The following is a 57,671-nucleotide window of genomic DNA, read 5'->3' on the forward strand; positions in this document are numbered from 1 at the left end:
CTAGCTCCTCATCTGACAGGTGTTGCATTACACCATACAAGATATATGGTGTCAAATAGCGTGTTCCAATCAAGTTACTGGTTGCCTGAAGAGGTCGCAGCAGCTCGGAAACGGTGTATTTAAAATTACCGTCTGGTAAATAGTTTTCTTTAGCAGCGCCGGTAGAAACGGCAATCAGCAGCTCTTTTCCGTGCAGCTTGTCCCCTTTGCTTCCAAATGCCCAGCCATGAGTTAGGACTACATCCTCCCATTTTTTCAACAATGAAGGCGTACTGTACCAGTAGAAAGGGAATTGCAAAACGATGCGATCATGCTGCTCCAATAGCCTCTGCTCGGCAGCGACATCGATCTTCTCATTCGGGTATGCCTCATAAACACGATGAATTGTAACACCAGCTTGCTTCTCCATTTCTTCCGTTAAGCGACGATGAACACGGGAAGCAGTTAAATCAGGGTGAAAAACAAGAATGAGTATTTTCATTTTAAATTTTCTCCATCCAAGAATTTTTTTTCTATCAATTATTTAAATGGATACCAAGTTCAAGAGCTAGTTTAATAATTGGGCAACTGTGTTCTTTATTTAGTACTCATTGATGGGAATCACGACCTGCTCACCAAAGCTCAAACAGCCATGACAAAGACGATGTACTTCTAATCCGGTATTACCAAGTTAACTATTTTACTCCTCATTTTTCAGTGGACTATTTACAGCTTTGTCTGCTAAAATCCGTCCTGCAACACCTATATTATCTAGTTCATTTTCCCTTACGAACACAAAGAATGCTTGTTCAGGTATATTCATGATAGTTGAAGCTGATGTAGTAAGGTCTTTTACTAACTTTCTTTTTTGCTCTTTAGTTAATTTAGCTGCTTCAATTGTAATTACAGGCATAATTTATTCTCCTTTATTGTGAGTTTATGTCTAATGACGACGAGCTGACACAAAAACTCATGTGCATCTCTCTTATCAAAGAGACCGTGCGACACCAATTTATATGAATTTAAAAATGACCAACGATTCGGTGCGGTACATATGGTTCTTCCAAAAACGCAATTTCTTCAGCAGTTAATTGAATAGATAGAGCAGCTTCTGCATCTTCGAGCTGGGATATTTTTGTCGCACCGACAATAGGAGCGGTTACCGGTTCTTTATGCAGAAGCCACGCAAGTGCGATGTGAACCCGGCGAACACCATGTTTCTCTGCCAAACTCGCAACCCGGTTCACCACCAATTGATCCGCATCTGTTGTTGCATCATATTTTTGTTTTGCAATTTCATCAGTTTCGGCACGATGTGTTGTTGTCTCCCGCGCCAATCTTCCTCCTGCGAGCGGGCTATAAGGAATGACCCCAATTTTTTCTTCCTTACAAAGTGGGAGCATCTCTCGCTCCTCTTCACGGTAAATGAGATTTAAATGATTCTGCATTGATACAAATCGGGTCCACCCATTCTTCTCAGCTATATGTAAAGCTTTCTCAAACTGCCATGCCCACATTGCAGAGGCTCCGATGTATCTTGCCTTACCAGCCTTAACTATATCGTGCAATGCCTCCATCGTCTCTTCGATAGGCGTGTTATAATCCCAACGATGAATTTGATACAGATCGACGTAGTCGGTTTTCAATCTCTTAAGGCTCTTATCGATTTCGCTCATGATCGCCTTGCGGGAAAGTCCAGCGCCATTGGGTCCTTGATGCATTCGTCCATGTATTTTAGTCGCGATGACAATTTCATCACGATTCGAAAAATCCTTTAATACACCTCCAATTATTTCCTCACTTGTCCCTTCAGCGTACACGTTTGCAGAATCAAAAAAATTGATTCCAAGCTCCAGAGCTTTTTTTATGATCGGACGAGCGCGTTCTTCATCAAGTACCCATCGATGATGACCTTTTCGTGCGTCTCCAAAACCCATACAACCAAGACAAATCCGGGATACATCCAAGCCAGTATTTCCAAGTTTCGTATAATCCATTTCATGGTTCCTTCCTTTCGTTTGGTGCGATCTTGACTTGCCTCAGAACGGGTACGCGTACTGATCATTGAGTTTAGATAACTCCAAATAAAAAATGAACATTGATTGTTTAATCAACTTACGTTTATAATTCTAAACGGAAACAAAATGCTTGCAATAATCAATTTCTTTCGATGTGTGGATTACTCAACAAATTATCCGTAATTGCCGATTATCTCAGTAAGGGGACTTTAAAAATGACTAAAGTGGACAGAAGGGTACTCAAATCTCAAGAAGCCATAAAGAAAGCAATACTTGAACTGATGACTGAAAAAAACTTTGATGACATTACAATTCGGGATATTTCTGATAGGGCAAATGTTAATCGAGGAACAATCTATCTCCATTACATGGATAAATTTGACTTGCTAGATAAGATAATTGAAGAACATATAAACAATCTCCGTGAACTTTGCCACACAGCATCTGAAATGAGTTTCCAAGAAGGAAATTATGTCTGGTTCGAATACTTTGCAGACAATCATTTGTTCTTTTCAACCATGCTAAACACGAAAAGTTCAGCTTATTTTCGTACTCAATTCCTTGATTTAGTCGTCCAGGAGTACAAGGTAGAAGTCGATGTAACAGAAGGAAAAAATCAAGGCTTAAGTGAAGATGTCATTCTTCAATTTTTTGGGGCCGCGGTCGTGGGGATCGTAGAATGGTGGTTTAAGAATGGAATGTCAGTCCCCCCTCGTGTCATGGCAGAACAAACTGGGATATTGTTAGATAGAAATTTTTAAATTGCATTCCCAACAAATCTAGTAAATCGAGTAATTTCTTGTACTGAGGTTATTTAAACAAAATTCTCATCCTAATTTTGTGATGAGGGTAGGGTTTTGAATATTGTTCTCGCATTCGGAACTTGAACACTAGAGATAAGGCCCATACCCGGCACAGTACAAAAACATGAAGCGGCACCCGCTCCATGTTTTGTACTTAAATTCATAACTTTATTTCCTATTGAGAACACGATCCCGAATAACAAGAAAATGCTTACCACAAGAAGACTTGCTCATGTTAGTGAGAACAAGAGAATATATCGCATTTTAAATTAAGGGTCTTGTTTAGAAAAAGTTTGTAAGCGTCACATCTGGTCGACTGTGATTCCATCATCAACTAGCTATGGCTGTATAAACTTAGTCTAAATCTTCTCCATTGCTACTAATTACTTTCTTATACCAATTAAAGGACTTTTTCCTACTACGACTTAACGTACCATTTCCCTGGTCATCTTTATCCACGTAGATGAAACCGTATCTTTTGTTCATTTCTCCAGAGCTTGAGCTTACTAAATCAATGCACCCCCAGGTTGTATATCCTAGCAACTCTACGCCATCTTCTTTTACAGCAGCTTTAAATGCTCGGATATGTTCACGAATATACTCGATTCTGTAATCATCCGAGATACATCCATTTTCATCAGGCTTGTCCGCAGCTCCCAACCCATTCTCGACAATAAATAATGGTTTTTGATAGCGATCATACAATGCATTTAATGTAATTCTCAGCCCGAGTGGGTCAATTTGCCAGCCCCATTCACTTCTTTTTAAATGGGGATTTCGTAATGTCGGAAAGAGATTGGCAGCGGTTTGAGTATTAACTGCTGGGTCGGCACTTGTTAATCGCGAACCATAGTAACTAAATGAAACGAAGTCAACTGTATTATTTTTCAGAAGCTCCTCATCATCATCTTCCATTTTCAGATGTATATTCATTCTTTCGAACATTTTTTTGGCATAATTCGGGTATTCACCACGAGATTGTACATCCACAAAGAAGTAATGCTCTCGATCCCTTGTTATGGCTTTCCATACGTCTTCAGGAGCGCAAGTATAGGGGTAAGTGCTGGCACCCGCCAACATACATCCTATCTTGAATTCGGAATTTATTTTGCGTGCAATTTCAGTAGCTTTAGCACTCGCGGCCAATTGGTGATGAGCTGCCTGATACTTCACAGCTTCTTCATCTTCATCTTCATCAAACACCAATCCTGAGCTCCCGAATGGTAGGTGTAATAACATATTGATTTCATTAAAAGTTAGCCAATACTTCACTTTATCTTTGTAGCGAGTGAATAGTGTTTCGCATAGTCTTTCATAATAATCAACCATTTTACGGCTTCTCCAAGAACCGATGGTTTTTACCAAATGCATCGGCACATCAAAATGAGTGATCGTTACTAAAGGCTCTATATTATATTTTAAACACTCATCAAAAACATCATCGTAGAACTTCAAACCTTCTTCGTTGGGTAATGGATCATCCCCATTTGGATAGATTCGTGTCCATGCAATAGATAAGCGGAAGCATTTGAAGCCCATTTCTGCAAATAAAGCAATGTCTTCCTTATAATTATGATAAAAGTCGATGGCTTCATGGCTTGGATAGAAATGTTCATCATCACATTCCATCATTTTCATCTTACCTTTCATTACAGAAACGCGATCCTGTCCTGCGGGTATAACATCGACGGTTGACAATCCCTTATTCCCTTCCAAATATCCACCTTCACATTGGTTTGCAGCAGTTGCTCCTCCCCATAAAAAGTCTTTGACTAAAGTCATTTATAATCCACTCCTTGAATTTGATATGGTTACACTATTAGGACTAACAACTCATTGTTAAAATCAGTGACTGCACTACTGTTATTAGTTAGCACATCAGCATAACTGTAAGTATTCGTAACGATCACCGGGGTCTGGGTAACATATCCTTCCTCTCTGATTTTCTCCAAATCAAACGTGATTAGTGTCTGTCCCTTGGTAATTCTCTGACCCTCTTCAACATGAGCTTCAAAGTACTTCCCATTCAGTTTAACGGTGTTCAATCCTATATGGATGAGTATTTCAACCCCATCATCGGAGAGTAAACCGATTGCGTGTTTCTTGGGAAACAGCGAAACAATTTTCCCATCAAAAGGAGCGACCACTTTTCCTTCGCTTGGCTCAATGGCAACTCCTTTTCCCATTGCTTCTGTGGAGAAGGCCGCATCTTGAACATCCTTCAATGGAATCATTTCACCTTTGATAGGACTTGTAATAACCGTATTTTTAAGTGTGATGATTTTATCGTTTGTGGTGACTTTATTCTGCTCAGACGTTTCTTTCTCATATTTTAAGGTTAATAAGTAGGTAAGCACTGCAGTTATAACCGTTGTAATTAATAATGCGATGAGTATATTATAGAAATTCCAAATGTTTTCTCCAATATAAAGCGGAATAGCTGGAAGCCCTGATGAACCTGTTGCATAACGTGAAACTTCCATAACCCCTGCGTAAAGCCCTCCAGCAGCGGATCCAATCATAGCCGCAACAAGAGGATATTTTTTAGGTAAATTAACACCGTAAAGTGCTGCTTCTGTAATTCCCATTAAGCCTGTAATTCCACTTGTAGTGGAGATTTGCTTGGATACTGTATCCTTTGTTCTCCAACTGACAATCAACGCGGCTACACCTTGCGAAATATTGGATATCATGGCTCCAGGTCCAATGATATTTTCATATCCCAATGTCGTGATTTGAGCCAATGATAACGGAACGATACTGTGATGAAGTCCAAACATAACAAGGAGTGGCCAGAAGGTTGCAATTATGAAAATGACCACCCATGCTCCGTGCGATCCCAAAAAATCAAACCCCATTGCCAAATATGTTCCGAAGAAAGAACCTAGCGGTCCTAGTGCAGTTAAGGAAATAAATCCAACAACCAGAATGGTAAACATCGGAACAAAAATAATTTTTACAGCGTTAGGAATGACTCTTTTAAAGAATGGTTCAATGTAGGATTGCGCCCACACGGTTAATAGAATCGGAACAACCGATGAACTGTAAGCAACAAGTGTCAATGGAATATTAAAAACGCTAACATTATTACCCGCAGTTCTCAATAGATCCAGATTCGGATGAAGCAATATCCCAGCCAACACAAGTGCCAGTACAGGGCTGCATTTTAATTTGTTTGCAGCCGAATATGCTAATAAGAAGGGTAAGAAATAAAAAATGGCATCCGACATGAAATTGATTACATAGTAAGTTTGTGACGCTTTTGAAACTACATTAAATAAGATCAGCAAAGCCAATAGCGCTTTTATCATTCCCGCGCCTGCAATAGCCGGAACGATTGGACTGAATGTACCTGAAATAAAATCGATTAATTTGCCAAAAACGCTTACATTTTTTTCGTTAGATAATGTATCATCTATATTTTCTGCATGTTTTATATATTTGATCACTTCCTCATATACTTCTTCAACATGGGTGCCAATAACCACCTGAAATTGTCCGCCGCTTTCAATCGCATCAATCACGCCATCTAAAGCTTTAATAGCGTCTTGATCGGCTTTTTTATTTTGGTTTAGTGCGAATCTAAGCCTTGTCATACAATGAGTTAGTGTTGATACATTTTCACTACCACCAATCTTCTCTACAATATCCTGAGCTAATTTTTCATATTTTTTGCTCATTAGAAAATGCCCCCTCTTCTTGTTGTTGAACAATGAATTACGCCTTTTATTTATTAAACATAAACAACTTTACCTGCTAAATAAAAAAAGTTATTTATCAGTAATATTTAAAGGCTTCATTCAAGCTGCACCTTTAAGATATCACTAGATAAATAACCTTATCCAATACCTATAATCTATGTTTTATTATGCTTGTGAGGCATACTTGATTAATTGAATTAAGTGAGAAGTAGCCTGGTTAAAAATCTTGTGTTTCTTCCAAACAATAACACAACTAAATTTGAGTTCTGGAAAAAATGGTCTGAAGCAAAGATGTTTTGAACCTGTCATCGCAAGAGCACCTTCAATACAAATAGCAGTTCCCATACCATTATCTACAAAATTAACTATGTTAGAAATTAAGTTGTATGTGGCTAGAACATGTATATTTTCATATTCATCAGCAAACCAATTAGCAATTTCATTTTGTACTGTTGGACGACTAGAAAGAAGTAAAGGAACTCCAACAAGATCATTGGGAGTAACATATTCTTTTTGTGCAAGAGGGGATGAAGCCTGTGTTAGAATTCCCCATCGTTCCTTTTGAGGCAATCTGATGAAATCGTATTTTTCAATATTTATGGGCTCTAATAAAATCCCAATTTCAAGTAATCCTTTGTCTATTTTTTCCTTTATATCATCCCCTGTTCCGCTATAAATATAATAATTAACCTGTGGATACTCTTCATGAAAAGCTTTTAATGTTTGAAATAAATAATGCGATGTTAGTGATTCGACGCTTCCTATAGAGATAGTCCCTCCAACCAGATTATTTTGATCTTTGAATTCTCTCTCTGTTTTATCCGCAATCGTTAGGATTTCTTCTGCCCTCTGACGTAAAAGCATGCCAGCATCCGTTAATGACACCTTTTTTTTACCGCGAATAAGCAATTGAGTTCCTAAATTTTTTTCTAAGTCAGCTAATTGTCTGCTTAATGTCGGCTGTGTTACATGTAGTACATTTGCTGCATGCGTAATACTTTCCAAACGAGCGACTGTAAGAAAATAACGAAGCACTCTTAACTCCATGTTTCCCCCTGTTGACAATATGTGCTTATGAATAGATTCAATATGTCCTAGTAATTAACTTACCATCTTAAATACCGTTCTTTCAGTTTACTTTTTCACACACTTCTCTGCCATTATAACCATTAATCAGTTCTATATGCATATGTTTATATGTGGAATTGAATCGATATATGGGAAGGACTTGGGTACTGTTACGTGAACATAGTGTTGTTGGGTTTGAGCATTTTGTGATAAGGCCTCCCCAAAATTAGTTACGAATTTTCATGTTGCTGAGCCGTTCCACGTTTTCAGGATCGTGAAGGGATAAGATTAAACTCTCTTTGGAATCCAACGTAGCAATCCTTTCCATATCTTCCCTACTCATTTCAAAGTTAAAGATATTAAAGTTTTCGATAATTCTTTCCTTATGAACGGACTTTGGAATCGCAACAATTCCTCTTTGTATCAACCAACGTAAAGCAACTTGAGCCATGGATTTATGATGTTTCTCAGCTATTGATGCCAATACTTCATTTTTGAAAATGTCATTTTTCCCTTCAGCAAATGGTCCCCAGGACTCAATCTGAACATGGTGATCCTTCATAAATTGAGCATTTTCTACTTGTTGTGTAAATACATGCGTTTCAACTTGGTTTACAGTAGGAACGATTTCATGATGAACGATTAAATCCATCAGGCGATCATTTAGGAAGTTACTTACGCCGATTGCCCTGATCTTCCCCTCATGATATAATTCCTCCATCGCACGCCATGAACCATGGATATCGCCAAAGGGCATATGAATGAGATACAGATCCAAATAATCCAGTTGCAGTTTTTTCAGTGATGTTTCGAATGCTTTCCTAGCACTCTTGTAACCTGCATCCTGAATCCAAAGCTTTGTTGTAACGAATATTTCCTCTCTGGGCACGCCACTCTGCTTGATGGCACGACCGACTGCTTTTTCATTGCTATAAACAGCAGCGGTATCAATCAAGCGGTAACCTTCCATTAGGGCATTACAAACCGATTCTTCGCATACATTTTCATCATCAATTTGATAAACCCCAAATCCGAGTATCGGCATCTCGACACCATTGTTTAGTGTAACACTTTGCATTTTAGATCCTCCTGTTTTTTATACTCAAGTCTTAGAATGCTGGGGCCTCGCATAGATCTTAATGTTCGCAAGCGATTGGTTAAGTATTGGATTCAAAGCTATTTTTGGTACCGGATAATTTTTTTATCCCTTTAACCAGAATGAGATAGGTAATTATAGATAATAAACTTGTAGAAAAAATAATAATTCCAAAAGGTATAGCAGAATTTTCGCCTGCAATTCCCACAAGTGGAGACGTAACGGCACCTAATGCGAATTGTAAAGTGCCGAGCACGGCGGACGCGCCCCCTGCAATATGCCCCTGCGATTCCATTGCTAATGTAAAAGAGATGGGGCCAATGATCCCAATGGATAAAGCGAATAAGAAGATCGAAATAAACATAGCTGATAATACTCCATGTACTAGTACTATAAATAAGACTGCAGCAGAAGATATAAACGCTAGTATTATTCCGATCAAAAACAATCGACTTTCCGTTACCCGGTCTGCAAGCAGTTTGACGAATTGAGATCCCAAGATAATAGCAAGGCCATTCAACGCAAAGAGGATTGAAAACAGTTGCGGCGACACGCCGTATATGTTTTGATAAATAAATGGGGTACCTGCAACATAGGCAAAAACACCTGCGAACAATATGCCATTGACTAGAGCATACCCTATAAAAGACCGCTTTCGGAATAAGCTATTATAATTTTTCATCAACGCACGGGGACTGCCTGAAATACGTTGTTGTACAGGTAAGCTTTCCTTTAACCCCCATATGGTTATCCCAGTTAACCCTATGCCTAGCACCCCTAAAAATATAAATACACCTAACCAAGAGCTGTATGACATAACCGTACTTCCAGCCGTAGGGGAAATTAACGGTGCCACATTGCTTATCATTGTCAGCAACGATATAAACTTAGTCATTTCAATCCCACTAAACCGATCTCGAACAATAGCGCGCGAAATAACGAGTCCAGCGGACGCAGCAACCCCTTGTATAAATCTTAAAGATATAAACCATCCTATGCTTGGTGCAAAAGCGCATCCAATAGAGGAAAGGATATATAGTATCATGGAAATCAACAAAGGCTGGCGTCTTCCATAAATGTCGCTTAAAGGTCCCATTATCAACTGTCCTAGCCCTAATCCTAACAGACTAGTGGTTAAACTCGCTTGAACCGCAGTTGCGCTTGTTCCAAAAAAAACAGCGATTTGCGGAAGTGATGCAAGATACATATCGACGGTAAACGGCCCCAACGCCGAAAATATGGCCAATATTAGAGCAAAACCGAGAGAATTTTTTTGGGTCTTATATTTCATTCCTTTTACTCCTATGATTGTTTTAATGCTTTCTTTAAACTAACGCATTTGCTTTAGATGTTATGGGTTTGTTACTTCTGCCCCCATAGAATGAGCGATCTCACACCATGTGTCCGAGTCCACCAAATCCAACGACCGCTATATTTTAGCCGGAATCAACACCCCAATGGCGCAGCGGCGGATACGTTGTGATCCCAGTACATAAAAGTGGAGCGGCGACATCAAGATTAATGCCGTCTAGAATTCGAACCACGAAATCCTCCGTTATTACAACGATATGGGTGGAATAACCTCCCTGCGTATATTGTCCATATCTATCGATGACTCCGTAGGTACTCGTATGTCCATTAAGACAATATTGCTCCTTTCCTCTACGGCAACTCTCGCACTCTCCACAGGAATCAACCATACAGCCAACTCCTACTCGGTCACCAACAGTATACTTTGTGACTTCCAAACCAATCTGGGCGAAAATTCCAGCGTGTCCTGGAACGGGAGGATATTGGACTGGCCCTCAATCTCCACGGGCAGTATGGATGTCAGAGTGGCAAATACCCGCATACTTGATCTTAATGAGAATATTATGCGGCTTAAGATCACTGCGCTCAACTGTAGAACCTTCTGGACCGAACACAGCACGTGCATTAGCATTAATCATATATAACCTCCAATGAATAGAATTTTTATCAGTTAGCTATTTAGAAATTAGTAATGATTATCCACACTTCTTTATTAAACACCATGTGAACACCCTCTTTTCTAAATTTAAGTTCTCCTTTTTTTAGGTAAGTAAGCCACGGAGAGCGAATAAACAATACTGGTTGTTTTATCAACTTATGTCTATTATTATAAAAAAAGAAACCTAAGTTCAATGGTTAAAAAAGCGCAATTTGTTGAAATAGCAACATCATCACGAAAAGTGTTCATTATTTTTTGATCAGGGGGAAAAGAGAAGATGATTAAAGTGGATCGGAGAATCCTAAAAACGCAAGAATCCTTAAAAAAAGCCGTTATTGAACTGATGGCTGTAAAAAACTTCGATGACATTACCATTCAAGACATTGCAAACAAGGCAAACGTAAACCGCGGTACAATTTATCTTCATTATCAGGACAAATATGATTTATTAGATCAAATCATGGAAACACACATTAATGAATTAAAAGAAATGGATACGTGGGCATGTCAGATGGAGTGGGCTGATGCTCTTGTTCCATATTTCGAGTACTTTGAGAAAAATTATTTGCTTTTTTCAACCATGCTAGCAGCATCAAAAGGTACACCTTCATCTTTTAGAACGCGGCTACTTGCTTATTTCATGGAAGGGTTCAAAGGGGAGATTGACAAAGAAAGCGGGAAAAATACGGAATTAGTCGAAGATGTGATGTTGCAATATGCTGGGACTGCTTATGTAGGGGTCATTGAATGGTGGATTCGAAATGGAATGCCCTATTCACCGCAAGTCATGGCCACGCAAGTTGGCACCTTGTTAGAAAGAAGTTTTTAATCGGTATTATATTCTGTAAAGAAAATGACCTTTTTCCTTTTCAATAAAGGTCACAGTATATAACGAAACACTAAAACAACGGCAGCCGATTGGCTGCCGCTTCTGCTTGTTTTTTCATTTTTTTTGTTAGAGTTTTCATATTCTTTCTCGGTTACGTTTTCTAACCGGTCTGTATCACCCCAGTGTGAGTACTAAGTATACAAATCCAACTATCCTTCGTAACCCATGCCAATATTTTACGTTCGGTGGAATGTTCACCACATCGCCTGTTTTAAGGAATTGAACTGGTTTTCCGTCTACTTGATACCAACCCTCTACTCCAGTAACTAATAAAACTTGCCCAACATAATGAGAGTGCTAGTTATTACGGGCGTCTGATGCAAAAGTTACGTTTCCGATAGCTTTATTGAGGGAGACAGGATTGTTAAACACCAATTGTAAGAAGGCGTTAGCGATAAAGTTTTTTCTTCTTTTGACCCGACGGTAAAGATGGGGCTATTTCTTAAGTGCTCGTACGGAACTGTCAAAAAATAACTATGATGGAGGTTAATACAAAAAAATCTGTGATATTAGAATTTGAATCATTGTGTCTTGTATTGAGTAAAAAATCTCTAAGTTCAACTTCTCTATCTTGCCAACTAGCATCATGCTCTAACGAACAAAGAAATTTTTAAAGCTGCGGGTATTAATGAAAAAGAGATTACTCGTCTTATAAAGAGATGCTTGATGTGGGATAAAGATACAAATATCATCTGGGGTTTTAGGGCTCTCATACCACAAAAAAGAATTTCTAATTATCAAAGAAAAGCCCAAACTTCTGTGGACTTAAATGCTCGGTCATTCTGATCCCAAAACAACCACACTTTACACCCATATTAGAAACGACGAGCAAAATCATATGGTGATCTTCTACACTTTAATTGGACAAAAAAATTAAATGTAACAGATACAAAACATCGATATGTATTGTAGATTGGAACAAAAAATAATCATGTCATTCCACAAAGTAACTCTAACTATAGCCGCCCCTTTAAATATTACAAATTCCTCGAAAGAGGCAAACTTGTTGTCATTCTCCCCTAAATATAAAAAAATCCTGATATTATCAGGACTTAGTTGGGGTAAACTTGTTGTCATTGTACAACATAGGCAATACTTAAAACCTGGAAATAAATAACTAAATTCACAAAACCTTTATTTTTTTATCTGTTGTGATTTTGATCAGTCCGTTTTAATTGAAATCCGATGTTTTCTATGACTATAAATATAGAGTATCAAGAAGGCTATCTACTTTACTGTTTGTGAGACTGGTTGGGTAGGGCAGAACAATCGGTCAAAACGGCGCATCAATCCTTCAAGCGGACCAACAGGAAGCTTAGCAAACAACAATCCCAGCAACAGTGTAACAACTGCAACTATTACGTCGCCGAACGGAACTCCGTCCAGACTGTGCCCAATCTTTGCCAGATACAGAAACCAAACTATTACAAATTGAATGGCATACATGGTCAGAGCCATACGTCCGACTGCTGCAAAAGGCAATAATACAGTAGAGGCTTTTTTGGATATGAGACATGCAACGCCCAATACCAAGAATGAAATTCCTAATCCTATCATCGTTTGGAAGGTCGAAGCGGTGTGCGGAGCCGACTGCAAGAGCATATGCCACATTGGTGATTCCGTATTAAGCGGCCAAATTGCGTATTCATCCGGTGGCTGTACAGGAGCAACTCCTTGCATCCTTACCAGCCATTGTTCAAAGTGGAGACTCCAATTCGGAAGTACAAAAGCAGCCAGTGCTTTGCCAATAACAAGCATAACGATACCACTGCCTGCGAGTATGAGAGCTGTGCGTAATCTGGTCAGGTCAAAGCGGCCAATGGCCATACCAGTAACAAATGCAGGGATCAAGGCGATAGCAGACATTGGACCTCCTGCAATATCACCAAGAAGATAAGCTTTTGAGAAAATACTTGATCCCAGAATCATTAGCGGCGGGGCTGTCACGAGCAAAACTGCTGCTGTTGTAACAATGGTGCGGGTCGAACGGCGAAATAACATAAGGGCCAGCACAAACATAGCTGAATAGGCAGGCAAAATGATGCCATATGGAGTGTTCAGCATAATAAGCAAATAACCAATAATATCAACAAATACTGCACGGGCTAGCATTCGCGCACGGAAAGCGGCCGTTTCCGCTCCCCATTCCATCATGCGCTGTGCCATAATGGAATAAGATATACCCCCGCACAGCACGAATAATAGTGTCGTGTTTCCGGAAACAATCTCAGAAACGTTTGGGTTCGATCCGAAGTGCTGCAAATACATTCCCAGCACCGCCATTCCTCGTACTGCATCAAGTGCTACAAGACGCCCGGTGCCCCTCCTTCTCTTCGACTCTTCTACAGAACTACGAGAAGGAATATCGGTTTGTGTAGCGTCGTCGGATGTTTTGGATACACCTGCTGTATCTACTTCTTTTTCATCCAATTTATTATCAACCGTCTTTTCATCTGCTTGATTTCCATTCAATTGGCTGCTTACGGAAAAAGCTCGTATTTTGATATTGGACTCTTCCTCATACTCTCTGACGGATCTGCTTATCAGTTTGATACTGCTTAGCAACTTGCATTCCTCCCTGAAAATCCTGGACTCGTATTTTTCATCAACCCGCATGTACGGGAGTGATGTTACGCTATAGTCCAATATATCCTGCAGATGTCGCTAAAGTTTGATCAAGTTGTAAACAAAATGTCACAACGGACGTAACCGTTTTATCGCAAAACAACCTTATTCACAGTTGATCACTGGAATAGGGCTGTTTGGAAATCACTCAGGGTTTGCTGGGAACTGCATTAAAAATCGAATTGGCCAGTAGTCGGAATTGATGCTGCGAATGAGCACCATTGGTGAGATCATTAGAGAACACAGTAATATTCTTTTTGTTTTCTATATAGGTGAAGGCCATAATCTTTCCTCTTGCAGCATCGTGACCTGGCCACCAGCCCGCTTTGAAGAAGTTTTCTTTATTACTAATGGTTGCAAGAATTTTTGCAGCTTTAGGTAGTTTCGTAATGTAAGAACCTGTAACGGTGTAGAAGTATTCTTCGTTATCGTAAGGGGCTGTAATCACATTATCCTGTTTGACATTCGCTAGGAAGACCCCTTCGTATCTTTCCCATGTCGGTCCAGTAAACGCAAATTGAGGAATACAGTTTTTCACGTTACCCATCCCCATATTTCCATAAGCAATGTATGGTTTCCCTTTCTCGACAAGTTTATCGGAATCGAATGTATTCACCAACACATCGGCATGCTGCTGATCATCGGTCACTTTAAAACCGAGATTTTTGAGCACATAAGCCGATTCGCCGAGAGCGGCTACCGTAGAAGGTTTAAGAACTTTACCAACGGGTTTGTTATGGCCGAATGCCGTGACATCAAGATAGTATTTCGAGGCCAGCGGGTTCAGATCATCATAGGCGACTGCAAAGTCACCCGCTTCATATCCTGTTCCGCTTTTGGATAGCATCGTAACCACTTTGCCGGATTTAAGCAATTCATTAACCGTTTTGATGGCATCGTTATTGGTGTTTAGGATTAAGACATAGGCAGAATCATTCGGCATTGGTGTGGCCGGAATCGATACGGAAGTCACCGGAGAAGTTTTGCCCGCAAACACTCCGGTTTCTCTAACCACATCACGTTCAAATCCTCGCAGGACAGGAAAATCCTGCACAATCTCGCCAGCTACGGAAGCATAATCTGAGACGTTAATACCATCATATAAAACCATGTTTGCAATGCCGTGTTTGGCCTGGTGCATATTTATGATAAATGAACCCGCAGGGTAGGTTTTGCCAGCAGTACTTACAGCTTCTGTCGAGCGTTCAACCGTTAATCCATTGCGGATAAGATATTCAATCATCCGATAAGCTTCCAGCGGATTTTTTTGAAGACTCTTATCGATCGGCAAAACGTAATACTCAGGAAAAAAATTCTCATTACCGTGACGAGGGCGGCCAATAACTTGATTTTTGACATTGACTAGATACCGATCTACGGCATAATCATCGATGTTATTGATTCCACGTTCATATACTTTTAGCTGGTTCAAAAATAAATTTTCTTTCTTTTGCATAACATAATCGGTTGCTGCAGCGACACTATAATACAATGCTTTGGTCGACTCTTCATTCGATTCAGGTGTTTCCAGCGTATGTCCCATTGCACCATGGTGCATGGCGAAGACAGCTGTATAGGCTGGAGACGCATCGTCCCATCCTGAAGAAGTCCCCTTGGAAACATATTTAGGATTTTCGACTGTTTTACGATGTTCTTCATAAGGAATATGGTAGTAATCATACTTTGTGTTTGCTATACCTGCTTCACCCATCGCTTTTGCCTGTTCTACCATGTTATCCATAAGCAGATCGTATTCAATATTCGGATCGTGAGGCGGTGTGGTAGGCTCAATCAGAAAATTCTTATCAAAGCCATGCAGATCTAGGAAAGAAATCGGCGACCACTTGGCAATTTGCTCTGTAACACTGCGTGTTTCAGGCTGGGTTTGATAAGAATTATCCCGATTCAAGTCAAAGTATTCAGCATTATAACGTTCGGTATGCACCCTTCCATCTGGATTTTCCGTATACAGGAACAGGAAAAACACATGTTCAAGCGCATCATCCATATTCAGAGTGACCGTACTCGATTTTCCATTGGACGAGGTGGTCTTGTACGTAACATTTTTATCGAGAGCCATGGTCTTAAAATAATTGATAATCGCATCAAAGCCCGGCGCTTCATTTGGATGAATATTGTTGATCCAGATGGGCACTTGATAATCTCCGAATGCACCGGATTGAATATCGTTCTCCAGCTTTGCAGGATCATTCAGCATGGCAGGATGAGTTACATTCTGATATTTGTCAATCGTTGCTTGATCTTTGGCAACCACAGTCATATACATATCGCGGCCTTCAACGGATTTGCCGATCGACATCGTTTTAATGTATCTGTCGTTTTTTTGAGCTGCTTGTGCCGTAATCGCATCAATCTCCGGCTTCAGTTCATCATACGTACGGAAGCTGTCGTATGGGACCAACTTAATGGGGGCCTGGGCAACGGTTTTGCCGTTGACTGCTGCAGCCAGTTCATAGGTTCCCATCAATGAGGCGTACAGTGGACGCTGCAGACTCGGTTCGGCAAGATTTTCCGTACCGTAAGTAAGACCAAAATTGATATTGGCAGTGACTTCTCCGTTTTCTGCTTTGACCTGAGTAACGGTGATAAAGGGGGCGCCATTATAATCGTGATCCTTGTACGATTTCCATTCCGATAATGGCTTACCACCATAAGTCCAGCTTATTTTCTTTATATTGGTACCCTTCGGAAGCTTAAATCTAGCTTTAATGGTTCTTTTCTTCGTCATGGATGCCAGATTGTTATCCAATTTCAGTGTCGGGATATTTTTAACCTGCGTTGAGATTGTTTTTGTTGATTGACTCTGTTTATCGTTTAACAACGTGCTTTCTGTACGTTGTGCAGCATCAGCCATAGCCATGTGCGGAGCAGTGATCTCCAGAAGCATGGCGGCGGATATGGTTAACGCCAAGTAGAACCTTACTATTGGTCTTGTACCCATTCTTTTTCCCCCTATGGATAACCGGAAGACCATGTTGTGCTCATAAAGAGCATTTAACAGACTATTGTCCGGCAAATTACGATTTTATATATTGTCCAATCCTATTCAAGATCTGTTTTCTGCCCGGAAGGATTGTCTGTCATCGAATGAGAAGCGTCGGAGTTTATGGTACTTTGCACAAATTGCTTCAAATCAGTTCGACTTTTTACATCCAGAACAGCTGCTTTGCCCACATAAGTTTCTTTTAATAGCTTCATTGGCGGTATTTGTTCATTTCCCTTTAACGTACTTTGATACCCTACCGAAGCCAAATTCCACATATCGGAGACTGACAAATTGGTATCGATATACGGACTGATTTCCTCTAGAATGGAAGGAAGCTTCATAATGGAAGTCGTTGTTTTGACCTTCTCGGCTAATGCCGTAATAAATTGGCGTTGTCTTTCTGTTCTGGAATAATCGGACATGGCATCATGACGAAAACGAACATATTGAAGCGCCGTTTTGCCGTTGAAATGCTGCTGTCCCTGCTTTAAATTAATATCGTACTCATGCAGATCGGCCTTGCTTTCATAGTACATATCCTTTTCGACATAAAAATCGAGTCCGCCTACAGAGTCCACGAGTTTAATAAACCCCTGGAAATCGGTATATACATAAAAATGAACAGGCACCCCCAGCAATTCACTGACTGCTTTCATCGCCGTATCCGGCCCATGCGTAACAGCCGTGTTGATTCGGTTTTTGCTGTATCCGGGAATATCCGTATAAGTGTCACGCAAAATCGAAAACACATGGATATGCTTATCGGTAGGATTCAACGAAACAACCATCATGCTGTCGGATCTGGGTACCTCGCCCTTGTCGCTTCCACGGGCATCCACACCCATCAGCAAAATATTGACAGGCTCAGTTCCCTCCCATGCTGGAGCTTCCAGAGCTTCGGTATTATCGGTGCTTACATTAATGAACGGGGAGTTTGCCGGAGCCTTATTAAATCCTTCCAGCCCTTTGTAAATCGAAAAGAAATAATAAAAAATAAAGCTTACAGCAGCGACCACAAGTAACAATGTTACAATTAATATCCTCTTTTTCCTCTGTGTCATGTCATTCTTCCTTTCCGAATTATGAACGCGCCTGTCCCTTCTGTATTTAAGATTTTTGCAAGGCTGCTACGAGGAGTGAAGTGTAATATCGGCTACCCCCTGGTTTTAAATGGACGCCATCTCTATAAAAGTATTCATCTTTGCCTACACTGGCCGAATACCAGTCCACCACGCTGACGTTGCTAAACTCATCGGCAACCTGTGCAATCGTGTCATTCACCGTGTTTTGCCATCCTTTCGGAACCCGGGTAGTGACCAAGATTACCTGTCTGGCTCCAGAAAGGGATTGCAGTACGTCGTGCAGTTGGTCTCTGCTAAACGGACCATTGGTGCCGAGTTCGATAATGACTTGGTCTCCCAGTTTGCCTTGGGTGGCTAATTCATTAATGACTTTTACAGCTTGAGACATCTGCCGGCCAACCTTGCCGTCTACCGTCATATTCGGAAGCTGCTCTTTTAAATAAGGCTCAATTCCGACCGTAACCGAATCTCCAATCATCGTGACGCCCTCGCCGTTTAAGGACGCGGATGGTTGAGCTTGTTCTCCGCTGGTACTGGAAGCCCCAGGCTTTTGTGCAGCAGGCTGCATCGCATCAAAATTGTATAGAGAAGAATCCTTGCCGCGTGGTTCGTTATCATCCGAATTTTGCTTTGAATGTAGATGGAGGCCTATGGCTCCTATGACGATAAGAAGAATCATAAAACCCCATAATGCCCTCACTTTTCTGATATTTTTTTTGTTCATACCTAGTTCATCCTTTCCTTTAACATGCTAGTAGGTTTTATCCTGTTTGATAGCATCAATCAAAACCGAGGCATAATACTGAGCTCCTTCTGGTTTCAGATGGACACCATCGTCATAAAATAGATCGTTGCGGTTTTCGCTGGCCGAATACCAGTCGATAAGTCGTACATTTTGAAATTCACCAGCAATTTCACGCAGATTGTCATTTACGGTATTCTGCCACCCTCTCGGTACTCTGGTCGTTATCAGATAAATTTGCCGAGAATCCTGTAGTGAAGTCAGCAAGGACTTCAGTTGACTCTGGTTAAACACGCCGTTGGTGCCGAGTTCAATAATAATTTTATTGCCAAGCTTGCCCTGTGCCCGCAGGTCATCAAGCACATTCCCAACCTGTGACATTTGCCGTCCCACCTTGCCATCAATGGTCATACCGGGGAGCTGCTTTTCCAGAAACGGGGCGGCATCCAGAATGACGGAATCTCCGATCGCCGTGACCTTCTCTCCTTCTGCGGAATGGCCTGTATTTACATCGGAAAATCCGGATTGCACCTTTTCTGTCTGGACGGGTTCCCGGCTTACAGTTGCTGGAGCATCAGGCACAGGATCTGGTGAATTCGTCTTCCATGATGTCAGGACCAGAATAATGGCGATAACAATGACGACAAGGCCTAACTGGCTGCCAGCGCCTGACCTGCGGAGTGATTTTAGGGTCCCGCGACGAATGGGCTCTTCGATGTATCTGTAGGAAAGACTTGCCATTATGAAACTGGCCGTTACCTGCAGAGCAATACGTATATAGCTGGCATCTTCGGTATTCACCACCGGACTTGACAAAATAATGATTGGATAATGCCAAATATACAGACTGTAAGATCGCTTACCGATCCAGCTCAGAGGCCGGCAGCCGAGCCATCGTTCCAGTCGATTGGCCGGATGAACAAGTACAGCAATAATAACTGCAGTAATGAGTGATAAATAAAGAAAACCGCCGCGATACAGCGAATCATCAAACTGGTTGGTCTGACCGATCATGATAAACAGCATTACAATGCCCAGCACGCCAGTCATATCCAGCATGGTCCGTGACGAAGAGGATACATTTTCGCTCAGTCTCCAGCTGGGCCAGATTATCGCCAGAGCCGCTCCGATCAAAATGGCAAACACCCGCGTGTCCGTCCCGTAATACACCCTGCTCGGATCTGTTCCGGGTTCGTATATCACGGCCATGGCTATGGCGGATACGGCGGCGCAACCCAGAATGTATAACATCAGTCTTCCTCGTCGCGGCGCAAGGCACAGACCGATCAGTAGAACAAGCGGCCAGATGAGGTAAAACTGTTCCTCAATGGAAAGCGACCAGAGGTGACCGATTGGAGAAGGCGGGCCAAAGCTCTCGAAATATGAAACATGATGAAAAATGAGATACCAGTTGTTTACGTAAAAAAGCGAGGATACAAAATGGCCTCTTAACGCCTGCAGTCTGGAGAAATCAGTAATTAAAAGCCACAGTGCCACTGCAGTCAGCATAAAGATCATGGCCGGCAGTAGTCTGCGCATTCGTCTGATCCAGAATTGTATAATGGAGAAACCACTGCGCATCCTCCATTCGAAAAGAATCTGATCCGTAATCAGATATCCTGATAGGACGAAGAAAATCTCCACCCCCAGCAGCCCACCTTCTGCCCATCTGAAATGAAGATGATAAGCAATAACAGCAAGCACAGAGATGGCTCTTAGCCCATCCAGGCCGGTCATATAACGTTTTATGGGTTGATTCAGGTGCAAATTCCGGTTTCCATTCACTATGGTCCATTCCTTGTCCTTATAGGCTAATGATCTTGCTTCATTTACTATAAAAAAAAGATGTCGCGAAAGTTTGATCAACATGTAAACAAATTGTCACAACGGTTGCAAAAAGAAAAACCTTATTCCGGCTGAACAACCGAAATAAGGTTTTTGACGTCTACAAACATGGCGATCCTCACCGCTATTTCAATTCAATGATCAATGACTCCTTGCTAGGAGAATCCGTTGACGCAGTCTGCGAGGAATCCAATTGTTTTTGTCCTTGAAGCAGTACACTTTTATTGTTCGGATTCCAGTATATATGCGTCGGCACAATTCCGCGATACACCGGTTCCTTATACAGTATATTTCTTCCCTGCACCTTGCCTACGTAAGTAACATTTTGATCATACTCGGTGTATGCGATATTTTTCCTGTCAGGCGAGAATTCAAAATCAAACACTTTTTCCAGAATGACGGAGAGTTCGCCGTTTCGCCGATCATATTCATACAGTGAATTATCCGTTCCGAGAAACACAAACTGGTCGTTATTCATCCAGGCTACTGAATCTCCACCAATCTGACGCTCGTATTGAAATTCAATATTCTTCCCGGAAACTTTCCCCATGGTTAGTATCTTTTTCTGACCTTTTTTTGCACCAAACAACTCCACCAGTATGCTGCGGCCATCATTTGCAATGTTAACACTCAAAAGCGTGTCTTCCTTCATAATGCCTTTTAACTGATACTTGCCAGAAGTTTGAGACCCCATATCGTAGATGTACAGGCTATCCGCTCCATTATCAAACGGATTTTCTACCAGGTAGCCGATATACGAACTGTTGGCCGACCAGGAAACATATTGTACATAAGACTCGTTTCTAGTACTGATCCTGTCTATTTCCTTTTCCTTGCCATCCTGCAAGGAAATAAGCCTTAGGGTTGTCTCCGAGGAAGAACGAGAAAATTCGCAAATATATTTCCCATCGGGAGAAAGTGTCGTATTGGAAGTTACCTTACCGATTCCGGGTATGGCCTTGCTCTGCTCATACGGATAAGTTAAACGTTCCACCGTGCCTCGCTTCAGTATGGTCATGGCTCCGAACGATGCGATAACGGCATTTCCAGACGACCATCCCAGTAGCTCCCCCCGATTTGCAAAACGATCCGGAAGCCGATATATTTTTTGGACCTGAAACGGCCGAGAGCTTTGATCGGTACTGGAAACTTCATTGCTGTCGGCGATGACGACGGTCTCTGTTTTTGGTTCTGAACCGCATCCTGACAGCAGTAATACCACGAGAGATAGGACCAGCAGCATTACAACATATTTATTGCCCATTATTCATTCTCCGTTCCCGCGGTTTCCAGCGCTTTAAATTCTACCGTAACGATGGTTTCATTATGCTCGTTTGCAATCGAGATGGAACCCGCAAATTCTTCAACGATGGATTTCACAATGCTGAGCCCCAATCCTACACTGCCTTCCTCCGCACTGTCGGAATGAGCTGGATAAAATGGCTGTAACAGGTGTGACAGATGTTCTGCCTCAATCGGATCGCTTGGATTGCTGAAAATCAAGCGGATCTTTTCTTCTGCCCGTACTGCTTTTACCGTTACTACCGAAAACGGCAAACTATATTTTATCGCATTATCTATCAAGTTGATGAACAGCTGTCTGATTCTGTCCCTATCGGCCAACATCATCAATTCCTCATTCATCTCATATTCAATGGTCTTTTTATAGCGCTGTGCCCGGATCATCATCGATTCACACACATCCTGCAGAATTAGCCCGATATCTACCCGATCAAGCTCATTGATCATGATATTTTTGCGTGAAACTTCCAGTAGTTTTAGCACCATCGCATGCAGGCGCTTGCTCTCCTCGATAATATGATTCATCCCTTTGCCAAAAAAAGCACGGTCTTTCTCACCGTTCATTCTGATCAGCTCCGCATATCCCAGAATGGAGGTTAATGGCGTTTTCAGTTCGTGAGTAATATTGTCAAAAAAGCGCTTTTCCTGCTGGTGAAGCTCTTTCAAATGGTCCCGGTCCTTCTCAATAATATGAATCTGTCTACTAATTTGATCAATCATATCGTTAAAATTCTCAGCCAGTCGGCCAATTTCATCCCTGCGTTTAAAGTGAAGGCGGATATCCAGATTCCCGTTTTTCACCTCAGTGGAGGCTTGCGTCAGTCTGGTCAGCGGGATGGTAATATGCCTGGAAAGAATATAGGAAAACAGAAAAGCTGCCGCAAAAATCGCCAGGGCAATATAGAGGGTAATCTGCCGAATCTGTCCGGTTTGTTCGTAGAGTGAGCTGAAATCTTTGTAAAAACGCAGTATGCCCACCTTTGAACCGTCTATAACAACCGGATAGGAGAAAAGGACAGTCGTCTTATTACGATCATAAGTAATGCTGTACGCTGTATTGCCACCAATCGCCTGCTGCAGATCGCTTTGCATGTGCTGCTGAAAAATGGAGCTGTCCGGGGCATAAAGCAATTTGCCCTCCACCGTATACACGCCAATACTGCTGTCCGTGGTATGGTTCAGATTAGTTGCTATTTCCCTCGCAATTTCTCCAAAATACAGCTCATTGCTACTGAAATGGTTAATCAGGAAAGCCTGACGCACATACACGTTGCTGTTATTTTTCAGTCCGATCAGTTCGGAGGTAACCAGATTCTGATTGCTTGTCCGGATAAATTCCTTGACTGTCTGATTGAGCACGACAAAAGAAAGCGAAAAAATCAGAAAAAAACCGATCAGGAATTTGATGCTGATTTTACGTATCATGCTTATCCACCCATTTTTTTAAATTTGTACCCGATTCCGAAGACGGTAGTAATGCATTCGGTGGCGTCTAGCTTTTTGCGGAGTCTCTGGATATGCGTATCAACCGTACGGGTATCTCCGACAAAATGATAGCCCCACACCAGATCAAGCAGTTCGGAACGTGTAAAGGTTTTGCCCTGATGTTTAACCAGCATCATAAGCAGATCAAATTCCTTGGGGGTCAATTCAACAGGACGGCCTTCTATTTGGACGAGTCGTTCTTCTTCGATCACTTCAATATTGTCAAACCGAATGACGGCTTTCGTGGCTTCTTCCCTGTCCGAGCTGTTCGCCTGCTCCACTCTGCGCAAAATGGTTCGAATGCGTGCAACAACTTCGCGCAGATCAAAAGGCTTGGTAATATAATCATCGGCACCGAATTCAAGGCCTAGAATTTTATCGGTAATGTCCGATTTGGCTGTAATCATGCAGATCGGTATGTTATAGTCCGTTGTCACCTTTTTGCAAATGTCTAGACCGCTCTGGTCAGGTAGCATCCAATCTAACAGCAGCAAATCGGGCTGAAACGACTGCAGCTCATGCATTCCCGTTGCTCCACTGGCCGCTGTGCGTGTCTGGAACCCCTCCATAGAAAGCCCGTACGAAAGCAAGTCGGCAATCGGGGCATCATCTTCGATAATAAGAATCTTTGCTTTATTCATCGTAATCCTCATCTCTTTTTTTAATACGGTAGGTTTATGACATTGTCCATTATATTAATCATTCAGGGGAAAACAATCAAATGTATATTGTAAATCCTCATACCCACTATCAGCATATAGCCCCACCTTTTCTGTTATAAGAAGCCGTACCATGAGCGTTTTTCGATAAAAACTTAAGCAACATAAGCGATAAACAAACTAAGGTTGCTTATAGGAAGTTCATCCCAGTTCCAGCTGTTATTGGCCTATTCGAAAGGTCAATCATAAATAACGAAATCTTCGCCTGATGTGAAAGTGATGTGTCCGTTGTTTTGGAATAGCTGTTTGTTACCTAGCCAGCATTTTGTCCAGCAAGTCCTCCAGCTCGGTTGAAGGTCGTTGTGACTGAACCCGTTGAGTAAGAATTGCTCACGGTTCCGTTAGAATTGTATCCGACTAAACCACCAGCGCGGGACAGTCCATCCACTTGGCCAGTCGCATAACTTTGGCTGACGGTGCCTTGAATATTATAGCCTGCAATTCCTCCAACATATCCAGTAGATTTGGTTCCCCTCACGTTGACAGCCGATATAGACTTAGTAATCGACGCGTTGTTAACACCCGACCAGACCACTCGCATAATCATAGGTGCCCTCTCCGAGCGCTTCTACACTGCCGGATGCAAATACATTACTGATTTGACCGAAACTTGTACCAGTAACACTTCCTACGTTCCTATTTCCGATTATGTTAACATCCATTAACCGAACGTTACGAACAATACCTGTAGCCATTAAATTGCCAAAAAAACCGACATTCATTGACAAGGGCTGATTAATCGTCAAGCCGGAAATCGTGTATCCGTTCCCATCGAACACACCCGAGAAATTGGCAATCGGGTTCCAAGTACAATCCGTTAATTGGATATTAGCACCCAATTTGTAATAAGCGTTCGGATTAGTCCTGATACCATCCAGCATCGCCGCTGTCGTGATGATATAAGGGTTCTGTTCCGTACCGTTTCCCGTTCCGTAAAAAGCATGTGCCCGTGAAGGGGCGACGGGAACAATAGCTGCGGCAAGAATAATGACCACTAGGATTAATTTTAAATAAGAAGTAAGCTTTTGGTTTAGACGAAATTCCTTAATTAATGGTAACAATAAAAGTTCCTCCTTCTTATGCGACAAATAAAATCATCTGAATTGTTTAGGCTAATGCCACCTCATCTCATATAGTACTAAGTACAGCAACGCTATTTTCTCTCAAGGAAAAATTTAAATTTAAGCATGAAAAATAACCGTTCATTGAAAGAACGGTTACCCGCTTTTCAGTTTGTTTTATCGCCGCTGCCTTAAATAACATTCCCCTGGCCTACTAAAATCAGGATGCGATTATATGCATTGCAATATCGACATACATTAAATAAATATTATATATGAAACGATGCTGCTTTCCTGTTCACACAATCACTGTCTCCTTTGTAGGTTTTGGCTGTTATTTTGATACGAAGATTTTAGCATGGTATGACTGAACAAATTTTGAACATTCACACTTCTGCTTCTTCGAAGAATGCTCTAATCATAAACCTGGCTTAGATATTAATGAACCGAGAAGACTCAGCTGATATGTGACGGTTTCATTGCCCCTAAAGCCTCCATTTAGACGACTTCTAGAGCAACTTTGTATTGTCTACCAACAACAGCAAGCCACTAATCCTAGACTAACAGATTAGTGGCTTGTTCGTGGAGTTTATAAGGGACTCATATTAAAGTTCTCAGCGGAGTTTCTTGTTCAACGGGTCCTTAAATTTCTTTCCCATTTGACTCAACAACTTTTTTGTACCAATAAAAAGAATCTTTTTTATAACGCTTTAATTGTTTGATATCATCATCTGTTCGATCTATATAAATTAATCCATACCGTTTTTTATATCCGTTACTAGTGAATAATAAATCGATGGCAGACCACGGATTATAGGAAATGACCTTTACACCAAAATCAATCGCTTTTTTAACTGCGAGGATATGTTTTTTCAAATAATCAATTCTGTAATCATCATGAATCCTCCCATCAATGGTCAACTCGTCGTATGCACCAAGACCATTCTCTGTGATCATCAAGTGCATATTATATCTTGTATAAATATCACGCAAAATGTATTCCAGTCCAGTTGGATCTATAGCCCAGTCTGTAGTCTCCAGAGCAGGATTCTCGCACATTTCATAGAAGCCCGGATGTGTTTCGAAGCCAGATATTTCTCCCTTGATACCAGAGACATTAACTCCCGACCACTGTTCATCGGCAACCTCTGGACAGGCTTTGGCTGTGTCACTGGCATAGTAATTCAGAGTCAAAAAATCAGATTTTAAATATGAGTGGTTGATTTCAAATGGTTTTTCGCAATAATTTGTTACCTCTGGATCCATTCCAATTAATACCTAGTGATCATATTCTAGCTCTCCATAAAACGTGACTTCTCAGTTAAGCTTCTTACTAAAAGCAAACCATCTATTTACCCCAATCTTATTTAACTTGGTAGGTGTGTACATACATTCACCCCATTATGGGAGAAATTGTATCAATGGAATGATTCGTCAAATACTTCAATATTCCTTTTTCTAAGAGAATCTAATTATGTCGAAATAAATCCTATAATTTCGATTAAAGCGAAATTATCTTATGTCATTCCCATAAGTAACTCTATCTAATAGCCGCCGCATTAAATATTACAAATTCCTCGTAAGGGATAAACTTGTTGTCACTGTACAGTTGCGCCATGCTGCACTTGACGTGTAGATTTTCCCCACATATAATTAAAGTCAATAAAACATATGAACAGTTGCTCATATGTTAATAAAATAGAAAGCTGGGATATTTATGGCAGGACATAATCATGGACATCGACACAACAATAAAAAAGTTTTGCTGATCTCCTTCATCATCATCACTACTTACATGCTGGTCGAAGCTTTTGGTGGATTTATTACCAATAGTTTAGCTTTGTTCTCGGATGCAGGTCATATGTTATCGGATTCTCTTGCGTTGGCGATCGCTTTGTTCGCGTTTAAGTTTGGAGAGAAAGCTGTCAATAAGGAAAAAACCTTTGGTTACAGGAGATTTGAAATATTGGCTGCAATGCTAAACGGTGTTACTCTGATTGCGATTGCCTTATACATTTTTTACGAAGCGATTGAAAGGTTTATAAATCCTCCAGAAGTAGCTACAGTAGGGATGCTAGTTATCAGTATTGTTGGCCTGTTCATTAATATACTCGTTGCCTGGATTATGATGCGAGGTAGCGATACAGAGCACAACCTGAATATGAGAGGTGCTTATCTGCACGTCCTCAGCGATATGCTGGGATCTGTTGGAGCGATTATTGCCGCTCTTCTGATGATGTTCTTGGGATGGGGTTGGGCAGACCCACTTGCTAGTGTAATTGTCGCAGTACTTGTCCTTCGCAGTGGTTACTTTGTTAGTAAGTCTTCCCTGCATGTGCTTATGGAAGGAACACCCCGTAACATTGATGTAGAGGAAGTCGTACAAGCCATTTCGCAGTTCGAAGGTGTGAAAGCCGTACATGATGTGCATATTTGGTCAATTACTAGCAACTTAAACGCTCTGACTGCGCATATTGTAGTTGATGGAAATAAAACAGTGTATGAAACCGAGGCCCTACTGCATAGTATCGAGCATATGCTGGAGCATAAGAACATTCCTCACTCTACTTTGCAGATCGAGTCCGAACAGCATAGACACGATGAATCCATTATGTGCACTATAGAGTCAGGTGCGCCGGATGCACATGCACATCATAGCCATTAATAAAAGGAGGACTGTTTGACTTTTTTGGAGCGGCTGAATCCTCGACCGCTCCCCTAAGTACCAATGCACTCCTTGGAAATTTGTTCTGTAGACTTAGATCCAAGTCTGTTAACGCAAAATGGGTCATTCCTTCTTAAATGGAGCGATGGCATCTAGTATAAACCTCATTATTTTCTCAAAAGTCAAATTCATATCTGAATTGAGATAATTCAAGTCTGCCCACCATCACAATACGGTTTTTCGTACGCATCTTTACCTACGCGATTGCCCTTTGATACGATTCAATCAGTGATTCAAGGTGACCTTATTATTTTTGAAATGGTGACTTTTCCGTTCTCTTTACATATTAATAGCACCTGAAGCTATTCCCTCTGACTTTTCCAATCCAAAAAAGAACTGACCGTCGTAGCTTCTTTCTTTTATATGTCCAGTAGTATATAAATAAAGATTAATAAAATGAGTGGACTGTTTAATCAGTGCCTTTCATAAAATTCTGAGTCAAATGGAGTGAAGTCTCTTTTAGAGTATTAATAAAAATACGTGTCGCAGCACTCAGGTATTTATCTTTCCTGTAGATAATTCCTATATATCGAGCAAGATTAACATTTAAAATGGGAATAATTCTGATACGAGGATGGTTAAGGTACTCTAAGTAAGGTCGCGGTAATATAGTTACCCCTATCCTATCTATAACCATATTAATTAAAGATTGCATGGTTGTAATTTCAAAGACCGGTTCTGGAATAAACCCCACATCTTTACAAGCTTTATTTATAAGCTGTCTTATAAAATATTGTTCAGGAAGTAAGATGGAAGGTGTTGTTTGCAAGACTTCTATACCTAATTTATCCTGATTCTCTAACGGGTGTCCAACAGGCACTGCAAACGCCATTTCCTCTCTATATAAAGAAATGGTTTCTAATTCATCCCCTTTCATAGGTAAAAAAACAATGCCTATATCCAGCTTATTTTCTAACAGTTGTTTTTGAATATCCCCAGTACGTAATCCAAACACAGATATCTTAACACCAGGATATAGATGATGAAAACTACGTAATGTGGGCGGAATGAGGTAATTTTCAACGGTTAACAAGGTGCCTATAGAAATGGTTCCTCTTTGAAGGCCATTTAGTTCATCTATTGAGGTTTTTGCCTGTTCCAGTTCATGAAAAATGTTACGTGTATACTTTAAGAGTAATTCCCCTGATTCCGTAAGAGCCGTCTTTTTACCAATGCGATCAAATAAAAGTGTGCCAATTTCATGTTCTAACAAACGAATTTGTTGACTTAAAGAAGGTTGAGAAATCCCTACCTTTTCTGCTGCTCTTGTAAAATGTAGCTCTTGGCACACAGCGTAAAAATATTCAAGTTGTCTTAACTCCATTCTTAAGCCTCCTGATTTAAACGGTAATAGTTCCTACCTTTACATTTTGCAAGTTTATTAACATGAATTTCAATAGGAATACTATAAACAATCTTAGATATTACACATTATATCATAGGTTAAACCTATGGTTATTATATAAATAATTGAATTGTACTATTGATTGAACTGTCTTAGACTATTAGTTGCACAGAGATCCATTTAATCCTAAAAGTATAAATTCTTTAAACTGTGTAAAAATTTTGTGGGGGTGATAAGATGGGTAGTCAAAAAACAGAGATTATCTACTACAGTGAGTTTTTAATAAAGAGTAGTAAGCCTGCCGTTCGAGCATGTTCATGGAAATGGAAAGACATTTATCCATTACTCAATTAATCTGTATCGGAAGGCTTTCTTTAAAGTGGCCGTGGAACATTGTCACTCATTCATAATCATACAGGGGATACGCATGGAACTTCATCAACTATGAAAGTAGTCGTCCAAATTTTTAAACCTGGTGGGCTTAATAAAGCTCATCGTCATACTAATGTAGCTCTCAATCTAGTATTTCAGGGCGAGGGTTATAGTATCGTGGATGGAGAAAAGATTGAATTGAAAAAAGGCGACCTATTCTTAGCTCCTCCTTGCTCTGCTCATGAGCATTGCAACACTTAGCAAACAGAGGATGCTATTATTTACACGTTTCAAAATGTACCGGTTCTTACTTCAATGGGCACTTGGTTTTTAGAGAAACCGGTGGGTAGTACACCTCGTCACATAGTCAAACCAGATACACAAATAAAGAATAACTAGAAAAGATTAGTTAATACTTTTGGCCTGAAGAATGTAACCAAACTTTAAACAACATGAACATAGAACAATTTAGTCATTCAAATATACCTTTTAAAAATTATCTGAAAGGATTTAGTATTTGACCTTATGTACAAATTAGTTCTTGTAATGTATATACACTGGAGGATATAACTGATGAAAAATTTTAATGTTGCTATTCCAACTCCCTTTCGTGATGATGAGAGCTTATATTTAGAAGGATTCAATCCTATTGTTAAACATTTAACAGATAACGGGATAGATTCACTACTTGTGTCTGCTACGACAGGCGAACAAAATTCAATGAGCATTGAAGAGCGTATCCATATTATTGATTATTTTAATCAACAAAAATTTGAAAATGTTGAACTGATGTTTGGCGTATCAGCTACAACAACAAGAAATGCAATAAAACTGGTTAAAAAGCTTGAGGAATCTGTTTTTGATTCTATTCTAATTCAGTTTCCACCTTACATTCAGCCGACACAACAACAAGCTATTTCTTATATCAATGAGCTGCTACAACATACCACCAAAAACGTTGTCCTTTATAATAATCCTTTCCGAACAGGATTTGAGCTAAGTGCTGAATCATTAAAGACTGTTATTAACCAGAAGTACTCTAACCTTGTAGGACTTAAAGAAGAGAGTGATGCCAAACGTCACCATAATACTGACTTACCAGATGATTTCATCATGTTCGCTGGTGGAGATGTAAATCTTATAGAAAAGATAATGAATGGATGTAATGGACTTTCTAGTATGGTAGGAAATGTTTACCCACAAGAAATCAAACAAATTTTTAATGACTTATTAATGAATAAACCAGTAGACCTTTGGAAGATAAAACAATTAATTAATAAAGTTACAAGTGGTCAAGCCATCATAAACATAAAAAATCACTATAATTCTTTAGGTATAAAAGTAGGGGCTTGTCGTTCTCCTATTAACTAACGGGAGAAGTCCAAAAATTCGCTTAATTTAATTAAAATGTTTAAAAGTAACCGTCAAGTAGAAAACAACATTTTATTATGTTCTCTGCTTTACGGTTACTATTGTGGAACAATATGGAAGTGTGGCAATTCAAACAATAAATGAATTGATTACCTAATTTAGAAAAGCTTTAGTATTAAATACGGAGGATCTATAGCGATCATGGGTATTTCACAAAAAACCAATCAACTAGGACAACCGAAACCGGATCTAAAGCCTAGAATAGGATTACTTATTATAGGTATCATCCTAATGGGAGCCAATCTCAGAGCCCCACTAACATCAGTGGGTCCACTAATAAATTCTATACGTGACAGTTTAGGCATATCTAATATACTAGCAGGGACAATAACTACAGTACCTTTACTTACTTTTGCATTCTTATCCCCTTTTGCCCCTAAGTTAGCTCAACGTTTTAGTACGGAGTTTATCCTATTTATTTCTTTAATCTTATTAACCATTGGATTTGGAATACGTTCTTTTGGTGGTGTAATAACCTTATTTATAGGAACAATCTTAATTGGTTCATGTATTGCCATTGGTAATGTATTACTCCCCAGTCTCATTAAACATAACTTTGCACAAAATGTAGGAATGATAACAGGGATTTATATAGTCTCTATGAATTTATGTGGAGCTATTGGATCCGGTATAAGTATCTCCATCTCCTCATTATCAGGGTTAGGATGGTCAGGAGGTCTCGGATGCTGGGGAATCTTATCTCTTCTTACACTTTTCTTTTGGTTACCACTAATACAAAATCAACATAAATCTATTAGATTTGTACAAACTAAAAAGAAAGTTAAATCTATAAACTTATGGCATTCTAAACTAGCATGGAATGTCACGTTATTTATGGGTTTTCAATCCTTAATCTTTTATACCATGATAACGTGGCTTCCTGAAATTCTTGAACAAAAAGGGCTGAACACTCATGAAGCTGGCTGGATGTTGTCTTTAATGCAATTTGCTATGCTTCCTACTACGTTTATTGTCTCTATTTTAGCTGGACGTTTAAAGAAGCAGCATCCATTAGTACTGGTTTCAGTCGTCTTGCTTATTGGAGGGGTATTCGGTATCTTACACGGAAGCACGATCCTTATTCCAATATGGATAATTATGGTTGGAATTGGAGTGGGATTTGCCTTTAGTTTAGCTATGATGTTTTTTAGTTTACGCACTCAAGATACGAATGAGGCAGCAGAATTATCCGGTATGGCTCAATCATTAGGTTATCTTTTGTCTGCTATCGGCCCTGTCTTATTTGGATGGTTGCATGATGTAACACATAATTGGAATACTTCCTTACTGATGTTAGTTTTAACTTCTGTTATTATCTTTATCACGGGTATAGGCGCAGGAAAAAATGAATATGTAGCATAGGGTACCAGTCAGTAAACAAGAATACTTGGTTTTTAACCCAGTCTCAAAAACATTTGTTTTTGGGACTTTTTTGTAATTGGTATTAATATATAAAGGGGAATGGATAGTTGAAAACAAGAGAACTTCTTACCGACTGTCGCTATTTTATTGAACTAATGTTTCCCGTGAGTTGGACAAGATTATTAGAACTGAATGCTAATCCGTTGAATTTATGAATCCCAGTTCCAAATTTGGCGAGATCATTTCTTTATTTCCTGGGATCTTTCGAATTGATCCACTTAATCATTAAGCTCCCTGGAAATGATTTAGTTTCCTCACTCAAGCTCATGGAAGCGCTGCATGCTATTGTGCCGAACGGTACGACATATTTCTTGCAAATTACAATTAATATCTATTTTACATTACTTTCTCATAACCTCTTATCTACGAATTTCGCAAATATCTTTCAAATGTAAAGTATTTGTGAAAAAATTGACTATCCTGCCCTTTAGTTTAATAAAAGGGCCTCTGTCGCCGTCGATGAAATCCTATCGGGAATGTAACAATGTTCTTGTCACCCGACAAATGATAAATTGTCAATTAGCTGGAGAAGATTATTTAAAAACACACCTAAAACAAAATGCAACTCACCTCCATCTAGAAGTAAATGAACTTTGCCAAATTATTTTCTGATCTTACTGATGAAAAATGGATATTTAGGGACCTTTTCGTATGATTTCCTATGTGAATGTGATATTTAGTATACTTATATATTCATTAAACTTGATTTTTGATGCGCATAATAAGAACGTGCATCACTAATCCCTTCTGCTCTTCTGCATTACAGGTAAATAAGCTCTTCACTACAAATCCAGACGACCAAACTCCCAACCTAACTTTCCTCATCTCTTTTGTAATCTGTCGTGCTGATTGAGCACAACAAAAAAGAGATCAACGGTCGGAACACGTTGATCTCTTTTTGTCGTCTCACTCTGCTTTTCTTTTTCTTCCGTTCTCGTCACTCGCAGACCGACAAGATACAAACTCAGTATCCTCAGGGTTATGTGTCCCCCTCTGTTCTATTTCTAATGCCTACAGTTTTTTGGTGTTTGGATATACAATGTCACTGGATCATTTCAAACGGACAAAATGTATTTCTCCAAGCCTATTTTCAAACCGTCTTCATCATTACTCGATGTGACCCAGTCGGCAATTTTCTTAACTTCCTCTGGCGCATTCCCCATTGCAATTCCTAGGCCTGCGTACAAAATCATATCCATGTCATTATAGTTGTCTCCAATGGCCATCGATTCACGATAAGTAATATTAAATATCCCCTCGAGTTCCTGAATGGCATACGATTTGGACACCATCTCATCCATAATTTCCAGATAGGTTCCCTTGGATTTATAGACACTGATACCAGTAACTTCATTTTTGATTTGTTGTACAAGCCGCTCAACGTCTTCGGGAGGTCCCATGCATAAAATTTTGTGAGTTTCATGATCTTCTTCTATATATGAGGAAAGCACCCTCTGTATGGGAGAGCCATTAATAATTCCCGCTTCCTGAATTACCCAAGGATTTTGAGTGTTATCAACGATCCACTGGTCATAGCCATATAAGTTAAAACTAATAGAAGGATAATGATCCGATACAATATCGTATATTTGTTTAATGCTCTTTTTCGATAAACAGATGCTATGGAGGATTTCCCTATTACAGCCCAATATTAGACCACCGCTATAACAAATGACGGGAGCGTTAATATTGAGCTCTTGCTGAAGAGGAAAAATGCTGCTTGGCATTCTCGCTGAAACGAGTACAAAAGGGATATTTCCTCCCACAACCTTTTGGATTGTATTTTTGGTGTCGAATGTAATTTGATGTTTTGAATTTAACAACGTCCCGTCAATATCGCTAAAGATTGCTTGTATCATGGCCCATGCTCCCTTGCGATTTTTTATCACTTTTCTTCCTCAAGCACCTTGATAACTTCTACTCCGCTATCCTGCAACATCAGCAATGAATGCTTCGGGGCATCCTGATTTGTAATTAGAATATCAATTTCGGAAAAATTCAGACCTTTAAACGGGCTTGTTAAATTAAATTTTTTGAAATCGGCAAGTAAAAATACTTCTCTGGCACGCCTCGATACCAGCTTTTTAACTAAAGCATCATCACGGTTCGCAAAATACACTCCGTCTTCCATAATGGCGGCAGCTCCTAAAAAAGCTTTGTCAAAAAAAACATCGTTCAACTGCATAGCCGTGTCGTAGTCATAAAAAAAACGGTTTTCATGATTAAATTTGCCCCCGAGCAAATTTATGTTAATTTCACTTTTTGCTGATAAAGCTTCTGCATTATCCAACGAGTGTGTGTAAACCGTCAGATTCTTGTCCAATTGCCCACAGAGCAGTTGAATGGTAGTCGATACATCCATGAAGCATACATCTCCGTCAGCGATATGCTCAGAAGCTGCTTTTGCAATAAGCATCTTTTGCTTTGTTGCTGAGGTTACACGTTCCTTGTAGGCTCTTATTTCTTCTTTTAATAAGGGTAAGGCAATACCTCCATGGGTTCTGATAACCCCCCCTTCATGAACAAGCTTAATAATATCCCTTCTTGCCGTATCTCTCGAGATGTTCAATAAATCGCAAATTTCCGAATTTGATAATTGGTTACGGCTTTGGAGATACTCCATAATTTTTAAAAGTCGTTCCTCTTGGTAAATATAACCCCTCCCCCTTTCCCTATATTCATCATAAGCGATTAGACGCTTTTTGTTAAGTGTTTTTAAGTGTTTTTTCAAAAATTAAGCAAACCGCTTATATTGAGTATTTCACATGATAAGTCCCCGATCCGCATGCACATCGCATTAAGAGTCCAGGGACTTTATTCATTTTGCCTATTTATTGATAAATTCAATCTTTTGACATCTGCAGTGTCGGTTTTTACTTTTCGTAGTTGCGTGTTTCTCGCACGTTTAGTTTGAAGTGGATTGATTATAAAATGCTTGCACTCCTCGCGTATTAAAATAGGAAACTAATCCACATCTAATCCTACAACCGGCTCCATAACACACTCCCTAATATTAAAGTTGCGGCCACTCCCACGATGGTTCCCCCATAGCTTCGCTTGTGATACGAGATCCCTGTCTCAACCAGCTCAAACATGGTCATTGAGGGCAGTGAGAGAACTGTTTTCACGACGGGGCCCGCCCCAATAAAGTCAACGTTCTCTCGGCTACCGCCATCATATGATGCCTAAGAAAAAAGGCCAACCAGAAATCTCTGATTGACCTAATAACACGAAATAAAGTCCTAGACTGTCGCTATTTTATTGAGCTAACGTTTCCCGTTAGTTTGACAAGATTATTAGAACTGAACACTAAATCCGTTGAATTTATGAATCCCAGTTCCAAATTTGACGAGATCATGTTCCCTCAGAAATTTAACTGCAATTTTTACTTCATCTAAAATTATTGGATTAAGTCCTAATGTATTGTGAGAACCGTATACCATTTTGACGTTGGGTATTCTTGCAATCTTTTCTAATGAATTCACTAAATCAACAGGGTTCGTTGAAGGATAAAAGGCATATATTGGCACTTCATCATAGAGCAGATCGCCAGTAAATAAATACCCTTTTGTTTCATCGAAAACTGAAATATGGCCAGGAGAATGTCCTGGAGTGTGATATATAATTAATCTTCTGTCCCCTAGATCGAATATATCACCATCCTTCAACAAACCTGTCGGCTTTCCTTTAAAGGGTTGGTATGTATCCGGATTAAACCTTTCTGGAGTAGGCAAGGTTATATCTCTTCTAATATTCTTCCTGATTTGCTCTATTGTTAAGCCTTGAATCCCGTTAATTAGCCAGTCTTCATCTCCTTTATGGACAAAGATCCGTTCAAATTCGCCATGGTTACCTATGTGGTCAGTGTGGACATGTGTCGTAATAACTTTTAGAGGTAAAGATGTCAACTGCTCTGTTATTCTTTTGATACTATCAATCCCAAGCCCTGTATCAATTAATACCCCTTCTTGATCTCCCAATAATAAAAATGAATGTACTTTCTCCCAATGTCCGTATTCACTAATTGCGCATGTATTATCATCAATCCGTTGCACTGTAAACCAACGATCTCTAATCATAGAAGCCTCCAAATTAGATTCTTTACGTCTTCTAAATTATACACTTAGCATTGAAATTTTGCCCGTTAGCTTAATGAAGCATCGTCAGTCTAAAACTTTATTTTCTTTTACCCGCCGCGATCTAATAACTAACTCCATTTGCTTATTCGTCAGGGGCTACACTAATCTGCAGTGGGTCGATCTGAAAATCCTCTCCCTCCTGGGAAAATTGTTAAAAAACTTTTCCAATGTTCCCTTGTAAGACAGGTAGGATAATAGAAATTCCAGTCGCTCTCCCCCTGTTAACGCTCTCCTGATCATAGTGTAGCCTTCCTCTCGCAAAAACCTACAACTTAAAATGGTTGCAATATGTCGAATGCTGAAGTAAAGTTTTTTTAAGCTCATTTCATATAGGAGGATAACAATGATTTATAGAAACGCTACTGTTGATGATATATCTGCTATAGTGGAATTACAAAAAAAATATCACATTACAACCATTAGTGAAAAAGACAAACCTGATGGCTTCGTAACAACCTTATTTACAGAAGAACAATTTAAGGAATTAATTGAAAAAGAAAATGGAATTACAATTGCATGTCATGACCAGAAGATTGTTGCTTATGTGATGGCTGCCTCATGGAAGTATTGGGCTAAGTGGCCTTTTTTTCAATTTATGATTGACGATTTGAAAGATACAGAATATAAGGGAACTACGCTTTCTACTGAAAACACTTATCAGTATGGGCCAATTTGCATTGATATGGATTACAGGGGGACGGTAGTACTCCGAAAGGTTTTTGATTTTTCCAGAATGCAAATGAGTAAAAAATATCCGATATTGATAACTTTTATAAACCACATCAATCACAGATCATACGCTGCCCACACCAAAAAGCTTGGTCTTGACGTGATTAAAAGCTTTGATTACAACAATAATACTTACTATGAATTGGGTTGTTACACATCAGAATGATTGGATGTAATTGTAATTTTGGACCATCCATAAGCCTATTTTACCATCTCAATACCAAACCTCATGGAAATCGCCCTTCAACTAGCCTACCAGGCCAGTTGAAGGGCGATTAGAATTAGAGATATTACCGATTAAGATCGAAACGACTAGCATTGAATCAGCTTAACTTACCGGTCAAAAATTGTGCCTCCCCCAGTCCAAAACTCCAATCATCATCATTATTTTCAACAATAGATACCATTAAATCGGTTGGTGCGATGCCGCATTCAGCTTCTAACCTTTCAGCCAGCAAGGAATAGAGCTTTTGTTTCTTCTCTTTTGGCCGGGCTTTGCTTATTATGGAGAGAATAACTAGACTATCGGTACGGTTAAATCCTAGCCCAGTATCCTCAATAATCATATGGTCCGCCGGGTGTTCGTGAATGATTTGGTAACGATCTCGCTCAGGAACGTCAAAAGCTTCCACAACAACTTGGTGAGCAACATCCAAAAGTTTTTTCAGGCTTGCTTTATCTCGTCCTTTAATAAGATCAAAACGAAGTAATGGCATTTTAACTTCCTCCCTTTAATGAAAATTATTTTTCCCTATTTATTATCACCCATTCTAAATAAAAGAAAATTTCCGGACAAGAACACTGGCTTGATCAATGGTTTGTTTTACAATTGAAGCGGCAGGTTGGTCGCCTGCTAACCGAAGACCTTGGCCCGCCCAAAGTGACATATACTCGGGGTCGTTCGCTTTTGCAGCTGCCTGACGAATGTCCCGGGTCATCGCGTTTTGAATGGGGTAAGTCGGGATTGTTCCGGGGTACTGATGCATGTCAATCATAAATTTTGTTTGAATGCCTCTTGAAGCTCTTCCAGAGTAAGCACGTGTAATTTCAGTGGAGTCCTCATTTGACGAGAGGATTTTCTGGTTGTACGTTTCATGGGCGCCGCTCTCGGGGCAGGCTAGAAACGCAGTGCCCATCTGTACTGCGGCGGCTCCTAATGTAAGGCTTGCTACAAGTCCACGCCCATCCATGATTCCTCCTGCTGCGATGACCGGGATCGACACATGGTCAACGATCTGCGGAACAATAGCCATAGTGCCTATCAAAGCATGGGAAGGGTCTTTCATGAAGGTCCCCCTATGCCCGCCTGCTTCGCTCCCTTGAGCCACAATTGCATCTGCGCCAGCTGCTTCCAATTGCTTGGCTTCATCAACAGTTGTTGCAGTTCCAATGATGAATATTCCATGCTGTTTCATGGTTTGGATCACGTCTTGGGATGGTACGCCAAAAGTGAAACTAAATACAGGTACACGCTCCTCCAACACTACCTGTAGCTGCTCCTCAAATGATTCTGAAAACTTCATAAGAGATGGATTTTGAGCCGTGCCAAGTTTGATGCGGTATTTATTCAGATAATCTGTCATCCGGTAAATTGCTTCTTCCGAATCTTCTGATTGCTCAGGCACAAACAAGTTTACTCCAAAAGGCTGGTCCGTTCGTTGCTTGATCTTTTGGATCTCGCTACGGAGCTGCTCCGGTGTTAAGTATCCGCCCCCTAGGTTGCCTAGCCCACCGGCATTTGAAACAGCCTCTACTAATTCGGGCGTCGAAACGCCACCAGCCATCGGCGCTTGAAAAATCGGGTATCGAATTTTAAGAGCACGCGTCAAATCAGTCTCAAACACCTTTAAAAACCTCCTTTTATTGAAAATTAGATGAACTCGTGCCTTCAAAAAAGAACAGACCCTAACCTCATGCCGAATATATTGGGAAGGTCATACTGGCAGCATGACACCAACGACTTGCAGGATCAGCGCAATAATCAATGATAATAAAATCTCAGACTTTTCAATTATATTCGTTAATAGCATCCAATCTTTTGAACAGTTTATTAAACTCTTTTAATTTAGCCTTATCCTCGACTTTGATCCCTGAACAATAGAAAGAAATATTACCGTTGCCTTCATCTAAAGAATTCATTTCTTCCAGTGCTTTTTTTAGATTTTTTGCAGTACCATTATTTCCATCAATTATATTAACATCCGATGAAAATAATTTTCTAAATATATCTTTATAGTAAGAAAAGTGAGTACATCCTAAAACAATAGTTTCATACTTACTTAAATCATATATTGATAATTGTTCTTGAAGATAAGGCAGCACTATTTGCTCGTTAAACTCAAAACTTTCTGCAAACTGAACTAATTTCGGAAGAGGTAATAAATCAACAACATGTTCGTTATCTAATTTAGTAATAAGATTTTGAAGTCTTTCTTCCCTTAGAGTCAAAGCAGTAGCAGTTACTAAAACTCGTTTATCTATATTTTTTTTGTTTTAACAGCTGGTTTTACGGCAGGCTCCATACCAATGATTTGAATACTGTATTTTGCCCTTATTTCTTCGATTGCTGCGCTTGTGGCAGTATTACAAGCAATCACTATCGCTTTTACTTTTTGCTGGCTAATAATTTCTATAGCATCTAAAACATACTTTTTAACTTCATCTTTCGTTTTGTGCCCATATGGAACATTTATTGTATCTGCGTAATACATATAATCTTCATTAGGTAAAACTTTTAATGTATCATACAATACAGTAATGCCTCCAATACCAGAATCAAAAAACCTATTTGCATTTCTATTCCTCCAATAAAGGAATCAATTTATATATCTAACGGTTAATTCAAAATTAATTCACCAATTCCATTTGTATCTGGTTCCAATGTAAATTACCCAGGATCTAACTAAGCTCTTGATTAGGATGAATACGAGCATGGTTTAAATTTCCTATCGCTCCTTTTTGACTTGAAATGACTGCACCGGATAGCAATATTATAGCAGCAACAACAAGCACTAAAGTGGCAAGAAGTAGTGATAGGCTCTTCGGGATCCCCAGGTTATGAAACCTGCACCAAAGGCAGCGATAAGGTAACCCAAGTTATTACTCCCTGCCAAATATCCGGATTCCGTAGCGGATAGATGAGCTTGTGATTGCATCAATGGAAGTATGGAAGTATATGAAAAACGTCCGATTCCCATTGCAATAATGAGCATAACTAAACCACCGATCATGGTCTTTGTGGAATTAAACAATTTCGCATTTTTAGCTCCTGAATTCTCCATGAGACTGACCTGTCACCCTTCTAAATTCAATTTACCTCTCAATACATCAATTAATATGAACATAAATCCTAGTTAACATTAAAAAAATCAATTCCTATAACAAGAAATGACGGTAGAAACCATCCGGGATTTACCAACTTTTGAATCTTCAAATTCTATTGTTTTCCTAAAAAATCCAACATTAGTTCTCCATTTTCATATGCATGTGTTTCCAATGCAAAGTGCCCAGTATCTAATAAATGAATCTCGGCTTTAGGTAAATCTTTCTTAAAAGCCTCAGCACCAGCCGGAATAAAGGAAACATCATTTTCACCCCAGACTGCTAGCAAGGGCGGCTGATATTCACGGAGATACTGTTGAAACTCCGGGTACATTTTTACATTATTTTGGTAATCAAAAATTAAATCCAATTGTTTCTCATCATTTCCCGGCCGGGACATATAAGCAATATCTAGAGTATAGCCATCTGGGGAAACTTGACTTTCCTTTGTTCCATCAACATATTGGCCCTTGATTGTGTTAGGCGCAAATGCTGTCCTATAACTTTCCCTTTTTTCTTTAATGGAAAGTTCGCATATGCATGTTGTGAAAAAACCTTTTATATGTCCTACTCCGTTTAATCCAACGACATCTAATAACTTCATAACTTCACTCCTCGCATAGGGATTTTTTCGTCTTTTAGAGAGCTGGATTAAACCAGTTAAAGGATACATAGAATCAAATGCATATTTATACATTTTGAGTTGTAGTACTTGAGTCATAATGACGCACGCTTTTCAATAAAAAAAGAGCAACTTAAAAGAAATCATACGGGACTCGATTGAATCCTGTAATGAAATCTTACAAGTGCTCTTTTGCCGCCTGGCTAGAGCTCGATGCAACTCTTGTCACATCTCGCATAATGATTCATAGTCATACGTTTAATTTAATTATTTTACCTAGTCTTGTCAAGATAATATCCTTACTTCGGTTTAAATTCAAAACCGACCCTACCTTCTTCCTTTTTCCAGACAAGTGCGGCCTCGAAAGTTTTGTCACCTTTTTTGAATCCCTTAATAAGGTTTGTCCTCCCTTTCCCCAAAAACCTCTTGATCTGCGTTTCTGTTATGGTTTTACCCAATACTTTTTTAGAAAATGAAAAATCGCATCGCGGCCTTGCCGAGCAACTATAAGCCGCCCCTTTATCTATAACATCCTCTTTGCATTTCGGACACGGACCAAGACCTAAACCTCCAGAAACCTTATCCGCTTTTTCAGTCTGCTCTTTACTCTCCATACTTTTTGCTGTAAAAGTCCAAGTCATCGAGTTTCGAATTGCATCATCGACAATTTTTTGCGACAATCTTTTAGCCTGCTCCATAAACGATTGCGGGGACGCATTGCCTTGTCCGACATCATGAAGTCGTTGTTCCCACTTGGCTGTCATTTCTGCGGATGCTAATATGCTGTCGCCTAAAGCATCGATCAATATAATCCCCTTGCTTGTAGCATAAACCATGTTTTTCTTTACCTCAATATACTTGCGGTCTTTAAGAACTGAGATGATACCGGCACGCGTGGCCTCCGTGCCCAATCCTTCTGTTTTTTCAAGAATTTTCTCTAACTCTGCGTCTTCAAGATGCTTTCCAGCCGTCTTCATTAAAGTAATCAATTGCCCTTCGGTGTATCGCTTTGGAGCCTGAGTTTTTCCTTCTTTTACAAGTAATTCTTCAACTGTTCCTGAGTCGCCTTGCTCCAATGGAGGTAATACATCTGGTTCGGATTCTTCCTGAGAATCAGAATCATACAGAACTTTTCGCCAACCTTCCTGCACAATAAGTCTTCCTTTGGTGAGAAATGTTTCTTGATCACCTACGACTGTAATTAAGCGCGAATAATCAATAATAGCCTTATCATAATGCGCAGCTATCAGCCTCTTGACAATCAGCTCGTATAAATTACGCTCTTCTGGTTTCAATCGTCCGATTTGGGGGATCACTTCTGTTGGAATGATCGCATAGTGATCACTTACTTTTGCCGCATTGACAAATCTCTTATTATTGGCAATAGATTGTATGGGCAAAGGAAAGAAATCCTTGAATGATTCTTGACGACTTAACTTTGAAAGAATCTCAGGAAATTGCCTGGCTTCTTCAGGTGTTACATAAGCCGAATCCGATCTCGGATAGGAAATGTATCCTTCCAGTTAAAGCTGCTGCAGCGCATTTAAACAATTTTGAGGCGAATATTTATAAATTTGATTGGCAACTGCTTGCAATGAAGATAAGTTAAAGAGCTGTGGCGGTTGAAATTCTTTTCGCTCTCTCTCAATTTCATTGACTGATGCCAGCTTATTTTCACAGTTTCTTTTGACGGACTCCGCTTCATCCCGACTTGCAAACCGTGTTTGCTCCTCCCGAAACCATGTGCCTTCATAGACAGTATCATTTATTAGGAATTTGGCTTTTAATTCCCAGAACGGTTCCGGTTTGAAATTCTGAATTTCTTTCTCGCGTGCTACGATTAGCGCCAATGTCGGACTTTGTACACGCCCAGTTGAGAATACTTCTCTAATTCCTCTACGCTGGAACAGAAGTGAATATACCCGTGAACCATTCATTCCTACGAGCCAATCAGCGCAAGAACGGCTAACGGCTTCATAATATAAGGACCGGGTATCCTCTTCACCTTTCAAATTCATAAAACCTTGTTCGACGGCTTTGGGTGTTAACGATGATATCCATAGCCGTTTCATAGGTTTGTTCACTCCAACAAGCTGAACCGCTATGCGGACTATGTACTCTCCTTCCCTCCCGGTATCCCCGGCATGGACGATTTCTTTGATATCTGGACGCATTAAAAGGGATTTAATCACTTGAAATTGCTTGGCTTTAGAAGGAGAAACGCGATGTCTAAATTTTTCGGGTAATATCGGCAAAGTGTCTAGACTCCACTTCTTAAGACTAGGATCGTATTCCTCTGGAGGCACCAATTCGCAAACATGACCAACAGCCCAAGTCACTAGGGCTCCTTTTGGAAATGTATTGTTCGGTGAGATTTCAATATACCCTTGTTGTTTTTTATGTTTAAAAGGTGAAGCCAACTTCGCCCCTTGATCCGGTTTTTCCGCAATAATAAGTTTCAATATGTCACGGACCTTTCTGAGAGAACTATAAATTGATTATATCAGCAAATCGGTTCAATTTCATGACTTAGAATTATATACAGCAAAATGATAATAAGTGGTATGAAATAGTTGCTGGGCTTCACTCCCTCTTTTTTTATATCCATTCTTAGGTAAATTCAATTTTCTTTTCAGACATCACATTGAATCTTGATAATTAGGGCTTTCTTAGCGGATCATGTTTTACGATGTTACGAGCAAATGAACGGCGAGCCTTGACAAAAACCATTGCAAAAGAGGCAAAAAGAGACCCCGAAGTCTCTTTTCAGGTTCATCACCAGCAGTTGTGTAAGCGCAAAATAGCCCCCACCTTGTTCCCAAGATGAGGGCCTGTTAGTCTTAGTTTGATTGAAATAGGCGGCACGTCAGTGGGAGCGAAGGCGACCATGGCAACAATTCGTCTAGCTCAACCGGATCTTTCGGATTCGCAAGCTGCGGAAGTTGTTCGAGCAGGTCCGTCAAATACTTGAAAGGATTTAGCCCGTTTTTCTTCGCTGTTTCAATGACACTGTAGATCGTTGCACTGGCTTTTGCTCCGTGTGGCGCATTGAAAAAAAACCATTTTTTTCAATGATAACGAGCGAATACCAGCCGCTTCCGTCCGGTGAAGAATAGACGGTCGAGTACGCAAACCACATCGCCCCGGCATCGTGTCCGCTGTCGATATGCAATTTCACCTTCAATTTGTCATTAGTCCTATTGGCGATCCGCCAACATTTTAACTTTATCTTGACTAGCTTAAACCATGCTATTAATAGTAAACAAAGTAACGAATTTCACCGATAATGTTACTTTGTTTACGGGATATCTTAACTCTGTAAACAACGTATTCAGCGTAGTGGTGCCTTTACAATGAGAGGCATCGGATAACCTTGCTAGGTAGGGCTTGCTGAACGGGTCACATTTTACAGTGGAACGAGCAAGCGGACCGCGAGTCTCAACCACAGCCATTGCAAAATAGACAAAAAGAGAACCCGAAGTCTCTTTTCGAGGTTCATCACCAGCAGTTGCAGCCCGATCACGGTCTCGCTCGTCGTCTGAAGGTGTGCTCGAATACGGCCAAACCCATAACTGCGCTTGCCTTCGCCGAACTTGCCTTCCACCGCATTGCGTGCGGCTGCATCCGTCTTGGCGATTTTCTTTTTCTCCTGCTGATCGGCTGACGGACGACCCAACTGCGGTCCGCTTAAGCGAATTCCCTCTTTGCAGAAGCGCAAGTTGTCGCGGGTTCGATAGATCTGGTCGGCCAGCACCGCTTTGGGATAATAACCAAATCTGGCGCGGTAACGCTCTACGGCGTCCTGCAATGTCTGCCCTTCGTTGTAGCTATCCCACGACAGATGCTCGCGGAAAGCGTAGCCGTTCACCACGCTAATCGCCAGCTTCTCTCCGAACTCGACGTTTGCCCTGGCTTTGCCGCGCACGATCGGTCTGACATGTGGCTGTGCGATACTGACAATCCGATCCGATATGCTGTGTGTCCGCTTGTCATACATCGTTTGCTGCTGACGATAAAGCTCTTGAATGGCCAGCAGTTCCTTGTACAAACGCCGCGGCAGGCCGCTCGTCATATCGGCGAGTTCGGCGATCATGCGCAGATCACGGGAAACGAACCTGAGCTGCTTGCCGATCGCTTTTCGCATCGCGCGCGGCTTCACGCGCCGCTGCTTGGCAACCGCCAGATAGGCTTTGCGGGCACGCTCTCGGTATGTTCTGGGCTTGCGGGTCTTTCCACGTTCCGGTTCGTGCAGGATGTCGATGATCTTCTCCAGCTTTTCTCTGGCCTGATTCAGTAACGACAAATCCGTCGGGTAGGCGATATCCGCCGGCGCGCAGGTAGCGTCCGGCAGCAGTTCGCCCTCGTTCGTCAGTTCCATCTGCTGTAGCTGCGTTTCTGAAGGCTTACCGGACGCTGCGTCAGTTCCGCTGCCAGGTTCATCGTCGTCCGATGAATCATCCGACACTTGCGCGCTTCTTCCAGAGCGATCCATTCATTCACTTCATCCAGAATTTCGCCACCCAATCGCTTGCGGAAATGCGTCATGAGAGAATGATGAAACGGACGGCGGTACCGATATTCCGGCAGACCGAGGAAGTACTGCAGATACGGGTTCTCCAGAATCTGACGAAGTGTCTCCCGATCATCGGTGCCAAGCCGCTCCTGGATGATGAGTGCGCCGAGCGCGATACGGATCGAAACGGCTTTTTGGCCCTTGAGGCTTTTCTTGAAGTTTTTCGCATACTTCTCTTCGAGCATCCACCACGGAATCATCTGGGCCAGCAGCACCCAGCGGTTATCTTCTGCGAGCTTTCCGCCGAACGGCAGAAAAAAGTCGACGGGCAGGTTCATCTGGTTCTCGGTTCGCTGATACAATCCTGACGCCTCCAAGTGCACGGTTTTTCACGGGGCTGCCCCGTTTTCCTTCGACATAAGAGGCCCTAAACCCTTGTGCCTGTTGGAGTTTTGATTCGTTCAGCAAGCCCTAGGTAAACCGTGTCCTATGGGCATCGGCGCACGTGTTTAGACTCCGATGCCGCGAGGCTCATTGTCAAGGCGAATACGTTGTTTACATGTCTTCGATGTACACGCCCTTGATAATCAAGGATTTTCTAAAAGCGAGTTGAGATAATTAACGAAAATATACGCTAAGTATTAAACGGATTAATGACCCTTTGGCGGCTCAAACATCATATTGTTTAACTGGTTCACAAAAATACCTTCGTTCGGGCCCGGGTTGTTTCGAAATACTTTCACTTCTTCCACTAGAACCTCGTCCGCATCCGTACCAAGTACCTTCATCGTTTCATCAATGAATGATGCTAGTAGCATAGAGCTCGGATCGTTATTGAAATACGTTTGAACCCCTGGCGGCGCAATTTCCAGGATTTTCACCGATGTGTCTTTAAGCATGTACCGTTGGGATAGCGTATAGGAATGGAGCGCTGCTTTCGTCGCACTATAAACAGCAGCACCCGCCAGTGGCACGAATCCAAGTGACGAAGTCGTGTTGATAATAACCGCTTCTTCTTTGGACTTCAAATGCTCGAGTATCTACATAACTTTTCACAAATAGTATATTGTACATATTTTTTAGAGAGAATGCCTGTTTTAGAACCTTCTCTTTGTTCTTATTCAAAAATTTAATTGTACAATTCTCTAGGGCCTGTACGCAAACCTATTTGAGCCATAAACGAATTGAAAGCAGCGTCAAAAAAGCCATGAACATGTTCGCTGTTTTTTCATAGCGAGTGGCCAAGCGTCGATAGTTTTTTACTTTGTTGAAAAAGCATTCAATTAAGTGTCGCTCTTTATACGTTTCAGAATCTAACGGGCGCTTTACCCGCCGATTGCGTTTGCTTGGGATAACCGGAGTGATCGCTCGGCTTTGCAAAAGCTCCAGAATGGCATTGGTATCGTAGGCGCGATCAGCCAACACTTCGCCCGGGCAGAAGTCCAGTTCATGAAGAAGGCGATAGCCGGTGACAGAATCGTGGTCTTGTCCTGGCGTCAATTCGAAACGCAGCGGATAGCCGAGCGCATCCACCATCGCATGAATTTTGGTAGTTAATCCTCCGCGCGAACGTCCGATTGCTTGCCGGTCCTGCCCCCTTTGCGCCCGCTCCATGTTGATGGACGCGGACGATGGTGGCATCGACCATGACCTGCTCCCAATCCGGCTCGATGGCGACATGCTTCAGTATTTCACCCCAAATATTCGCTTTTTGTAGCCGCCAGAAAAAGCTGTAGGCTGAAAACCAAGGGCCATAGTAACTCGGTAAATCCCGCCATGGCGCGCCCGTTCGAGCAACCCAAAGCACGGCATTGAGCATCTGGCGCCGATCCTTGGGCGGACGTCCTCCCTGTTTTTTTCGGGCTGGGGGCAACAGGGGGTCAACTATATTCCATTCTTCATCCGTTAACTCGTATCTTCGTCTCATGTGCCTTATTTTACTAGATTTCTACGAGTTGTACAGTTTGCGTACAGGCCCTAAAAAAATCGGGCTGAAAAAACGCATTTTTCAGCCCGATTTTGCTTATCTTTTTTTAAAATCCACCTTAGTTCTTACCGCCATAGCCCTTATAAGTAGAGTAAACTGCATCTGCATATTGATTGGCCAGAATAGGACGGCCATAAGAATCTGTAGCTCCCGGATACCAGTAATCTCCTCCGTTATAGTGTAATAAGCCGTTATATATATTGCCGAATTTAATAATCTTTTCATTTAAAATCAGGGCGCCCAAGTATACCTGATCTTGTTCACTGCCGTGATTATAAGCAGGGACAAATTTTGAACTGAATTGAGATAAATAAGCATTACGTGTGTTTGGTTCTACCTGCATCAATCCGTCGCCGGCTGATGGACTGCCTGGTAAGCCTGCTCCAAAGCTGCTTTCCTTTTTGATCACAGCACTCAGCAATAAAGCAAAATCTCCGCCTTTACCGAATTTATCGCCCGCATTCATTGTGTATGTCCATATGTGGCTTGGAACTTCGGAAGGCTTTGTTACTGAAGGACCTGTTGGTGGCGTTGTTGGCGGTGTTGTAGGTGGCGTAGTTCCGCTGCCGCCTTTCTCCCATAAAGCAGGAACAATAGGTGGTTCCCAACCTACGAGGGAAGTATGTGCCTGACGACAGGTATAAGTACTTCCACTATATGTTACTGTCTCATTTACTGCATAGGCAGTATTTGGTGCCCATGCTCCCCTAGCGGCTGCGCTCACCGGCAAGACTGCGCAAAAGGTGGATAAGAATACTGCTAAAACTACCAAAAGTGATGTGGCTTTAAAAGAAAACTTTTTGCTAGTCATTTTCAAACCTCCTTGTATTTTTCTTCTGATATTTTCCTGTGTTGCTCATTTTCAACATTTATCAGCACTATTTCCCCCCTTTGTTTTCACAAATACTTCAAGTTCATTCCATAATTAAATCGCTTAAACAAATGATTACAATTCTGGTAATACAGAAACATGGAAATAATTCCAATAGGACGTAGGTTCTACTTTCTTCAAATTTTTGATTAGACTGGAAAGAGGCTAAGTCTACAGGTCATTAAAGTCAACCTAAAAACTTAGCCTCTTGATTTCATATTAAATTTTAAATAAACTTCAGTCTTCACATACCATTGTCTGCAAAGTCGATGAGACTACTATTTATTATTGCTGCTACATCCTTTTTGTAATCGTGTATAAAAAAATGATCCCCGTCAAACATATGAATTTTACAACTTTTGGACGTATAATCATGCCATTTTGCAACGTCAAAAATAGTGGCTCCCTTTTCTCTTTTTCCCCACAATACACTTATATCGCAGTCAAGCTTAGTGTTTTTTTCAATGTGCCTGTATGTGTCAGTAATTCTAAAATCCGCTCTGAGTATCGGTAAAAACAACTCCATTAATTCATTGCTTTTCAGAACCTCTTTGGGCGTGCCTCCCAGCTTAAATACCTCATCCACAAACTCCTTATCCGGCAAATCATAGAGTACCTTCTTCTTACTTACAAAACCCGGAGGATATCTGCCGGAAATAAACATATGGACAGGATATGGATGTCCGAGCTCCTTTATTCTATAGGCAAGTTCATATACAAGTACACTGCCCATACTGTGGCCAAACAACGCATAAGGTTGTTCTTCAAGGTTGCTTATGATAATACGTTGTATATCTTCAAGCGCTTCCTCAACACTTCCGTAAAACGGTTCACCAATCCTGCTGCCTCTTCCCGCAAGCTCAATCGGGAAAAGCTCAATCCTATCATGCAAGTATTGTTCCCAATATTTATATACTGCTGCAGAACCTCCTGCATACGGCAGACAAAACAATTTAATCTTATCCATTATATCTACCCCTTATATCTGAACTATTGGTTGATCTCTTCCAATATTTCTTTAATAATAGCCGCATTTTTATCTATATATCCTGTACTTAACATATCAAAATGACTGCCAAATCCGTTATATACTTTGAACTCTCCCGTTGTTGCCTCTCTCCATCCTTCACATAAATCAGCTTCACCTTCATTGTCTTGCTGCTGTGATATAATAAGATGGATATTGGAGTTTATCTGTCCCGAGTTTATAACACTTCTAGTGTATTTATGATAATTTCTCATTCTTTCAATGGCCTTTTCAATAACTGCCTGGTTATCTCCAAACATGCCTTTTATAAGTTTCTCATTTTCTTCTATAAATTCTTTATCCTGTTGCTCAGCAAGTTTCTTAGCATCTTCGCTTTCTTCCTCAATAAGGACAAATGATTTAGCCGAATCCAGAAAGATTATATCGGATACATGATGTCCAGTTTCAATTAATACTTTAGCAACTTCAAATGCCAGATTACCTCCTGCCGAGTAACCAAATAGAATATATGGGCCCTCGGGTTTGACAGAAGTAATTGCCTTCACATACTCCTCCATCCTGCTCTCATTTTCTATAAAGTCAAAGGAATATATGGAATAAGCATTCATTTGTTTTGATAAACTACCATAAGCTATTCCATTTCCTCCTCCTGGAGGGAATGCAAACATAAGACTCTCCATTGCTGAATTAAAATGAATTGCCGGACTTGGTGTAATATAATCATTGGCGTACGTATTGTGTATAAAACGGGCAATTTCCTTTATGGTTGGGGCCATATAAAAGTCTTTTAGTGGTACCTCAACATTTAACTGTTCATAAATTCTGCTTATAAGGGATATTGCCTTCAGTGAGTATCCTCCCAGTTCAAAGAAGTTATCATTCACACCAATTTTTTGTACTCCAAGGGCATCATGCCACAGCAGTGCAAGCTTCTCCTCAACTTCACCGCAAGGCTCTACATACTCTACTGATGTAGCTAAAGTACCGTCATTTTGGGGTAAATTATTCCGATCTATTTTGCCATTGGCTGTCAAAGGCAGCTTTTCCAGCTGAACAAAGTATTGTGGTATCATGTAATCGGGAAGTTCTTTTAAGAGAAGCGCCCTTAAATCTGATATTGTAGATTCACTTTCCCCTGCTATATAAGCACACAAATACTTGTTGCCCTCCTGGTCTGTCTTTGCAATTACCGCAGCTTCTTTTATTGAAGGATGCTTTAATAGCTGCACTTCTATTTCCCCAAGCTCTATCCTAAAGCCCCTAATCTTTACCTGATGGTCTACTCTGCCTATAAATTCGATGTTTCCGTCAGGAAGCCACCTTCCAAGATCACCGGTACGATACATTCTTTCTCCAGAGCTGAAAGGATTAGCTACAAATTTTTCCGTAGTCAATTCAAGTTTGTTCAAATAGCCTTTTGCCAGCCCATCTCCAGATATATATATTTCACCAGTTGTATTAACCGGTAAGATATTCATGTCTTCATTAAGTATATATATCTTATAATTCTGCAATGGCATACCTATAGGTATACTTGTTAGATTTCTCACCTTCTCACGGCTTAAATGGTAATAAGTTGAATCTACGCAGCATTCTGTTGGACCATAAACGTTTGTTATAGTAGGGTTATTATCTTTAAACCGATCATAGAAACCTTGTATACCTTTACATGAAAGTTCTTCCCCTCCGATAATAAACTGCATAACTGAAAGACTTTCGCCAGGCCTGGCAGTATCTGTTAAAAGCTTTATATGTGCTGGTGTTCCGTCTGAAACAGCAATTGAATTCCTGTTATAGTACTTTAGAAGGCCCTCACCATCTAGCCTTGTATCCTCAGGAACTATAAACAGCGTATGGCCAAGGAGAGAAGCCGCAAATATTTGTTTTACAGATGCGTCAAAAAAGTAAGGGGACACAAGGGCAACATTTAAATAATTATCATAATTTTCATAGACAAGCTTTCTTAGTCCATAAACCAAGTTAACTACACTTCGATGCTCTATCATTGAACCCTTCGGAACTCCAGTAGATCCCGATGTATAAATGATATAAGCTAAGTCCTCTGGTTTATTTATTTTATCAAGGTTTTCAGCACTTCCAATGTATATTTCAGGGGAATCAAGCAGTAATATATTACCGTAAAACTCTGCTTTATCCGCTAAATGTGATTGCGTCAACAGCATAGTTGCATTACTATCTTCCAGTAATTTTTTTATTCTTAGTTCAGGAATTTTGGTTGAAATTGGTAAATAGACACCTCCTGCTTTTAAAATTCCCAGTATTCCAACCTGCATATCTACGGATCTTTCTACCATTATTCCAACTATGCTGTTTTGCTTTACACCATTACTTCTTAGTGCTCTGGCAAGCTGATTTGCCTTTTCATTGAGCTGCCTGTAGGTTAATTGCTTGTCCTCAAACACTACAGCTACATTATCAGGTGTCCTTTCCACTTGGTCTTGGAACAGCTCATGTAGAGTCTTATCCCTAGGGTATTCTGCCTTTGTATCATTAAAACTATTTAGTATTTGCTGTTTTTCATCCTGAGATAGTATATTTATTTCGGACAGCATCTTTTCGGGGTAAGCTGTGATCTCTTCCAGTACATTGATGAAATGGACCCCAAGTTTTTCTATTGTCTCTTTCTTAAACAGACGAGTAGCATACTTTAACCCAAATACAATATTATTCTGGGTCTCTTGGGCGTTTAGGGTCAAATCAAATTTGGACGCCCTGAACTCATTATCATAGGGCATGAACCTTAGCCCATTCATCTTAAATTCTGATGCCTCTTTATTTTGCAAGACAAACATAGTATCAAACAGCGGATTTCTGCTCAAATCCCGCTTAATGCTAAGCTTCTCCACAAGTTCCTCAAATGGGTAATCCTGGTTTTCATAAGCCCTTAGAGCGTTTTCTTTTACTACCATCAAAAACTCGCTGAAATTCTTTTTACCTTGAGGGTAATTCCTCATAGCTAGGGTATTGACAAACATGCCTATGATGTCCTGCAAATCTGTATGTGGCCTTCCTGCTATAGGGCTTCCAATTACGACATCTTCCTGTCCGGTGTATTTGAAAAGAAGCACATTGTATGAAGCTAGAAGCACCATATACAGTGTTGCTCCATGATCCACGGCAAGCTTGTTCAGTTTATGTGCAAGTTCCCGGCCTGTTTCAAAACTGACCATATCGCCTTCAAAACTCTGTATAGCCGGCCTTGGGTAGTCTACCGGCATATCAAGTACTGGTATTTCTCCCCTAAATGCCTGGAGCCAGTATTCTTCTTGTTTACTGATTGTGCCGTCAGCAAACAATTTATTCTGCCATACGGAATAGTCCTTGTACTGAATCTGAAGTGCTGGAAGATTCATTCCTTCATACAAGCTTATGAATTCTCTTACCAGTATTTCATCCGACACCCCGTCAGATATGATATGGTGTTTATCAAGCATCATGACATGCCTGTCTTCTCTAATTTTTACGAGCCCTGCTCTTAGTAAAGGAGCCTTGCCAAGGTCAAATGGCCTTATGAATTCATTTGCTGCTTCTGAGGCTTTTTCTTCGCCGGTTTCCATGTACATGATACTAAATTCCACCTCATCATGGACCTTCTGCACCGGTTCACCATCTACCATATGGAAGGAGGTCCGGAAAGCCTCATGCCTTTTTACCAGCTGATCTAAGGCTTTCTCAAAACGTTCTATATCAATACTGCCTTCTAACAACATAAACTCTGGCATATTGTATGCCACCCTTGCTCCTTCAAGCTGATTTAATATATACAGCCTTCTTTGGGAAGACGACATAGGATAGTATTCCATTTCTCCAGTGGGCTGGATAGATTGATAAATACTCTCTTGGGCTTCCTGGATGTAATTGGCAATTTCTGCAATTGTCGGCAGCTTGAATATCTCCTTAAGAGATATATTTACATTGAACTCTTTGTGAATTTTGGCTGCAAAGTTTATTGCTTTTAATGAGTGCCCCCCAAGCACAAAGAAATTATCATTTCTCCCTATTTTCTCAACCCCCAGGATATCCTGCCACAATTGTACAAGCTTCTCTTCCACTTCACCTGAAGGTGCTTCATACTCTACTCCAGTATTTAAATGAGCAGCAGGGTGGGGCAAGTTCTTCCGGTCTATCTTACCATTGGCTGTCAAAGGCATTTCATCCAGCTGCATGAAGTATGCCGGGATCATATACTCGGGCAATTCTTTTGAAAGGCATTCCCTTAGTTCAGTTATTGTCAGTTCATTTTCCCCAACGAAATATGCACACAGATCCTTGTTCTTCTGTTGGTCTTCCTTTACAATAACCACAGCTTCTTTTATTGAAGCATGTCTTAATAGCTGAGCCTCTATTTCTCCAAGTTCTATTCTAAATCCCCTTATCTTTACCTGGTGGTCCATCCTGCCTAAAAATTCTATATTCCCGTCAGGCAGCCATCTTGCCAAGTCCCCAGTACGATACATTCTTTCTCCCTTTATAAACGGGTTAGATACAAATCTTTCTGCAGTAAGCCCCGTCTTGTTTAAATAGCCTTTGGCAAGACCATCCCCAGATATATATAATTCCCCAGCGATACCTATAGGATTTACTTCTAATTTCTTACCAAGTAAGTATGCTCTGGTGTTTGGCAAAGGACGGCCTATGGGGATATTATCCAATCCACTAAGCCCCTCCGCAGTAATCAAATATTCCGTAGAATCCACACAGCATTCGGTAGGACCATAAACATTTGTGATGCAAGGTTGCACATCCTCAAATCTGCTTAGGAAGTCTTTTACTGCATCAAATGGAAGAACATCTCCGCCTATAATAAAATGTCTCACTTTTAGGTTATTATCTATAGGAGGAGAATTTAACATCATATTTACGTGTATGGGCGTTCCATCCGAAATATCAATCCTATTTTCACTATAGAAGTCCAGCAGCTTTTTACCGTCTTTCCTTGCTTCCTCCGGTACAATGTACAATGCATGCCCCATTAGCAGTGCTGCGAAAATCTGCTGCACCGAAGCATCAAAAACATAAGGGGCAATGAGGCAAACATTCAACGGTGATTCATATTTGCTATATATTCTCTGGAACAGACCCTCTACCAGGTTTAATACACTCTTATTATCAATGCAAACACCTTTAGGGTTTCCCGTTGAGCCAGAGGTATAGATGATGTACGCTGTATCACCAGGCTTATTTATACATTTTATATTCACATCGTTTATAAAATTATAATCATAATCAGATAAATCAATAATCTCACCATCGAAATCATCACGATCCATAAGATGATTTTGGGTGAGTAAAATTTTGGCCTTGCTGTCCTCCATCATATACCTTTTTCTTTCCAATGGATAATTAGGATCTACAGGAAGGTACGCCCCCCCAGCCTTGATTACTGACATTATACCTATAACCATTTCAGGCGAGCGGTCCACCATTATGCCTACAATATCATCAGGCTTTACTCCCTTTTCTCTTAATGCCCTGGCCAATTGGTTTGCCTTTTGATTCAGTTCTCGGTAGGTTAATTGTTTACCTTCAAAAACCACTGCAATATGATCAGGAGTCTTTTTCACTTGCTCCTCAAACATTTGGTGTATGGTTTTATCCAGGGGATATTCGAGAGCAGTATCGTTAAAGCTGTATAATACTTGCTGTTTTTCTTCCTGTGATAACATTTCGATTTCATAAAGCCTTTTTTCGGGGTATGCTGCAATTTCTTCCAGCAAATTGATGTAATGAGCCCCAAGTCTTTCAACTGTTTCTTTCTTAAACAGTCTTGTACAGTATTCGAGTTCAAAGGCTATACCATCCTCAGTCTCAAATGCATTTAAGGTGATGTCAAATTTTGATATTCTGCCTTCTATCCCTTTGTTGTACGGCTTGAAGCTTAGATCAGACGTTATGAGCTCTGCTTTTCCAACATTGTATATGGCAAACATGGTATCAAAGAGGGGATTCCTGCTCATATCCCTCCTTATGTCCAGCTTATCCACTAATTCTTCAAACTGATAGTCCTGATTGTCGTATGCTTTCAAAGCATTTTCTTTAACTTCTTTCAAGAATTCAATAAAAGTCTTTTCTCCTTGCGGGTGGTTTCTCATGGCCAGAGTGTTTACAAACATACCTATGATGTCTTGAAGGTCAGCATGAGGCCTTCCAGCTATAGGACTTCCCACAATAATATCTTCCTGTCCAGTGTATCTAGATAACAGCACATTGTATGCAGCAAGAAGCGTCATATATAATGTAGCTCCATTGTCTGATCCAAGCTTGTTAAGTCTAACCGCAAGCTCGCTATCAGCTTCAAAGCTGATGTAGTCTCCTTCAAAGCTTTGTACTGCGGGTCTTGGGTAGTCGGTGGATAAATCCAGCACAGGGATCTCTCCCTGAAAGGTCTGGAGCCAGAATTCCTCCTGCTTACTTATGGCAGCTCCTGCAAACAATTCCCTCTGCCAAACTGAGTAGTCCTTGTACTGTATACGCAGTGGAGGAAGTATTTTCCCTTCATATAAGCTTATAAACTCTCTTACCAGTATGTCGTTGGACACTCCATCCGATATGATATGATGCATGTCAAACACCATAATATGTCTGGCTTCTCCAATCTTTACAAGTCCAACTCTTAATAGTGGAGCCTTTCCAAGGTCAAAGGGCCTTATGAATTTCTCCACTATTTCGGGAACCTTCTCTTCACTGGTTTCCAGGTACATGATACTTAGGTCCGCCTTGTCATGGACTTTCTGAGACAGCTCTTCCTCGATCATATGGAAGGAGGTTCGAAAGCTCTCATGCCTTTCTATCAGACTATGAAAAGCCTGCTCAAAACGTGCTTTATCAACAGTACCTTCCAGCAATATTATGCCAGGTATATTGTAGGCGATTCCAGCTCCTTCAAGCTGGTTTAATATATATAGTCTTTTCTGGGCGGATGACATGGGATAATATTCCATATCCACAGCACGTTGAATGGACTGATATAGGCTCTCCTTTGAGTCTTCAATGTAGCTGGCAATTTCTAAGATGGTTGGTGTCTTGAATATTTCCTTAAGAGGTATGTCTACATTGAACTCTTTGTGAATTCTTGCTACAAGGCTTGTTGCCTTTAACGAGTGTCCTCCGAGCATAAAGAAGTTATCATTTCTTCCTACCTTCTCTATTCCAAGGATGTCCTGCCACAGCAGCGCAAGCCTTTCCTCCACTTCACCTGAAGGCGCTGCATACTCTGTTCCTGTATCTATTCTTCCATCAGGCAGCGGCAGCGCCTTTCTGTCCAATTTTCCATTTATGGTTAACGGTACTTTTGCTATCCTCATAAAATAGGATGGAATCATATAATCGGGCAGCTCTTTAGATATAAGCTCCCTTATTTCGGTCACTGTCACTTCTCGGTCAGACACTATATAAGCGCAAAGATACCTGCCTACACTTGAATCTTCCCGGTCAATGATCACCGCCTCATTTATATCAGCATGCTTCAAAAGGGCTGCTTCTATTTCCTCAAGCTCGATTCTATACCCTCTTATTTTAACCTGGTGGTCTTTTCTGCCGGCAAATGCAATATTCCCGTCAGGAAGCCACTTTGCAAGATCTCCTGTTTTATACATCAGTTCTCCAGGCATAAATGGGTTCGGTACAAACTTTTCCCTGGTAAGTTCCGGTTTTTTCAAGTATCCTCTCGCCAATCCTGCCCCGGAAACACAGAGTTCACCCTCAACACCTATGGGCTTAAGATTATTGTTTTCATCAACTATAAACACCCGGGTATTGGTAATAGGTTTACCAATAGGTACCGACTTATCGGCC

The 57,671-nt window shown here is 40.6% G+C and carries 38 protein-coding genes and 7 pseudogenes (2 of these 45 cut by a window edge); 7 read left to right on the top strand and 38 right to left on the bottom strand.

Going from position 1 to position 57,671, the window contains the following annotated elements; all coding sequences use genetic code 11:
• The 3 genes from JOD82_RS02770 to JOD82_RS02780 form a co-directional block, all read right to left on the bottom strand.
• Positions 1-481, bottom strand: the 5' portion of a protein-coding gene (locus JOD82_RS02770; RefSeq protein WP_069011864.1) for an NAD(P)H-dependent oxidoreductase. 53 nt of this gene lie to the left of the window's left edge; 481 of the gene's 534 nt are visible here — the first part of the coding sequence; it begins with the start codon at positions 479-481; the stop codon falls past the left edge of the window.
• 198 nt (positions 482-679) lie between these two features.
• Entirely contained in the window at positions 680-892 is a 213-nt protein-coding gene (dmpI, locus tag JOD82_RS02775; protein WP_061828371.1) for a 4-oxalocrotonate tautomerase DmpI, read from the bottom strand.
• Positions 893-1,001: 109 nt separating this feature from the next.
• Positions 1,002-1,976, bottom strand: a complete 975-nt coding sequence (locus JOD82_RS02780) for an aldo/keto reductase (RefSeq protein ID WP_029515209.1) — start codon at positions 1,974-1,976, stop codon at positions 1,002-1,004.
• A gap of 236 nt (positions 1,977-2,212) precedes the next feature.
• Between JOD82_RS02780 and JOD82_RS02785 the strand changes: the two genes are divergently transcribed.
• Positions 2,213-2,758 carry a TetR/AcrR family transcriptional regulator gene (locus tag JOD82_RS02785; protein WP_069011866.1) on the top strand — a complete coding sequence of 182 codons (546 nt, stop codon included), beginning with the start codon at positions 2,213-2,215 and terminating at the stop codon, positions 2,756-2,758.
• 396 nt (positions 2,759-3,154) lie between these two features.
• Here JOD82_RS02785 and JOD82_RS02790 read toward each other — a convergent pair whose 3' ends face one another.
• From JOD82_RS02790 to JOD82_RS02815, 6 genes and pseudogenes are all read right to left on the bottom strand, one after another.
• Complete coding sequence (locus tag JOD82_RS02790) at positions 3,155-4,582, bottom strand: 6-phospho-beta-glucosidase (RefSeq protein ID WP_069011868.1); 1,428 nt, start codon at positions 4,580-4,582, stop codon at positions 3,155-3,157.
• Positions 4,583-4,611: 29 nt separating this feature from the next.
• On the bottom strand, positions 4,612-6,480 hold the full coding sequence (locus JOD82_RS02795) for a beta-glucoside-specific PTS transporter subunit IIABC (RefSeq protein WP_069011870.1): 1,869 nt from the start codon (positions 6,478-6,480) through the stop codon (positions 4,612-4,614).
• A 186-nt stretch (positions 6,481-6,666) separates the two neighbouring features.
• On the bottom strand, positions 6,667-7,548 hold the full coding sequence (locus tag JOD82_RS02800; RefSeq protein ID WP_029515212.1) for a LysR family transcriptional regulator: 882 nt from the start codon (positions 7,546-7,548) through the stop codon (positions 6,667-6,669).
• Between the two features lie 247 nt (positions 7,549-7,795).
• On the bottom strand, positions 7,796-8,647 hold the full coding sequence (locus tag JOD82_RS02805; RefSeq protein ID WP_069011872.1) for an aldo/keto reductase: 852 nt from the start codon (positions 8,645-8,647) through the stop codon (positions 7,796-7,798).
• 79 nt (positions 8,648-8,726) lie between these two features.
• A complete protein-coding gene (locus JOD82_RS02810) occupies positions 8,727-9,956 on the bottom strand; it encodes a multidrug effflux MFS transporter (protein ID WP_069011874.1) in 1,230 nt (409 codons plus the stop codon).
• A gap of 69 nt (positions 9,957-10,025) precedes the next feature.
• Positions 10,026-10,614, bottom strand: a pseudogene (locus tag JOD82_RS02815) (alcohol dehydrogenase catalytic domain-containing protein); the annotation flags it as partial.
• 297 nt (positions 10,615-10,911) lie between these two features.
• Between JOD82_RS02815 and JOD82_RS02820 the strand changes: the two are divergent.
• Positions 10,912-11,463: a TetR/AcrR family transcriptional regulator gene (locus tag JOD82_RS02820; RefSeq protein ID WP_069011876.1), complete on the top strand. Its 552-nt coding sequence runs from the start codon at positions 10,912-10,914 to the stop codon at positions 11,461-11,463.
• Between the two features lie 1,287 nt (positions 11,464-12,750).
• On the opposite strand, the gene JOD82_RS02825 is transcribed toward JOD82_RS02820, so the two are convergent.
• From JOD82_RS02825 to JOD82_RS02870, 11 genes are all read right to left on the bottom strand, one after another.
• The gene (locus tag JOD82_RS02825; protein ID WP_069011878.1) at positions 12,751-14,088 is read right to left on the bottom strand and encodes a DUF418 domain-containing protein; all 1,338 of its coding nucleotides are present in this window, start codon (positions 14,086-14,088) and stop codon (positions 12,751-12,753) included.
• A 208-nt stretch (positions 14,089-14,296) separates the two neighbouring features.
• Complete coding sequence (locus JOD82_RS02830) at positions 14,297-17,110, bottom strand: M14 family metallopeptidase (RefSeq protein ID WP_209947512.1); 2,814 nt, start codon at positions 17,108-17,110, stop codon at positions 14,297-14,299.
• Positions 17,111-17,211: 101 nt separating this feature from the next.
• Positions 17,212-18,216, bottom strand: a complete 1,005-nt coding sequence (locus JOD82_RS02835) for an LCP family protein (RefSeq protein ID WP_069011882.1) — start codon at positions 18,214-18,216, stop codon at positions 17,212-17,214.
• A gap of 46 nt (positions 18,217-18,262) precedes the next feature.
• Entirely contained in the window at positions 18,263-18,961 is a 699-nt protein-coding gene (locus JOD82_RS02840) for an SGNH/GDSL hydrolase family protein (protein ID WP_069011884.1), read from the bottom strand.
• 27 nt (positions 18,962-18,988) lie between these two features.
• Positions 18,989-20,764, bottom strand: a complete 1,776-nt coding sequence (locus JOD82_RS02845; RefSeq protein ID WP_069011886.1) for an acyltransferase family protein — start codon at positions 20,762-20,764, stop codon at positions 18,989-18,991.
• 184 nt (positions 20,765-20,948) lie between these two features.
• Positions 20,949-22,088 (bottom strand): hypothetical protein, encoded by a 1,140-nt coding sequence (locus JOD82_RS02850; RefSeq protein ID WP_029515227.1) that lies wholly within the window; start codon positions 22,086-22,088, stop codon positions 20,949-20,951.
• Positions 22,088-23,551, bottom strand: coding sequence for a sensor histidine kinase (locus tag JOD82_RS02855; protein WP_069011888.1), 1,464 nt, complete (start codon positions 23,549-23,551; stop codon positions 22,088-22,090). The genes JOD82_RS02850 and JOD82_RS02855 overlap by 1 nt, the downstream gene beginning before the upstream one ends.
• Positions 23,552-23,553: 2 nt before the next feature.
• Entirely contained in the window at positions 23,554-24,252 is a 699-nt protein-coding gene (locus JOD82_RS02860; RefSeq protein WP_069011890.1) for a response regulator transcription factor, read from the bottom strand.
• Between the two features lie 331 nt (positions 24,253-24,583).
• Positions 24,584-24,877 (bottom strand): GLUG motif-containing protein, encoded by a 294-nt coding sequence (locus JOD82_RS28975; RefSeq protein ID WP_245231639.1) that lies wholly within the window; start codon positions 24,875-24,877, stop codon positions 24,584-24,586.
• Positions 24,846-25,391 (bottom strand): M26 family metallopeptidase, encoded by a 546-nt coding sequence (locus JOD82_RS28980; RefSeq protein ID WP_245231640.1) that lies wholly within the window; start codon positions 25,389-25,391, stop codon positions 24,846-24,848. The genes JOD82_RS28975 and JOD82_RS28980 overlap by 32 nt, the downstream gene beginning before the upstream one ends.
• Positions 25,392-26,033: 642 nt before the next feature.
• Positions 26,034-26,657, bottom strand: coding sequence for a family 1 glycosylhydrolase (locus JOD82_RS02870; RefSeq protein ID WP_029515231.1), 624 nt, complete (start codon positions 26,655-26,657; stop codon positions 26,034-26,036).
• Positions 26,658-27,108: 451 nt separating this feature from the next.
• Between JOD82_RS02870 and JOD82_RS02875 the strand changes: the two genes are divergently transcribed.
• Positions 27,109-28,056 carry a cation diffusion facilitator family transporter gene (locus JOD82_RS02875; RefSeq protein ID WP_025679519.1) on the top strand — a complete coding sequence of 316 codons (948 nt, stop codon included), beginning with the start codon at positions 27,109-27,111 and terminating at the stop codon, positions 28,054-28,056.
• A gap of 469 nt (positions 28,057-28,525) precedes the next feature.
• On the opposite strand, the gene JOD82_RS02880 is transcribed toward JOD82_RS02875, so the two are convergent.
• Positions 28,526-29,440, bottom strand: a complete 915-nt coding sequence (locus JOD82_RS02880) for a LysR family transcriptional regulator (RefSeq protein WP_029515234.1) — start codon at positions 29,438-29,440, stop codon at positions 28,526-28,528.
• Between the two features lie 465 nt (positions 29,441-29,905).
• Here JOD82_RS02880 and JOD82_RS28985 point away from each other — a divergent pair, with 465 nt between their 5' ends.
• The 3 genes from JOD82_RS28985 to JOD82_RS02895 all read left to right on the top strand — a co-directional run bounded on the left by JOD82_RS28985 (position 29,906) and on the right by JOD82_RS02895 (position 32,626).
• Positions 29,906-30,094, top strand: a complete 189-nt coding sequence (locus JOD82_RS28985) for a cupin domain-containing protein (protein WP_245231641.1) — start codon at positions 29,906-29,908, stop codon at positions 30,092-30,094.
• 312 nt (positions 30,095-30,406) lie between these two features.
• Positions 30,407-31,204, top strand: coding sequence for a dihydrodipicolinate synthase family protein (locus JOD82_RS02890; RefSeq protein ID WP_029515236.1), 798 nt, complete (start codon positions 30,407-30,409; stop codon positions 31,202-31,204).
• A 201-nt stretch (positions 31,205-31,405) separates the two neighbouring features.
• Positions 31,406-32,626, top strand: coding sequence for a CynX/NimT family MFS transporter (locus JOD82_RS02895; RefSeq protein WP_069011892.1), 1,221 nt, complete (start codon positions 31,406-31,408; stop codon positions 32,624-32,626).
• Between the two features lie 1,115 nt (positions 32,627-33,741).
• Here JOD82_RS02895 and JOD82_RS02900 read toward each other — a convergent pair.
• The 3 genes from JOD82_RS02900 to JOD82_RS02910 all read right to left on the bottom strand — a co-directional run bounded on the left by JOD82_RS02900 (position 33,742) and on the right by JOD82_RS02910 (position 36,765).
• The gene (locus JOD82_RS02900) at positions 33,742-34,545 is read right to left on the bottom strand and encodes a Cof-type HAD-IIB family hydrolase (RefSeq protein ID WP_064964234.1); all 804 of its coding nucleotides are present in this window, start codon (positions 34,543-34,545) and stop codon (positions 33,742-33,744) included.
• A 26-nt stretch (positions 34,546-34,571) separates the two neighbouring features.
• The gene (locus JOD82_RS02905) at positions 34,572-35,417 is read right to left on the bottom strand and encodes a DeoR/GlpR family DNA-binding transcription regulator (RefSeq protein WP_176715734.1); all 846 of its coding nucleotides are present in this window, start codon (positions 35,415-35,417) and stop codon (positions 34,572-34,574) included.
• 565 nt (positions 35,418-35,982) lie between these two features.
• Positions 35,983-36,765, bottom strand: a complete 783-nt coding sequence (locus JOD82_RS02910; protein WP_029515240.1) for an MBL fold metallo-hydrolase — start codon at positions 36,763-36,765, stop codon at positions 35,983-35,985.
• Between the two features lie 403 nt (positions 36,766-37,168).
• Here JOD82_RS02910 and JOD82_RS02915 point away from each other — a divergent pair, with 403 nt between their 5' ends.
• Positions 37,169-37,720, top strand: a complete 552-nt coding sequence (locus JOD82_RS02915; protein ID WP_029515242.1) for a GNAT family N-acetyltransferase — start codon at positions 37,169-37,171, stop codon at positions 37,718-37,720.
• 157 nt (positions 37,721-37,877) lie between these two features.
• On the opposite strand, the gene JOD82_RS02920 is transcribed toward JOD82_RS02915, so the two are convergent.
• The 14 genes and pseudogenes from JOD82_RS02920 to JOD82_RS02985 all read right to left on the bottom strand — a co-directional run.
• On the bottom strand, positions 37,878-38,270 hold the full coding sequence (locus JOD82_RS02920) for a tautomerase family protein (protein WP_029515243.1): 393 nt from the start codon (positions 38,268-38,270) through the stop codon (positions 37,878-37,880).
• Between the two features lie 54 nt (positions 38,271-38,324).
• A complete protein-coding gene (locus JOD82_RS02925; RefSeq protein ID WP_069011896.1) occupies positions 38,325-39,398 on the bottom strand; it encodes an NAD(P)H-dependent flavin oxidoreductase in 1,074 nt (357 codons plus the stop codon).
• 163 nt (positions 39,399-39,561) lie between these two features.
• A pseudogene (gene murI / locus JOD82_RS02930) lies at positions 39,562-40,304 on the bottom strand (glutamate racemase).
• Positions 40,305-40,565: 261 nt separating this feature from the next.
• Positions 40,566-40,835 (bottom strand): YbfB/YjiJ family MFS transporter, encoded by a 270-nt coding sequence (locus JOD82_RS02935; RefSeq protein WP_029515245.1) that lies wholly within the window; start codon positions 40,833-40,835, stop codon positions 40,566-40,568.
• A gap of 155 nt (positions 40,836-40,990) precedes the next feature.
• Positions 40,991-41,479, bottom strand: a complete 489-nt coding sequence (locus JOD82_RS02940; protein WP_029515246.1) for an alpha/beta fold hydrolase — start codon at positions 41,477-41,479, stop codon at positions 40,991-40,993.
• Positions 41,480-41,796: 317 nt separating this feature from the next.
• Positions 41,797-43,959 (bottom strand): annotated as a pseudogene (locus tag JOD82_RS02945) (DNA topoisomerase III).
• A gap of 378 nt (positions 43,960-44,337) precedes the next feature.
• Positions 44,338-44,565 (bottom strand): annotated as a pseudogene (locus tag JOD82_RS29820) (transposase domain-containing protein); the annotation flags it as partial.
• Positions 44,475-44,681 (bottom strand): hypothetical protein, encoded by a 207-nt coding sequence (locus JOD82_RS02955; protein ID WP_081317592.1) that lies wholly within the window; start codon positions 44,679-44,681, stop codon positions 44,475-44,477. The gene JOD82_RS02955 and the pseudogene JOD82_RS29820, both read right to left, overlap by 91 nt.
• Before the next feature lie 222 nt (positions 44,682-44,903).
• Positions 44,904-46,372 (bottom strand): annotated as a pseudogene (locus tag JOD82_RS02960) (IS5 family transposase).
• Positions 46,373-46,660: 288 nt separating this feature from the next.
• Positions 46,661-47,047 (bottom strand): annotated as a pseudogene (locus tag JOD82_RS02965) (SDR family NAD(P)-dependent oxidoreductase); the annotation flags it as partial.
• 130 nt (positions 47,048-47,177) lie between these two features.
• Positions 47,178-47,912, bottom strand: a pseudogene (locus JOD82_RS02970) (IS5 family transposase); the annotation flags it as partial.
• A 143-nt stretch (positions 47,913-48,055) separates the two neighbouring features.
• Positions 48,056-48,808: a carbohydrate-binding protein gene (locus JOD82_RS02975; protein ID WP_069011899.1), complete on the bottom strand. Its 753-nt coding sequence runs from the start codon at positions 48,806-48,808 to the stop codon at positions 48,056-48,058.
• A gap of 304 nt (positions 48,809-49,112) precedes the next feature.
• Positions 49,113-49,835 carry a thioesterase II family protein gene (locus tag JOD82_RS02980; protein ID WP_081317595.1) on the bottom strand — a complete coding sequence of 241 codons (723 nt, stop codon included), beginning with the start codon at positions 49,833-49,835 and terminating at the stop codon, positions 49,113-49,115.
• A 23-nt stretch (positions 49,836-49,858) separates the two neighbouring features.
• Positions 49,859-57,671: the 3' portion of a non-ribosomal peptide synthetase gene (locus tag JOD82_RS02985; RefSeq protein ID WP_209947514.1), read on the bottom strand. The gene runs 2,297 nt beyond the window's last position; the window shows 7,813 of its 10,110 coding nt (coding positions 2,298-10,110); its start codon lies beyond the right edge, outside the window; it ends in the stop codon at positions 49,859-49,861.

The sequence above is a fragment of the Paenibacillus sp. 1182 genome, assembly GCF_017833915.1.
GTDB classification, from domain to species: domain Bacteria; phylum Bacillota; class Bacilli; order Paenibacillales; family Paenibacillaceae; genus Paenibacillus; species Paenibacillus polymyxa_D.

Bases quoted from the DNA above. Each gene is read 5' to 3' on its own strand.
- JOD82_RS02980 (WP_081317595.1), bottom strand. From the start codon at position 49,835: ATGGATAAGATTAAATTGTTTTGTCTGCCGTATGCAGGAGGTTCTGCA.
- dmpI (WP_061828371.1), bottom strand. From the start codon at position 892: ATGCCTGTAATTACAATTGAAGCAGCTAAATTAACTAAAGAGCAAAAA.
- JOD82_RS02860 (WP_069011890.1), bottom strand. From the start codon at position 24,252: ATGAATAAAGCAAAGATTCTTATTATCGAAGATGATGCCCCGATTGCC.
- JOD82_RS28985 (WP_245231641.1), top strand. From the start codon at position 29,906: ATGAAAGTAGTCGTCCAAATTTTTAAACCTGGTGGGCTTAATAAAGCT.
- JOD82_RS02900 (WP_064964234.1), bottom strand. From the start codon at position 34,545: ATGATACAAGCAATCTTTAGCGATATTGACGGGACGTTGTTAAATTCA.
- JOD82_RS02870 (WP_029515231.1), bottom strand. From the start codon at position 26,657: ATGGATCCAGAGGTAACAAATTATTGCGAAAAACCATTTGAAATCAAC.
- JOD82_RS02890 (WP_029515236.1), top strand. From the start codon at position 30,407: ATGAAAAATTTTAATGTTGCTATTCCAACTCCCTTTCGTGATGATGAG.
- JOD82_RS02785 (WP_069011866.1), top strand. From the start codon at position 2,213: ATGACTAAAGTGGACAGAAGGGTACTCAAATCTCAAGAAGCCATAAAG.
- JOD82_RS02840 (WP_069011884.1), bottom strand. From the start codon at position 18,961: ATGAACAAAAAAAATATCAGAAAAGTGAGGGCATTATGGGGTTTTATG.
- JOD82_RS02810 (WP_069011874.1), bottom strand. From the start codon at position 9,956: ATGAAATATAAGACCCAAAAAAATTCTCTCGGTTTTGCTCTAATATTG.
- JOD82_RS02820 (WP_069011876.1), top strand. From the start codon at position 10,912: ATGATTAAAGTGGATCGGAGAATCCTAAAAACGCAAGAATCCTTAAAA.
- JOD82_RS02875 (WP_025679519.1), top strand. From the start codon at position 27,109: ATGGCAGGACATAATCATGGACATCGACACAACAATAAAAAAGTTTTG.
- JOD82_RS02880 (WP_029515234.1), bottom strand. From the start codon at position 29,440: ATGGAGTTAAGACAACTTGAATATTTTTACGCTGTGTGCCAAGAGCTA.
- JOD82_RS02850 (WP_029515227.1), bottom strand. From the start codon at position 22,088: ATGGGCAATAAATATGTTGTAATGCTGCTGGTCCTATCTCTCGTGGTA.
- JOD82_RS02910 (WP_029515240.1), bottom strand. From the start codon at position 36,765: ATGATTAGAGATCGTTGGTTTACAGTGCAACGGATTGATGATAATACA.
- JOD82_RS02780 (WP_029515209.1), bottom strand. From the start codon at position 1,976: ATGGATTATACGAAACTTGGAAATACTGGCTTGGATGTATCCCGGATT.
- JOD82_RS02920 (WP_029515243.1), bottom strand. From the start codon at position 38,270: ATGCCATTACTTCGTTTTGATCTTATTAAAGGACGAGATAAAGCAAGC.
- JOD82_RS28975 (WP_245231639.1), bottom strand. From the start codon at position 24,877: ATGATTATGCGAGTGGTCTGGTCGGGTGTTAACAACGCGTCGATTACT.
- JOD82_RS02940 (WP_029515246.1), bottom strand. From the start codon at position 41,479: ATGAAGTTATTAGATGTCGTTGGATTAAACGGAGTAGGACATATAAAA.
- JOD82_RS02975 (WP_069011899.1), bottom strand. From the start codon at position 48,808: ATGACTAGCAAAAAGTTTTCTTTTAAAGCCACATCACTTTTGGTAGTT.
- JOD82_RS02830 (WP_209947512.1), bottom strand. From the start codon at position 17,110: ATGGGTACAAGACCAATAGTAAGGTTCTACTTGGCGTTAACCATATCC.
- JOD82_RS02790 (WP_069011868.1), bottom strand. From the start codon at position 4,582: ATGACTTTAGTCAAAGACTTTTTATGGGGAGGAGCAACTGCTGCAAAC.
- JOD82_RS02935 (WP_029515245.1), bottom strand. From the start codon at position 40,835: ATGGAGAATTCAGGAGCTAAAAATGCGAAATTGTTTAATTCCACAAAG.
- JOD82_RS02895 (WP_069011892.1), top strand. From the start codon at position 31,406: ATGGGTATTTCACAAAAAACCAATCAACTAGGACAACCGAAACCGGAT.
- JOD82_RS02795 (WP_069011870.1), bottom strand. From the start codon at position 6,480: ATGAGCAAAAAATATGAAAAATTAGCTCAGGATATTGTAGAGAAGATT.
- JOD82_RS02835 (WP_069011882.1), bottom strand. From the start codon at position 18,216: ATGACACAGAGGAAAAAGAGGATATTAATTGTAACATTGTTACTTGTG.
- JOD82_RS02915 (WP_029515242.1), top strand. From the start codon at position 37,169: ATGATTTATAGAAACGCTACTGTTGATGATATATCTGCTATAGTGGAA.
- JOD82_RS02800 (WP_029515212.1), bottom strand. From the start codon at position 7,548: ATGGAGTTAAGAGTGCTTCGTTATTTTCTTACAGTCGCTCGTTTGGAA.
- JOD82_RS02805 (WP_069011872.1), bottom strand. From the start codon at position 8,647: ATGCAAAGTGTTACACTAAACAATGGTGTCGAGATGCCGATACTCGGA.
- JOD82_RS02855 (WP_069011888.1), bottom strand. From the start codon at position 23,551: ATGATACGTAAAATCAGCATCAAATTCCTGATCGGTTTTTTTCTGATT.